This is a genomic window from Rhizobium sp. Leaf311 (genome assembly GCF_001423445.1).
Taxonomy (GTDB): Bacteria; Pseudomonadota; Alphaproteobacteria; order Rhizobiales; family Rhizobiaceae; genus Agrobacterium.
Window position 1 is genome coordinate 30082 of sequence record NZ_LMNZ01000007.1, and the last position, 57671, is coordinate 87752.

Below are 57671 nucleotides of genomic sequence, written 5' to 3' on the forward strand. Positions count from 1 at the left end.
CCCTACGATCGGCAGTTCCGCGCCGTCGGGCACGACATTAATGCGGCAGGTAAGTTTAAGGAGCTTGTCTGCGGCAAGGAAATGTCGCTCCACCAGATCGAGAACCTCCTTGGATGCCATGTTGTTGGCGATGTCGCCTTGCGCCGGCAGGCTCGCCAGTTGCGGGCCGGGCGGGTGCCTTGCCCCATCACCATCGGCTGGACAAGATCGCGCAAGATCGGCATCACGCGCTGATTGGCGTTACCGTCCACGTTGTTACGGGCTAGGACCAGTAGCTTGCGGATAACAACATCGACACTGGCCGGATTTAAACCGCTGCTTCAGCCTGTGGCGGACCTGTCCTGCAAATCCTCCGTCCACGCCTCGGTGGCGGCAAGCTCCAGGGCGAGCTGATCACCCGTGAATCTACTCCATCCAGTCCGTCGGGATCGCAACGCTCGGGCGGCCTTCGTCATACCGGTACCGGATCTGCCGCATCGGACCGGTTGGTGTTCATTTGATTTTTGAATGTGTTGATTCGTTTCATCCGGGTGGGTTCAAGGATCGCTCATGTTCGAGCCGCCCTATGTTTTAGAGAGAGTTCAATATGTTCGATGATAGGTGATCTTGAACAAAGCGCAGGTGCGCGAAGTTGGATCGTCAACTCCCAGCTTAGAGCGGCCAACTAGTGCTCTTGAGGAAGCTGAGCCGATCCGGACATCCGACGGACCGTCAAGAAGCATGGAAAGAGCCGACGTGAGTCCTATGGCCCGCCATGAAAACAGCGCTGCGATCTTTAGGGTGTCTAACGTTTTATAAAGAGCGCAAGCCCAGCCGGGTTCACCAGTGATCCCGATCTGCCCAAGCTACCGTAGTTTCGCTTTCAGGGTAGAATCAGGGAAGCAGGTTGATTCAAGCCCATTCTTGGACTGCCAGTCACCTATCGAGCGTCTGGTCTTGAAGCCCGCAAGGCCGTCGGGTTTGCCGACATCATAGCCCTTGTTAATCAGCGCCTTTTGCATCGCCAGGACATCGGACCGCAACATGGAACCGACATCGTCCCATTTTGCTTCAAATGGTCCTGCATTGTATGCGATGCGATCTGCAAGATTGCCGATGAAAAGAGCGTAGAGATCTGAGTTGTTATATTCCTTGATGATGTAAAAATTGGGTGTCACCACGAATTCGGGCCCGTGCCGTCCGGCTGGAACCAGCATCATTCCATCCGCACTCAAATCGTTGGACGGAAAGGCTTTTCCCGAGATCCGCTTGATGCCAAGACGAGTCCAGTCGGCCACTGGGCGGGCGAGATCTGGGCCTTCCTGGGCACAGGAAACATCGCTTGGTATGGAAACTTCAAAGCCCCAATCGCGATTGCGTTGCCAACCGCGCTTTGAAAGATAGTTGGCGATGGATGCCAGTGCGTCGGGCACGGAATTCCATATGTCACTGTGGCCATCGCCGTCGAAATCGACGGCATATTTCAGATAGCTTGACGGCATGAATTGCGGTTGACCGAGCGCTCCAGCCCACGATCCCATCATCTGGAATGGAGAGATGTCGCCTCTTTCGATGATCTTCAAAGCATCGATCAGCTCGTCGCGGAACATGTCCTTGCGAGTTGACGCATAAGCCTTCGTAGCCAGGACGTCGATGACGGCATTCGGCAATTTTGCCCGTCCAAAGCCTGACTCGCGACCCCAGATCGCAACCACGATATTTCCTGGAACGCCGTAGGTCGCTTCGATCCGCTTAAGGGTCGCAGCATGGGTGGCAGCGAGCGAGCGCCCTGTGGCGGCGAGGCCCTGCAGGCGCTTTTCCGCGAAATAGGCACCGGGGGATGAGAACTCAGCCTGGCTTTGCGCCTGTTCCTGCGGCGGCTTCTGACCGGGTACGATGAGGTCCGGAAGCCTCCAGTTGATCGTCAGGCCTGTAAGACTTGCCTCTAGCGTCTTCTGGGATATCCCTGCCTTTCGCGCTTCGGGCCAAATCTCCTTCTTCAGCCATATATTGAAATCCGCGTCATATCTGGCGGCAGCAGCACCTGTCGGAACAGACTGGGCAAAGCTCGCAACAGGAGACAGCAGCGAGACCGTCGCTGCGAGGAGGAGGCCGATGGTCTTGGAGGGCATTCGGTTTCCTTTACAAGGCTGAATCCATTTGCGCAGAAGGGCCGCGGTCATGCGTCAGATGGCTGTCCGCGCGCGCAGGGCGGCGGTCAGCGTGCCCTCGTCGAGGTAATCAAGTTCCCCACCAACAGGCACGCCATGCGCCAGCCGCGTGATCTTGACATCAAGATCCTGAAGGCGATCGGTGATGTAATGCGCCGTGGCCTGCCCCTCGACCGTGGCGTTTACGGCAATAATCAGTTCACGGATACCGCCGGCGCTGACGCGGTCTATGAGCCCCTTGATATTGAGATCTTCCGGCCCGACGCCATCGAGCGGGGATAGGGTGCCACCAAGGACATGATAGGCGGTGTTCATTGCGCCTGCCCGTTCAAGGGCCCACAAATCGGATACATCTTCCACAACGATGATGACTGTCTGGTCCCGTCGCTCGTCGGAGCATACGGTACAGGGATCAATCGTATCCACATTGCCGCAGCAGGAGCAGATTTTGACCTTTTGATAGGCTTCTTCCATGGCCAGACCAAGTGGCCCGAGAAGCTGTTCCTTCTTCTTGATGAGATGCAGTGCCGCACGCCGGGCCGAGCGGGGCCCAAGGCCCGGCACTTTCGCCAGAAGCTGGATCAGTTTTTCGATTTCAGGACCGGTGACTCGTTTTGCCATTCGGTGCTTTTAGCCCATATGAGTACAAAACGGAATCATTTGAGGAGTTCCAAGCGATGAAACTTCACGCGGTATGTGCAGGACGAGCCGAAAAGCTACCCGGCAAGAGCTACAAGACCGGCATTTTCAAAATGCCGCTCACTGGCCGCGTGCTGATCGACGCCGAAGGCATCGTCGGCGATGCCATCTGCAACACCAAGCACCATGGGGGCGTAGATCAGGCCGTTTATGTCGAAGGGCTGCTGACACTGAACTGGTGGAGCGAAACACTCGGCAGGCCGGTCAATCCCGGCACGTTCGGTGAAAACCTTGTGCTGACGGATTTGGACAACAGGGATGTCCATGTGGGGGATCGTTTCGTCATCGGCGGGGTAACGCTCGAGGCGACATCGGCGCGAATTCCCTGTGCGACATTCAGCGCGCGCATGGGCGATCCACACTTTGCCCGGACTTACAGCGCAGCGGCTCGTCCCGGCATCTATTGTCGTGTCATATCAGGTGGAGATGTCGGAGAGGGAGACGCTGTCTCTTTTGAGGCCTTCGAAGGCGAAAGAGTGTCGATTGCTGAAACCATGGCAGCATTTGGCAAGCGTCTGGATGAAAAAACGAGGCAGCGATTTCTCGCCGCCCCAATACACTGCAAACTGCGACGCAGTCTCGATCTCGGTTAGAAGGGAAGCTTCATACCGGGTGGAATTGGCAGTCCGGCCGTGAGATCGCGGGTTTTTTCGGCTGTGATGGTTTCGGCGCGCTGCTTGGCGTCGTTGTGGGCGGCAACCAGCAGGTCTTCGAGAATCTCGACCTCTTCTTCCTTCAGAAGCGAGGGATCGATCTTGACGCCGAGGAGGGAGCCTTTGCCGCTCATACGCACGGTCACGAGGCCGCCGCCTGATTTTCCCTCGATCTCGAGCGCAGCAATTTCTTCCTGCATCTTCTCCATCTTGGCCTGCATTTCTTTGACCTTGCCCATCATGCCCATGATGTCGCGCATGTCGAAACTCCTGTTTTTTCCTAGAATTCTATGTCGTCGCCCGGAAGAATGTCGCCTTCGCTCGATTCGGCAACAGAGGGCGGCACGATGACCTCCAGATCGTCCGGCACCGCTGTACGGATGCGCACGTCGGTGATCTTCGCGCCGGGGAACTGTGCCAGAATAGCGGCAACGTCGGGATCCTGCCGGGCATCAACGAGCCGGGCGTCGCGGGCATTGCCTTCCGCTTCGACAAGCGTTGGCGACCCTTCTTCCTTGCTCAAGCTGACCAGCCAGTGAATACCAGTCCATTCCTTCAGTCTCACACCAAGTTCACCGGGCAGGGAGCCGGGGGCTCCTTCGCTGAGGCGCATGTCGAGCCGGCCTGGTTCAAGCCGCACAAGCCGCACGAAATTGCGCACCAGCGCCTTCATGCGCGGATCGCGGTTCTTGGTGCAAAGCTCCACGACATCTTCAAGCGAGTTGACCGGGACTTTTGGCTCCGGCTTTTCCTCGGGCCTTGGGGCAGAGATTGCTGCATCCTGCGGTCGGCTGTCGGGCACGGCACGAAGCATGGCTGTCGGCTGCGGCGTGGACTGGCGTTGCGGTGAAGCGTAAGCCGTCTGTGCGGATGCGACGGCCTGCGTCGACGCATAAGCCCGCGCGCCGCCGCCATTGCCGCCACCGGATGGCGCCCCATTTGCATTGCCTCCCTCACCATTTGCCATTTCCAGCAAACGGCGGGCCGCATCTTCAGGCGCGGGCAAGTTGGCAGCGTGAGATAGCCGGATGAGAACCATCTCGGCAGCACCCGCCGGGCGGGATGCATTTTCGGTTTCCGGAATGCCTTTCAGGAGCATTTGCCATATGCGGGACAAGGCCGAGACAGCGATGCTGTCGGCAAATTCCGCACCCCTGACACGCTCGACTTCCGAAAGAGACGGATCGTCAGCGGCATCAGGGACATATTTCATGCGGGTGACGAGATGCGTAAAATCGGCAAGATCGTTCAACACGACGACCGGGTTGGCGCCAGCCTCATATTGTCCGGTAAATTCGGCGAGAGCTGCGGCAACATCGCCCTTTGCGACGTGATGAAACAGGTCGACGATACGGGCACGGTCGGCAAGGCCCAGCATTCCGCGAACCGCTTCGGCTTCAACGCGCCCGCCGCCATGGGCAATGGCCTGATCAAGCAGGGAGAGACCGTCTCGCGCAGAACCTTCTGCCGCGCGAGCGATCATTGCTAGTGCCTGCGGTTCGGCCTCGAAGCCTTCCTTCGCGGCGATAGCCGTAAACAGCCCGACCAGATCCGCAGCGCTGATCCGGCGCAGATCGAAACGCTGGCAGCGCGATAGAACGGTAATCGGTACCTTCCGGATTTCCGTCGTGGCGAAAATGAATTTCACATGTTCCGGCGGCTCTTCCAAGGTCTTCAAAAGACCGTTGAAAGCCTGCGTCGAGAGCATGTGGACTTCGTCGATGATGTAGACCTTGTACCGGGCCGACACCGGACGATAGCGCACCTGCTCGATAATTTCTCTGATGTCATCGATACCGGTATGGGACGCGGCATCCATCTCGATGACATCGACATGACGTCCTTCCATGATCGCCTGGCAATGCTCGCCGGGAATGCGCAGATCGATGGTTGGCTTGTCTATCTCGTCGGTTTTGTAATTGAGTGCCCGGGCCAGAATGCGGGCGGTGGTCGTCTTTCCGACTCCGCGTACGCCCGTCAGCATGTAGGCTTGCGCAATTCGCCCCGTCTCGAACGCATTGGTCAGCGTCCGAACCATCGGCTCCTGACCAACCATCAGATCGGAAAAATCTTTCGGGCGGTACTTGCGCGCCAGCACCCGGTAACCTGTACCCTGCTCTTTGGTCTGGGGCGTGTTGGTTCCGGTTTCGCTCATTGCCTCGCCAGTCGTTAGAACATATCGCATGTCTTGGTCGCAAAACCGCTACACACTTTTGCGAGACATGCTTTGGGTGGTGCCCGCTTTCAGGCCGAACTGGCCCGGCGAAACCTGAGCACGTCTTCAAAAAGAAAAGGTGGGAGGCTGGCACGGCGACCCGTGCCTGGCTCGTTAGGGCTGCTTCCTTCCGGACCTGACCCGGTTGGCGAGTGGCTCGTCCACCACCAACCTCCCGAAGGCACATATCGGCAATAATAAAAGCAAATGCAAGCCAAGCCTTCAAAAAACTGCTATCAACCGAAAAACAAATTGGGAGGACGCCTTGGACACATTCCAGCTTGACGAGAGACTGGCGCGCGACAGCGTGCTTATTACCAAGCTTGGACTGTGCCAGCTGCGCCTGCAAAACGACAGTCGTTGGCCATGGCTCGTGCTGGTACCGCAGCGCGCGAAGATGAGCGAATTGTTCGATCTGACGCCGCTTGATCAGGCGGTGCTTACATTCGAAACCAATCAGGTCGCTTCTGCCTTGAAGGAATTGACGGGCGCTACCAAAATAAATGTCGGAGCGCTTGGCAATATCGTGCGGCAACTCCACATTCACGTCATTGCCCGCAGTGAAGGCGATGACTGCTGGCCGGGCCCGATCTGGGGGCAGGGAACACCTGTTCCTTACAAGGACGAAGACAGAGGCAATTTCATGAAAAAACTGGCTGGCGCACTCTGATGATCTCAAGCAGCATATTCGATACCAACTCCCCACATCCCGAACCCAGCACCCTTACCGCCTTTGCCCAGAACGGTCTTGACCGTCTGGCCGAAAAACGGACCGACGACTGCGTCGTCAAGGCGCTGAAGGTGGAGGGTACCCATCTGCTGGCGTTTTCCGGCGCGAAGCTGGTTCTGAAGCATGAGGATCAAATTCTCGATCCCCTCTTCTCCACCTATGAACTCGCCGAACTCTCGCCGGACTTCGATAATGCCATACTGCTGGGCTACAAGGAAAATGGCGAGCCGCGCGTTGCGGTCCCGTTAGGCGTCGCGCAGGACGATCTCGCCAGCCATTACAAGCCGGTGGATGCCCGCACGCTGTATCGCGATCAGTTGATTGGCGAGGAACTGTTGGGAGAGGTCGCTCAGGCCGTATCGCTCCTCAACTGGAATGCGGACAACCGCTTTTGCGGCCGATGCGGCGGGACGATGGAGCTGCGGATCGGCGGTTACAAGCGCATCTGTGCGGCCTGCGAGCATACGATCTTTCCGCGGACAGATCCTGTCGTCATTATGCTGACAATCGATCTGGAGCGCGAATTATGCCTTCTAGGTCGTGGACCGCATTTTGCTCCCGGCATGTATTCCTGCCTCGCAGGATTTCTTGAGCCGGGTGAGACCATAGAGGACGCGGTCCGTCGCGAGACTCACGAAGAAGCAAACATCGATGTCGGACGTGTGCGCTACCATGCCTCACAGCCTTGGCCCATGCCGCATTCCCTGATGATCGGCTGCTATGCGGAAGCGCTGTCGTCAGAGATTACTCGGGACGAAGCGGAGCTTGAAGATTGCCGCTGGTTCACGCGCCAGGAAGTGGCCACCCTTCTGGAAGCGAGCAACGCCAATGGCACCTTGCCCCCACCAAGGGGCGCAATCGCGCACCGGCTCATGCGTGACTGGATCGAGTGGGGGAAATCCGAGTAGGGGCCAGGCCCCGGCTCAGATATTGTTGAGTTTGCGCCGCATGGGATGGCCTTGGTAGACGCCGAGAATGCGGACCTTTTCAGAGAAGAACCGCAGTTCTTCAAGCGCGTGCCTGACGGAATCGTCTTCCGGATGGCCTTCGATATCGGCATAAAACTGGGTGGCGACGAATTTGCCGCCCAACTGGTAGCTTTCCAGCTTGGTCATGTTGATGCCATTCGTCGCAAAGCCGCCCATGGCCTTGTAGAGCGCTGCAGGAATGTTGCGCACATTGAAGACGAATGTCGTGACGATCACCTCATCTGCCGATGTGCGCTTGGCCCAATCCTCATCGCGGGAAAGAACGACGAAACGCGTGACGTTGTTCTCGGAGTCTTCCACATTCTCTGCAAGAATATCCAGCCCATAGAGTTCTGAGGCGAGCCGTGGTGCCAATGCGGCCATGCTACGGTCTCCGCGCTCGGATACCTGCTTTGCAGCGCCGGCGGTGTCGCCCGCAACAACCGGCTTCCAGCCATTCGAGCGGATGATCTTGCGGCACTGTCCAAGCGCATGAATATGGCTGTGAACCGTCTTGATTTCGTCCTTCGCGACACCCGGAAGCACCATCAGCTGAAACCGGATTGGCATGAAATATTCGCCAATGATGTGCAGTCTGGATTCAGGCAGCAGGTGGTGAATATCGGCCACACGGCCAGCCAGCGTATTTTCGATCGGTATCATCGCAAGATCCGCTTCGCCGTTTTCCAGCGCATTGAAAGCGTCCTCGAATGTCGGGCAGGGTAGCGGGTCCATAGTCGGAAACACGTCCCGGCAGGCCATATCGGAGTTTGCGCCGAAATCTCCCTGGAAGGCGATGCGGTTGCTGCTCATGTGATTACCATCAATTCTGTTGGGAGAGGATCTGGCGGGCTCGTTCGAGTTGCGCGGGTGTATCGACGCCAAGCGGAACCGAATTGACGATCTCGGCGTCGATTCTCATACCGGCTTCAAGCGCGCGCAATTGCTCTAGGCTTTCTCGAAGCTCCAATGCGGAAGGTTTCAAGCTTACGAACTTTTCCAGCGCGGCGCGTCTGTATGTGTAGAGCCCGATGTGGTGGTAGAGAGGCCCCTGACCGTAAGGCGCGGTCGCACGGGTAAAGTAAAGCGCCCGCAGCCGTGTGTCCGAGATCGGACTGCCAACGATCTTCACGACGCTGGGGTTGGTCTTTTCGTCTTCGTCTGTGATTTCCACGGTCAAGGTCGAAATATCGGTCGAGGCATTTTCCATTGGCCGCAATGAGGCGCGAATCGTTTCGGCTTCGATGGTCGGAAGATCGCCCTGCACGTTGATGACGAACTCGGCGTTGCCATGAGGATCGGCTTTCTGAAGGGCTTCATAGATGCGATCGGAGCCGGACTGGTGGTCCTGGCGGGTCATCATGACGTCGAAACCGGCATTTTTGACAGCATCGTAAACCTGCGTATCGTCAACAGCGACGACGATTCGCTCTGCACCAGCTTCGCGGGCGCGCATTGCAACCTGAACAATCATCGGCTTGCCCGCAATATCCGCCAGAGGCTTGCCCGGAAGGCGGGTAGAGGCCATTCGTGCCGGAATAAGCACAACAGCCTTTTCGAAATACCGATTATTCATCCAACACCCTTCAAATCCCGCAATAAAAGTGGCAATACGTCACGGTGCGGGGAGCATATTCAAGTTGCGCAGGCTGTGCAAAAGCCATAGCTTTCGAGCAATTTCAAGATGTCCGTTTATGCGAACGGTTGTGAGGGAGCGCAAATAAATGAATTCACAGGTTAACATGGCAGTCGGTGCGCTTCTGGGCACGATATTCGTGCTGATGTCGGTGTCCATTGCATCGGAAGGTATTTTCCATGCGCCAGCACCCGAGAAAGAAGGCTATGCCATTGTTGCAGAGGCTGGTGGTGCGGAAAGTGCAAGCGGTGAACCCGAGGCGGCGGCAACGCCAATCGCCAAGCTTCTGGCGAGCGCCGACGCCGCAAAGGGTGAGACTGTTTTCAAGAAATGTGCGAGCTGTCACACCGGGGACAGCGGCGGCCCCAATAAAGTCGGCCCAAATCTCTATGACGTCGTCAACCGCCCGATCGCCAGTCACGAAGGCTTCAGCTATTCGGCAGGCATGAAGGACTTCTCCAAGGGCGGTGAAGTGAAATGGGATTACGATCATCTCAGCTACTTCATCGAAGCGCCAAAGAAGCATGTGCCTGGCACAGCCATGGGCTTTGCCGGCATCAAGAAAGAGACCGAACGCGCCGACCTCATCGCCTATCTGCGCACACTGTCGGCCAATCCGGCCCCTTTGCCTGATCCGAACGCGCCCGCCGAAAAGATCAACTGATCATACGATAAAAGCCCGGTTTGACCGGGCTTTTTCATTTTCACGGATGACGCGGCTGCATATCTGTCGTTGCTCCAGCCGCTCACGGCATGAGCCTTGAGCGGCGCTTAGTTCCCCATCAGGACATCGAACAATGTCGTCTGTTTCTGTGCCGGGCGTCGAGGCTCGGCACCGCCGCCGCCGACGTCGGCGGGGGGCACTGGCCCACCGCCATATTGCTGCTGCGGAAACTGCTGGACCGGAACATCGGCGGGCGGATAGGCGGGAGTGGATGCCGTCTGGTCGCGACTGACGGGTGCTGGCGGGTAATCTGTCGGCAGGGGTGCCTTGCTCTCGCCCAATGCACTGGAAATGAGATCGCTGAGCGACTGCGGCAGGGCCGTAGGTGCTTCAGTCGCAGGCTGCGCTGTCTCTGGTGCGCCATACTCACCGAGGCCGAAAAGCGGTGAGGGCGTCAGGCCGGAATGCGCCGCGGTCATGAATTCCTTCCAGGCTTTCGCGGGCAGCCCGCCGCCGGTGACCTTCTTCATGGAGGTGCCGTCATCATTGCCGAACCAGACGCCCGTGGTCAGGGTGCTGGTATAGCCCACGAACAGCGCGTCGCGGAAGGACTGCGTCGTTCCGGATTTACCGGCTGCCTGCCAGCCTTTCAGCCGCGCGGCCTTTCCGGTGCCTTCGTTGATGACGCCGGTCAACATGCTGTTCATCGTGGCCGCTATGCCTTCGCTCAGCACCCACGGCGGATTATCATATTTGTTTTCGTAGAGGACCTTGCCGTCCGGGTCGGTGATGCGCTTGACGATGTGCGGGGTCGCCTTGAAGCCGCCATTCATCATGGGCGCATAGGCCGAGGTCAGCTCCAGCAGGGACACTTCGGAGGTGCCGAGGGCGATGGATGCATTGGCCTGAAGGTCGGATTCGATCCCCATGCGATGTGCCACCTGCGCCACGCGTTCGGGCCCGACTTCCATGACAAGCTGGGCGGCAATGGTGTTCAGCGAATTGGCCAGTGCCGTGGCAAGTGTGACCTCGCCGCGATATTTCTGGTCGTAATTTTCAGGCGTCCATTTGCCGATCTTCACGGGGGCGTCGTTGCGCACCGAGTTTGGCGTCAAACCGTTTTCAAGCGCAGCAATGTAGACGAAGGGTTTGAAGGCCGAGCCCGGTTGGCGTTTTGCCTTCGAGGCACGGTTGAACTGGCTCTCGGTATAATCGGCGCCGCCGACAATCGCGCGGATCGCGCCGGTGCCATCGATGGATGCCAATGCCGCCTGAGACGCGCCGAGCTTCTTGCCTTCGCTTTTCAGCACGCTGGAAAGCGCCTTTTCGGCTTCCTTTTCCAGGTCGAGATCAATTGTCGTGTCAACGACGAGATCCTGCTTCACCTCTCCAATCAGGCCGCGAACCTCATCCAGGACCATGTCGGCGGCATAGTGTTCGGCCCCCGACCAGAAGCGCTTTGCCTTCGTTGGTGGCTGCGACATGGCGGTCTTGATTTCGTCTTCGTTGATAAAGCCCACGTCCTGCATGGACTGCAGGACGACCTGGGCTCGCTCCTCCGCCGCCTGTGGATCGCGTGCTGGCGACAGACGGGATGGCGCTTTCAAAAGCCCCGCCAGAAGTGCTGCCTCACCAAGATTGACGTCTCGGGCCGACTTGTTGAAATAACGCTGGGATGCGGCCTCGACGCCATAGGCATTCGAACCGAAATAGACCCGGTTCAGATACATCGCAAGGATCTGGTCCTTGGTGTATTTCTGCTCCAGCCAGAAAGACAGCAGCACTTCCTGGATCTTGCGTTCGATTGTTCTGTCGGGAGAAAGAAACAGGTTTTTCGCCAGCTGCTGCGTCAGTGTCGAGCCGCCCTGCACGGTGCGGCCGCTGACGACATTGGTGACGATGGCGCGGGCAAGGCCGAGCGGGTCTATGCCGAAGTGGGAATAGAAGCGCCTGTCTTCGATGGCGATTACGGCTTGCGGAAGATAGGGCGACATGTCTTCCAGCGACAGCGCTTCTCCGCCGGTCGTACCGCGATTGGCAAGCACGGAACCATCGACGGCCACGATCTTCAGGTTGGGCGGGCGTTCTGGAATTGACCAGGTGCTGGCACTTGGCATTCGCGCCGCGTAATAGACAACAATTCCTGTCACAGCGATGCCGCCCCAGATACCGAGCACGATGCACCAGTAGAACAAGAAGCGGACGAAGCCTGTTATGCCGCCTGCACGATCACCCTTGCGATCCCGCTTGCTGGCGGCTTTGCTAGAGCGCGCACGTTTCTGCTGTCTTGGCTCTTCAGATGCGTCCGCTTTTTTTCGAGCACCGCGGGTACCGGTAATCCGGTCGGTTTCGTCGAGGCGCAGGTCATCGCCGGATTCGTGGAAATCCCCGAAAGAAGGTTCTACGCGCTGGCGTGATTTGCCATTACCTGCCATCTCGGGAAAATTGCTCCTTGCATGCGGCGCAACAGCACGCTGCTTTTGATCATCTTTTGATGCGGATGAAGCTTAAATGCGGCGATTTAAGGTGGGGTTAAGGGTGCAGGCGCTTCACGATCCCGTCAATCGCAGACGTCTACCCACTCGGCGCCAGTCAGTTGTACCATCAAGTCAGGAGAAATGCGAACAGCCGCGTTGGTAGCGCCCGCAGCGGGCAGAACCTCGCTGAAGTCTCTCAACGATATGTCGCAATAGACAGGAAGCGGAGAGGGCAGGCCAAAAGGGCATACGCCGCCAATGGGGTGGCTGGTGGCCGAAACCACGCCGTCTGCGCCAAGCATCCGTGGCTTGGTACCGAAACGGTCCCGAAATTTCCGATTGTCCAGTCGCTTCGTTCCGGCCGCGACCACCAGAAGAACAGATTCTCCGGCTCTCAGGCAGATTGTCTTGGCGATCTGGGCCGGCTCGACCCCGTGAGCCGCAGCCGCAAGTTCTACGGTCGCAGAACTTTCTTCCGTCACCATAATGGGGACTTCAGGTGCGTGGCTGGAAAAGAATGCCCGGACAGATTCGATGCTCATGCGTATTCTTTAGGCGATCATGTGCAAATCAGCAAGTGTGCACGTACGAGGTATGCGTTTCGCGCAATGCTGCGGTGCAATGTTCTGACTTTTCACCATCGAGAAATACTGTATTTTCACCTCATCGAAGCGACGCACTCCTCCTCCCAGCGTCGCCCGATTTGGACTGGCAACACTCCTCCTCCCAGTTGTCAGTCAGTATCAAGAGCCCGGCGCACCTCCTCCCGCGCCGGGTTTTTGCATTCCGGGCCTTCCGCAAATCCCGCATCGGGTTGAGCAATGACATGTTCCGGCAGGGACGGATGTCAGCTCGCTTTTTTTGTTCTTGTTCAAACAAACTTGACTTATCGGTGTCTCCACCTTAGGTGTTTCGCCATCGATATTTGTTTGACGACCAGAGCTTCGGCGTCTTTTAGACGCAAACGACGATCTTTCCTTCAAATTCGAGAACACCCGCGCTGAATTTCAGCGCAAAAGTAATTTGCCAACGGAAGGAACATCGTTATGGCGACTGGTACAGTAAAGTGGTTCAACGCAACCAAGGGCTACGGCTTCATTCAGCCTGATGATGGCGCACAGGACGTTTTCGTTCACATCTCCGCAGTTGAGCGCGCTGGCCTGAACGGCCTTAAGGATGGTCAGAAGATCACCTACGAACTCGTTCAGGACCGTCGTTCTGGCAAGATGTCTGCAGACAGCATCGTCGCTGCTTAATATTGGCTTTGGTCGGCCATTGCGCCGATCCGGGTTATTTGAAAGGCCGGGTTCACCCGGCCTTTTTTCGTTTTCAGCGCCGGGCAAGAGTTAAATCGGCCCCTGGTCTTGAAACATCGGTACCGGCTACCAATATAGGGTTCATCGGTGTTTCGGAAATCTCTTGAGAAAGAGCGGAAACCAAAGTGATCGCGGCCTTTGTGTTAATTCTATTTTAACCAAATTGGAGCAATCATGTTTCTGAAGACGCGAGCGACAGCAAATATGTTGGCGCCGCGCTGGAACACCAGACCGTTTTACGCGCTTTGACCACGGATGTACTGGCACTGCTGCTGAAACGGAATGAAAGGTCGGGCTTGCCCGGCCTTTTTGTTTTTCCAGCCTTTATCTAAAAAAGCGCCACCCGGATAAGGGATGGCGCTTTTGGCTGGCTCAGCTCATTTCTGAGCAAGGGCGGACAAGATCCGCACCCAGGACCTGATCCCTTTATGGAAAGACTGCAAATCGTATTTCTCGTTGGGGGAATGAATGCGGTCGTCCGTCAGGCCAAAGCCAATCATCAGCGAGTCCATGCCGAGCAGTTTCTGGAAATCTCCGACAATGGGGATGGAGCCGCCCATGCCGATCACCACAGCTGGCTTGGCCCATTCGTCTGACAATGCTGCCTTTGCCTTGGTAAGCGCTGGCGAATCATAGGAAAGCTGAATGGCTGGCGAACCACCATGCTCATGGAATTCCACAGAGCAGTCGGCTGGAATGCGGGACCGAACATAGGCGCGGAAGCTTTCCCTGATCGCGGCGGGGTCTTGTTTTCCCACCAGACGGAAAGACACCTTCGCAGAGGCCTTGGCGGCAATGACCGTCTTGAAACCCTCGCCGGTGTAACCGCCGATGATACCGTTGATTTCTGCGGTTGGTCTTGCCCAGGTCAGCTCCAGAACCGAGCGACCCTTTTCTCCTGACGGAACGGACAGGCCGACTTCACCCAGGAAGGACTCTGCGGTGCGACCAAGGCTATCCCAGGAAGCCTTGATGTTGGTGGGTGTTTCCTCCACGCCGTCGTAAAAGCCAGGCAGCGTAACACGGCCCGTCTCATCGTGCAGGCCCGCCAGAATGGCCGAGAGAATGTGGATGGGATTGGCAGCTGCGCCACCGAAGAGCCCGGAATGCAGATCGCGATCGGCAGCAGTCACGACGATTTCTTCACCGACGAGACCACGCAGCGCCGCAGCGATTGCAGGCGTTTCGCGATCCCACATGCTGGTATCGCAGACCAGCGCATAATCCGCCTTCAACTCTTCTGCATTGGCATCGAGGAAAGGCTTCAGGGAAGGAGACCCGGACTCCTCTTCACCTTCGAACAGGATGGTGACGCGAATCGGCAGTGCGCCATGGACTTGGACGTAAGCACGGCAGGCTTCGACAAAGGTCATCAACTGACCCTTGTCATCGGAGGTGCCGCGACCGGTGATCACCTGCCTGCCTTCGCCGAGATCCTTCAATGCGGGAGCAAAGGGCTCATTGTCCCAAAGCTCGATCGGGTCAACCGGCTGTACGTCGTAATGGCCGTAAAACAACACATGCGGCGCATCCGGTGTCGCGCCGTCATGGTGGGCAACGACCATGGGGTGCCCTTCGGTATCGCGAATGGAAGCATCAAAACCGATGCCGTTGAGGTCACGAACGAGCCACTCCGCAGCCTTGCGGCATTCGGTCTTGTAGGCTGGGTCCGTGGAAATGGATTTGACGCGAACGAGTTCGAAGAGTCTTTCGAGGCTGGCTTTGAGGTTGTCGTCAACCGCCGAAAGAACGGGGGATATGTCTGTCATTACGCGATCCTGTCATGCTGATAATGGCTCAGGATAGAGCAAAGACAGATCGGTTTCGAGCCGGAAATTGGCTTCAGCTCTTCTGTTCAGAGACTTTTGCGTTGTCTATGGCGCGCGTCATGTATTCGATAAGCAGGCAACGCTCGAATTTCAAAAGCCCTGCAAGCATTGCATCATCGGTTGCCTGCGATGCCGATATCGCCTGCGTTTCGAGTTCTCGCGCCCTCTCCGTCAGCTCGATGATCTGCGCGCGTCGATCCTTGGGATGCGGCCTGCGTTCGATCAGGCCGTCGCGTTCCATGCGTGCGAGAGTGTTTGCCAGCGTTGCCTGTTCGACATCCACCCGGTCCAGCAACTGACGCTGGGTCAGCCCGTCTTCATTCCAGAGCTCAAGCAATATGGGAAACTGGCCCGGCGAAAAGCCAAGGGCTGCAGCACGTTTGTTCAGCGCCCTGGAGAAGGTCTTTGCCAGTTGAGCGGCAAGATAGGTGGCCGAATCGTTTCGCGAAAAACGCATCTCATCCTTTTCCTGACGGTACGGCGGAAGGCCGGGCATCTTGCACCCAAGCTGCATAAGCCTGCTGGCTTTCGCGAAGCATGTGCCAGCCGAAGATCGTCAGGGACCAGACGCAAAAACGCCATGGCCGGGAGGGGACGGCCATGGCGCTTATATTGAGGGACAAAGGCCCGGAGAGGGGGGTAGGCCTTTGTCCGGTCTGACGCGGCGGGGGACGAGCCTGCAATCAGACTACGGCGTGATCAGTCGCCGTCCTCAAAGAAATGAGGCTGCAAATGCGGCTTTTCAAGGGAAGCCCGGATTACAAATTTGTAACGTTCTGGTGAGCGGCAAAAGGCCAGTGCTGCGCTTCCACCAGCCGCCTTAAATCCTGTGTCGCAGCGCCCAAAGCAACGCAATCTGGTCTGCGCCAGCGCGCTTGACATGTGGGCTGCGGAACCCCGCGATCGGACTTGTTCAACGGGAGCAGGGTACTGTCAAAGCCAATGAAGAATGTTGCTGCCCGGGCCATCGCGGCGATAGACCTTTTCGCCATTGCGCGCTATCCATGCTTCCCATGAAAAAAGGCGATCATCTCTTCCTCGTAGACGGCTCAGGGTTCATTTTCCGGGCGTTCCATGCCATTCCAGCGCTCAACCGCAAATCGGATGGACTGCCGGTCAATGCCGTGTCCGGTTTCTGCAACATGCTGTGGAAGCTGTTGAAGGACGCGCGAAACACCGACGTCGGGGTGACGCCAACCCATTTTGCGGTCATTTTCGACTATTCCTCGAAAACCTTCCGCAACGAGCTTTACAATCTCTACAAGGCCAATCGCTCCGCGCCGCCGGAAGATCTGGTGCCGCAGTTTGGCCTGATCCGCCACGCCACGCGCGCCTTCAACCTGCCCTGCATCGAAACGGAAGGCTTTGAAGCCGACGATATCATCGCGACCTATGCCCGGCAGGCCGAGGCTGTTGGTGCTGACGTAACCATCATCTCGTCAGACAAGGACCTGATGCAGCTCGTGACTGCCAATGTCCACATGTATGACGCGATGAAGGACAAGCAGATCAGCATCCCCGACGTCGTCGAAAAATGGGGTGTCGCACCCGAAAAGATGATCGATCTGCAGGCCATGACTGGCGACTCCACCGACAATATTCCCGGCATTCCCGGCATCGGTCCCAAAACCGCAGCGCAATTGCTGAATGAATATGGCGATCTCGACACGCTGCTTGCGCGGGCTGGTGAAATCAAGCAGCAGAAACGGCGCGAGAACATCATCGCCAATGCAGAGCTCGCGCGGCTTTCGCGGCAACTGGTGGCGCTGAGAACCGATGTCCCGCTGGAGATGCCGCTCGATGCGCTGGTGCTTGAGCCGCAGGACGGCCCGAAACTGATCGCTTTCCTAAAGGCGATGGAATTTACCACGCTGACGCGCAGGGTTGCCGAAACAACGGGTGCCGACGCTGCGGTGATCGATGCGGCCCATGTACCGGTCGAGCGTGGGGCAGCGGCTCACGGACCCGATCTGGAAGCCGCGACAGATCTTGCAGGCGGAGAGACCATGCCGCTGGATGAGAGCGCTGTCGAGAACGCATCAGCCGTTGCTTCGCAACTGGAAGGCACGACGCCCGCCGGGCTTGCATCCAGCAGGGAAGCCATCTTCTCGGCAGACAAGATTGACATCACCAGCTATCAGACCATCCGCACCATCGAGGAACTGGACAGATGGATTGCCATGGCCCGTGAAACGGGTCTCGTGGCATTCGATACGGAAACGACGTCGCTCGATCCGATGCAGGCCGAACTCGTCGGCTTTTCCCTTGCCATCGCCAACAACGGCAAGGATGCGAGCGGTCAGCAGATCATTGCGGCCTATGTGCCTATTGCCCACAAGACAGGGTCCGGCGGCGATCTCTTCAGCGATGGCATCAAACTTGCCCCAGACCAGATCCCCGCCCGCGAGGCAATTGAGCGGTTAAAGGCGCTTCTGGAGGATCCCACTGTCCTCAAGGTCGCGCAGAACCTGAAGTATGATTATCTGCTGGTAAAGCGGCTCGGCATCGTCATGCAGAGCTTCGATGACACCATGCTGATGTCCTATGTGCTGGAAGCTGGCAAAGGATTGCACGGAATGGACGCGCTGTCCGAAAGGTGGCTCGGGCACACGCCCATCGCTTATAAGGACGTCGCCGGTTCCGGAAAATCGGGCGTGACCTTCGACTTTGTCGATATCGACAAGGCGACCGCTTACGCCGCAGAAGATGCGGATGTGACCTTGCGGCTCTGGATGGTCTTGAAGCCGCGGCTTGCCGCGGACCGCCTGCTTTCCGTCTACGAGAAACTGGAACGCCCGCTGCTGCCGGTCCTTGCCCGCATGGAAGAGCGCGGCATTACGGTTGATCGCCAGATTCTCTCACGCCTTTCCGGAGAGCTTGCACAGAAGGCCGCCGCTTTCGAGGAAGAAATTTACGAGCTTGCGGGCGAGAAATTCAACATCGGCTCGCCAAAGCAGCTGGGCGATATCCTGTTTGGCAGGATGGGCTTGCCCGGCGGTTCCAAGACCAAGACCGGGCAATGGTCCACCTCGGCGCAGGTGCTGGAAGACCTCGCTGCCGAGGGCGTGGAACTGCCGCGCAAGATCGTGGACTGGCGCCAGCTGACCAAGCTGAAATCCACCTATACGGATGCGCTTCCGGGCTACGTCCACGCCGATACGAAACGGGTTCACACCTCCTATTCGCTGGCGTCGACAACGACAGGACGCCTGTCGTCGTCCGAGCCGAATCTTCAGAACATCCCGGTCAGGACAGCAGAAGGGCGAAAGATCCGCACGGCCTTCATATCGACTCCGGGTAACAAGCTTCTGTCTGCGGACTATAGCCAGATCGAATTGCGCGTCCTTGCCCATGTTGCCGATATTCCGCAGCTGAGAAACGCGTTCGAGAACGGTATCGACATTCACGCCATGACGGCGTCCGAAATGTTCGGCGTTCCCGTTGAAGGAATGCCGTCTGAGGTTCGACGCCGCGCCAAGGCCATCAATTTCGGTATAATCTACGGGATTTCGTCCTTCGGGCTCGCCAACCAGCTGAGTATTGGAAGGTCCGAGGCCGGGGAGTACATCAAGAAATATTTCGAGCGCTTCCCGGGCATCCGAGACTATATGGAAAACACCAAGGCCTTTGCGCGTGACAAGGGCTATGTTGAAACCATCTTCGGTCGCCGCATCAATTATCCGGAGATCAAGTCGTCCAACCCTTCGGTGCGCGCCTTCAACGAGCGCGCCGCCATCAATGCGCCGATCCAGGGCTCCGCCGCCGATATCATCCGTCGTGCGATGATCCGTGTCGAACCCGCATTGGAAGATGGCAACCTCTCCGCCCGGATGCTCTTGCAGGTGCATGACGAACTGATCTTCGAAGTCGCCGAAGACGAGATCGACAAGACGCTGTCACTCGTCGTTTCCATCATGGAGAATGCGGCCATGCCCGCTGTGGACATGAGGGTGCCGCTGAAGGTCGACGCAAGGGCCGCGGACAACTGGGACGAGGCTCACTAGAGCCTCTTCCTTTCACAGGGAAACGCTTGATTGTCCCGATCCGGTTTTTATGTCATCCAAGTGTCGCCGGACGGGCGTAGGAGGTGTCCAGTTTCAGGAGCCTTCGCACCATGCACGCGCCAACCGTAACACCTCATCTCGCCGCTTATTCCGCTGCAAACAACGATAGGCCCCCGCGCCACCTCGGTGTTCGCTACAATCTGAATGCCGAGTTTCTGCACGAGCCGGGAAACACGGTCGTCTGCCATCTGGCGGAAGGCTCTCGCACGCAATGCGCAGTTGTCAGGACACGCCAAAAGCTTCTGGATTTGCCAGAGGCTAGAGCACATCTGGCCTTCACCCCCGTCTCCAGCCTGCATATGACAGTCTTTCAAGGCATTATCGAATATCGCCGCGACTGGCCCTACTGGCCCAAGGATATGCCGAGCGACACGCCTATTGCCGGGATGACGGATTTCTATCTCGAAAAATTGCAGCGATTTCCCGATCTCCCGCCTTTTGCGATGCAGGTAATACGGGTGACGCCCATCGGCCTGACGCTCAAGGGAGCAACGGCGGAGGATGACCGCACGGTGGCGCATTGGCGCGATGCCTTTGCGGATCTCTTCGGCTATCGGCACCCGGACCACGACAGCTACGAATTCCACATCACCTTCGCTTATCTTATGCGCTGGTTTGAACCGGCTTTTCTGCCCCGCTTGCAAAGAATGCTGGATGAAAGCCTTGAGGAATTGCGCGGGGCCGCGCCCGTTCTGGAATTGCGTCCCCCAGCATTCTGTGAATTCAGCGATATGAAGCATTTTGAGGAATTGATCGTTTTCGATCCGGTCTGATACGGATTGCCGGGGGCGTTGGCTTCAAATCGCGCCAGTGATTCGGCTGTTCTTGAAAAAATGTGTGCCGGGGCTGGTCAAAGCCCTGAGAGGCATGTATAAGCGCGCCAAATTTCCGAATAAAGAAACATGAGACATCAGGCCTTGGTTCTGGCTGATTACCGTGTTTCCCCGCTGAATTGGAGTTACACAAATGGCAGTACCTAAGAGAAAAACAAGCCCGTCCAAGCGCGGCATGCGTCGTTCGGCCGATGGCCTGAAGTCTGCAACCTACGTTGAAGACAAGAACTCCGGCGAACTTCGCCGCCCACACCACATCGACCTGAAGACAGGCATGTACCGTGGCCGTCAGGTTCTGACGCCGAAGGAAAGCGCATAATCTCTGCGCCATCTACAGTTTTCGAGAAAGCCGGCCTTTGGGTCGGCTTTTTTGTTTTGGCCCGTGCTGACCTCTCGCGCCGACAAAAATATGCGCGGTCCGATGTTTCCATTTGCGCCTGAATGGCTCTAGACTTCTGCGTGGGAGCAGGCTCGATAAGTCTGGCATGTGGAGGGGATAGACCGGTGAAATATCGCTGGATCGGCATTGTGCTTGTATGCCTCAGCCTTGGTGGCATTGCCTTGACCCGCGGAAGCGATCTGGTTGCAGAAAGCTATTTCGATGAGGTGGCGGCACAGGGCGGCACGACGCTGCGGTTGGCGGTCTCGGCACTTGGCGGACATCTGAGCCGCTACGAACCGCTGCCAGCCTTGATGGCCGATCATGATGATATCGAGGAGCTGGTGGCGCACCCCGATGATCAGAACTTGCGGCTGCGCGCCAATATCTACCTCAAATCCATCAACGACCTGCTGAAGTCATCCGATATCTACATCATGACGCTGGATGGCGAGACGATTGCCGCCAGCAATTATGATGGTCCGGCGAGTTTCGTCGGCCAGAACTTCAGCTATCGCCCATATTTTCAGGATGCCGCAAAAGGCCAGCAATCGAAGTTCTTTGCTCTCGGAACCACCTCCCACAAGCGCGGCTATTATTTTGCCTCTCCCATCCTGTTCAACGGCGATATCAAGGGCGTCATCGTCTTCAAGGTGGATATCGAAGGCATCGAAGCGTCTTTCGGCAACGGCGAGAACCGGATTTTCGTCAACGACCCGGAAGGCATCATCTTCATGACGGGGACGCCGGAATGGCTTTATGCCGCCATCCAGCCGCTGACGCCGGAACGCATCGCCCGGACGGAGAGCTCAAGGCGCTACTCGGACGCCAACCTGAAACAGTTGGCAGTGACGCATGGCACCTTCGGCGCCCAGACTTTGATGACCATTCAGGAAGGACAGCAGGAACGCGAGTATATCTCCCTGTCGCAGGCCATGCCCGAGGCCGGCTGGACCGTCAATGTGCTCATTGATACGAGCTCCATCCGCACGCAGGTGAAAACGACGATGGTCGCCATCGTGCTTTGCCTGTGTCTGGTCGGCGCGCTGATTGCGGCCATGCTGCAGCGGCGCCGGAGGCTGCGGGAGCGACTGGTTCATCAGGCCGAGGCGCAGGCCGAGCTGGAAAGACGTGTCGAGGAGCGCACAGCCGATCTTGCCCGCGTCAATCGCGATATCAAGCATGAGATTGCCGAGCGCCGGCAGACAGAGAAGCGATTGCGCAAGACCCAGAAGGACTTGATCCAGGCTGGCAAGCTTGCGGCACTCGGCCAGATGTCTGCGGCCCTTTCCCACGAGTTCAACCAGCCGCTGGCGGCGGCCAAGACCTATGCAGAAAGTGCTTCGCTGCTGATAGAGCGTGGTCGCGTGGAAGAGGCGTCGGATAATCTCAAGCGCATCTCGGCCTTGATTGACCGGATGGCTGCCATCGGTAAGCATTTGCGCAACTTCGCCAGAAAACCCAATGAGAAGCTGGGGCCGGTTTCGGTCGAGAGCGTGGTCAGCGATACGCTGGAAATCGTCAATGCCAGATTGAGGGCGGCGGACGCCCGGCTCCTCATGGATCTCGGCGCGATGCCTCTGCTGGTTAAGGCTGGACCGGTCCGGCTGCAGCAGGTTCTCGTCAACATCATTTCCAATGCCGCCGATGCCGTTCAGGGGCAGGAAGATCGCCGCATTGAACTCACAGCTCGCCAGCAGGGAGATAAGGTCACATTGTCGGTCCGCGATTACGGTCCCGGCGTCCCGCCCGCCATCATGGAGCGCATATTTGATCCGTTCTTTTCCACCAAGGGTGTCGGCAAGGGGCTTGGTCTCGGGCTGTCCATCTCCTACAACATCGTCAAGGATTTCGGCGGGCGGCTCAGCGTCACGAACCTGCCGGAGGGCGGTGCCCGCTTTGACATTGAACTGGATGCCGACGTGCCGGTGGAGATTGCTGCCGAATGAATGCCTCACGGGTTTTACTGATCGACGACGAGGAAGATCTGAGGCTGTCCACGGCCCAGGCCCTTGAGCTTGCCGGACTTGATGTCGTCACCGTCGATCATGCCGATCATGTGTTCGAGTTGATCGGCTATAGTTTCGATGGCGTCATCGTCAGTGACATCAGAATGCCCGGTATGGACGGCATGACCCTGCTGCAGAAGGTGCGGGAGCTGGATGCGGAAATTCCCGTCATTCTGGTCACCGGCCATGGCGATGTGCAGCTGGCCGTCAGCGCCATGCGAAATGGAGCCTATGACTTCATCGAAAAGCCCTTCAGCGTCCAGTATCTCGCGGGCATCATCAAACGCGCCATAGACCGGCGCTCGCTGGTTCTGGAAAACCGCCGCCTTCGCGCGGTTGCCGGAAAACGGGATGATCTCGAGACCCGCTTGCCCGGCCGCACACAGGCAATGGTGGATCTGCGCTACCGGATCCGCGCAATCGGCGCTGCCGATGCCGATACGCTGATCATAGGCGATACCGGTGTCGGCAAGGAAGTGGTCGCCCGGGCGCTGCACGATGTCAGCGCGCGGGCGGATCGACCCTTCGTTGCCATCAATTGCGCGGCATTGCCACAGCATCTCATCGAAAGCGAACTGTTTGGGCATGAGGCAGGTGCGTTTCCCGGCGCGCTACGTCCACGTTACGGCAAATTCGAACATGCCCGCGGCGGAACCGTCCTGCTGGATGAGATCGGCTCGATGCCCTTCGACATGCAAGGCAAGCTGTTGCGGGTGCTGCAGGAGCGTACGATCACCCGCCTTGGCTCAAACGAGACTGTGGAGCTGGATGTGCGCTTCATCGCCACCAGCAAGGCGGATCTTGCAAAGGAGGCGCTGGCGGGCCGTTTCCGGCAGGATTTGCTCTACCGGCTGAATGTCGCAACGGTTCACGTCCCGTCTCTGGCCCAGCGTCGGTCCGATATCCCCATTCTCTTCCTGCAGTTGGTCAGGGAAGCATCGGCGCGCTATGGCCGTGATGACATCGATGTGCCGCCGAATTTCGTCTCTGCGCTGGCGTTGCAGGACTGGCCGGGCAATGTTCGCGAACTTAGAAATGCCGCCGACAGGCTGGTTCTGGGTCTGGACGGCCGCTCGGGCGAGGAGGCGCCAGATGTGGACGCAGGCTCTTCCAACCTCGCTGCGAAGGTGTCCGAATTCGAGAAGTCAGTCCTGGCGCAGGCGATTGCGCTTCACCGGGGCAATCTAAAAGCCGTTTATGAAACACTCGGAATTTCCCGAAAGACGCTTTATGAAAAAATGCAGAAATATGCATTGAGAAAGGATGAGCTCTCGGGAAGTGACCTGAAACGACCGGGCTAAGTCTTTTGCAATGCTGTTGCATGGGTGGATTTCCACCCATGTTTTGCTGCAATGTTTCGATTTCCACCCATTCTCGGCATGACGATGCCCCTTTTCCTCCGCTTCGCTTTTCTTGACGTTGCTCAAAGGCGCCAGGCAATTGCAAATAGCGTCACCCCGACCGAGGCAATAGGAGTGTTTCGGTCGATGAGGCCATATTTCATCGGGAGGAAATGATGAAAATTCTCAAGACCGTCACAGGTGCCGTGGCTGCCGCTGCCGTGTCCCTCTTTGCCCTGTCCGCATCGGCGCAGACCTATCCGCAGCGCAACATCACCATGGTCGTTCCCTTCTCCGCAGGTGGTCCGACCGATACCGTTGCACGCCTCGTTGCCGAATCCATGTCGAAGGATCTGGGTCAGCAGATCATCGTCGAAAATGTCGGCGGTGCCGGTGGAACGCTGGGAGCAGGCCGCGTCGCATCCGCTGACAAGGATGGCTACACCATCCTTCTTCACCACATCGGCATGGCCACGAGCGCCACGCTTTACCGTAAGCTCGCCTATAATACGCTGGAAGCTTTCGACTATGTGGGTCTCGTCACGGAAGTCCCGATGACGATCCTGTCGCGCAAGACCCTCGAAACCAATGACCTCAAAGGCCTTATCGAATACGCAAAGGCCAACAAGGATACGGTAACGGTTGCCAATGCCGGCCTTGGTGCGGCGTCTCATCTGTGCGGTATGCTGTTCATGAGTGCCATCGAAACGCCGCTGGTCACGGTTCCCTACAAGGGTACGGGTCCGGCGATGACCGATCTTCTGGGTGGACAGGTCGACATCATGTGCGACCAGACGACGAACACGACGAAACAGATCCAGGGCGGCACGGTAAAGGCTTACGCGGTAACGACGCCAAAGCGTCTCGACGTGCTTCCGAACGTCCCGACATCTGCGGAGGCTGGCTTGCCCAACTTCGAAGTCGGTGTCTGGCACGGCATCTACACCCCCAAGGGTACGCCTGCTGAGGTCAATGAGCGCCTTTCCAAGTCGCTTCAGGTCGCCCTGAAGGATCCAAATGTTGCCGCTCGCTTCGCGGAACTCGGAACCGTGCCTTCTGCGGAAAAGGACGGCACGCCTGCGGCTCTCAAGGCAAAGCTTGAAAGCGAAATCACCCGTTGGAAAACGGTGATCGAGGCTGCGGGCCAGTACGCCGACTAAGCCGGAAACACAATCGGGGCCGACGATCTAAGCGGATCGTCGGCTTTCGACTACGATGCAGCGCGCGTGCCAGCTGTTCTGGCATGTGTCAGCCTTGGCACATGAAAGCGCGTCTGCCTTCAAGACCATGACATGGTGCTTTCGATGATCGGCCTGACGAGGCCTCATCCGCCAGCGGGGAAACAAAAAATGAAATCACTTTCTTTCGATGCCACGGAAGCAATCTGCGGGGCGTTTTTCATTGCGCTCGGCGTCTTCTTCGCCTGGCAATCATATGGGCTGGAGCTCGGGACGGCGTTTCGCATGGGCCCGGGCTATTTCCCACTCCTGCTTTCCATCGTGCTCATTGTGCTGGGCGCATTCATCTTCGTTCGCGCCGGAAAAGTCAGCGGCGAACCGTTGGGACCGATCGCCTGGCGTGGGATCTTTTTCATTCTGCCAGCCCCCATCTTCTTCGGCATGACCGTTCGTGGGCTTGGCTTCGTCCCGGCACTGTTCTTCACGTCGCTGATCGCATCCTTTGCGTCCCAAAGGATGAAGCCATGGATGGCACTTGCGCTTTCTGTGGGCATAACCGTCTTTTCGGTTGCGGTCTTTGATTATGGCCTGGGCTTGCCCTTCCAGCGCTTTGGCCCCTGGCTCAATTTCTGAGGTGGATGATGGAACTGTTCAGCAATCTCGCACTTGGTTTTTCCACCGCAACCTCCATCGACAATCTGTTCTTCTGCCTCATCGGCGTTCTGCTCGGAACGTTGATCGGGGTGTTGCCCGGCATCGGGGCAACTGCAACGATTGCCATGTTGCTTCCAATCACCTTCCAGCTTGAGCCGGTGTCCTCGCTCATCATGCTGGCAGGCATTTACTACGGCGCCCAGTATGGTGGATCGACCACCGCCATTCTGATCAACATGCCGGGCGAATCGTCCTCTGCCGTCACCGCCATCGATGGCTATCAGATGGCGCGCAAGGGCAAGGCCGGTGTGGCTCTTTCCATCGCCGCGCTGGGCTCTTTCTTTGCCGGAACCGTTTCGACCTTCCTCGTCGCGGTCTTTGCCCCGCCACTGACGGCCATTGCGCTGGAGTTCGGTGCTGCCGAATACTTCTCGCTCATGGTCGTCGGTCTGGTTTCCTCCATCGCACTGGCGCACGGCTCCATCATCAAGGCATTGGCGATGGTCGTTCTGGGCTTGCTTCTGGGGCTGGTCGGAACCGATATCTACAGCGGCACACCGCGTTTCACGCTTGGTATCCGTGAATATGCCGATGGTCTCAACTTCGTTGCCGTTGCCGTGGGCGTTTTCGGGATCGCCGAAATCCTGCGCAATCTGGAAAGCGAAAAGACCCGTTCGGTCTTGATGGCCAAGGTCAGCGGGCTACTTCCCAGCAAGGAAGATTTCAAGAAGATGGTCGGCCCCGTTCTGCGCGGCACGGCAATCGGTTCGGCTCTCGGTATTCTGCCGGGCGGCGGTGCCATTCTTGCGGCATTCGCATCCTATACGGTCGAGAAGCGTGTCTCGAAAAATCCTGAAGAGTTCGGCCACGGTGCAATTGCCGGTGTCGCCGGACCAGAGTCGGCCAACAATGCCGGCGCGCAGACCTCGTTCATTCCGCTGCTGACACTGGGCATCCCCGCCAACCCCGTTATGGCGCTGATGATCGGTGCAATGATCATTCAGGGCATCGTACCGGGTCCGAATGTTGCCACGGAGCAACCGGCATTGTTCTGGGGCATCATCGCCTCCATGTGGATCGGCAACCTGATGCTGGTCGTGCTGAACCTGCCGCTGATCGGCCTGTGGGTGAAGCTGCTGACGGTGCCCTATTATGTGCTCTTCCCGATCATCATGGCGTTCTGCTCGATCGGGGTCTACAGCGTGAATTCCAACGTCTACGATCTCTATGCTGTCGCCTTTTTCGGGCTTATCGGTTACGCGCTCGTCAAGCTTCGTTGCGAACCGGCGCCATTGCTGCTCGGCTTTGTGCTCGGTCCGCTTCTGGAGGAAAACCTTCGCCGCGCCATGATCCTGTCGCGCGGCGATGCCACGACATTCTTTACCCGGCCAATCAGTGCGACCCTGTTGCTGATTGCGCTCGCCGTCCTCGTCGTGGTGTTCCTTCCAAGCGTCAAGAAAAAGCGCGAAGAGGTGTTCCAGGAAGAAGACTGATCGTCTCTGACTGAGAAACCGTTCAGGGCCGGGCGTCTCGTCCGGCCTTTACTTGTCTTGACGCCGCAAAGGTGGCAAAGCGGAGCATCCAAGGAGACGCTCATGGCTGACGACAGCGAAAACCGTATCATTGCCCTCGAAGAGACCGTGGCGCATCAGGCAAAGACCATCGAGGAATTGTCCGACCAGCTCACGGAGCAGTGGAGAGTGGTCGAGCAGGTCCGTGCGAAGCTGGACAGGCTGACCGAGCGGTTTCTCAATCTGGAGGAACAGTCTCTCGAGGCACCCGCCATCACCAAGCCACCGCATTATTGAGGCCACGACGATGACTGCAAACACCATTACAACATCGGCCTCAGACGTCCTGTCATTCTGGCAGGCGGCGGGCCCGGAAAAATGGTTCGACAAAAACGCGGAATTCGACGAGGCTTTCCATGATAGGTTCCGCGACCTGCATTTTGCCGCTGCCAGACGCGAGCTTGAAAGCTGGCTCGATAGGCCGGAGACCAGTCTGGCCCTGCTCCTGCTGCTCGACCAGTTTCCACGAAACTGTTTCCGCAATACGGCGCACATGTATGCGACGGACCCTCTCGCGCTCCACTATGCACGCGAGGCCATCTCTCGCCAGCACGACATGGCAAGCGGGGACGAACTTCGTATCTTCTTCTACCTGCCTCTGATGCATTCTGAGACGCTGGAAGACCAGGAGCTTTGCTGCAAATTATGCGAGCCGTTGGGTGAGCGTTTCCTTCCCTTTGCAATTGAGCACCGCGACATCGTCAAGCGTTTCGGTCGCTTCCCGCATCGCAACGAGATCCTGCTGCGGGAAAGCAGTGAGGAGGAGAGGCGCTTTCTGGAAGAGGGCGGCTTTGCGGGCTGATCGTCTGGAGTAGACTTGACCGAAATCAAGTCACTGACGCCATCATGGATTATATCTCCGGTATCAACGGAGCGTGGACATGGCAAACCTTCTGGAATTTACTGGCGTCATCCTCTTGCTGCTGCTCACACCGGGGCCGACGAATACCCTCATGGCGCTCGGTGGCTATTCCCGCGACATTGTCCGCGCGTTGCCGTTGATCCTGGGTGAGCTTTGCGGGTATCTGGCTATCATCGTGCCCGTCGCCGCCCTTGCGGCACCTTATCTCGCGGCCCATCCCGGATTGTCGCTCGCTGCAAAGGTCGCAGCCTGCCTGTGGGTGCTCTTCCTGGCTTGCCGTCTGTGGTTCAGGCAGGAGGCTGAGGGGAAGGCGCGGGAGGTTACGGTCATGGATATCATGGTGACCACCATGCTCAATCCGAAAGCCTTGATCATCGCCGTGGTCGTGATGCCGAGCGGCACGTTCAGCGAACTCCTGCCTTGGCTATCGCTGTTTTCGGGCCTCGTTGTCTTCGCGGCCTGTGGCTGGATCACCCTCGGCTGCAGTCTTTCCAAAGGAAAAAACATCGCCTTGACGCCGCAGGCAATCCAGAAGATCGCTGCGACTTTCCTGCTTTTGTTTGCCGCGATCCTGGCCACGTCCACCCTGCGCGCGCTCGCATAAAAAAACCGCGCCACTCTTTCGAGGGCGCGGTTTTGCTCAGATCAGTCCTTGCACGGTTCAGCCGTCGAAGAATTCCTTCATCCGGGCAAAGAAGCCCGTCGATTCCGGATTGTTCTCCTTGGAAGACAATTGCTCGAATTCCTGCAGCAATTCGCGCTGACGCTTTGTCAGCTTCTGCGGTGTCTCGATCTGGATCTGGATGTAGAGGTCACCCAGCTGGGCCGAGCGCAACACGGGCATTCCCTTGCCCTTGAGACGGAACTGCTTTCCGGCCTGCGTACCTTCGGGAACCGTCACGCGCGATTTCGTGCCGTCCAGCGTCGTCACATCGAATGTACCGCCAAGCGCCGCCGTCGTCATGGAAATCGGGACGGCGCAATAGAGGTCCGCCCCATCGCGCTGGAAGAACTCGTGCGGACGGACCGACAGGAAGATGTAGAGGTCACCCGATGGGCCACCGCGCATTCCGGCCTCGCCTTCGCCCTGCAGACGAATACGCGTACCGTCTTCAATACCCGCGGGAATGTTGACAGACAGGGAGCGTTCTTCCGTCACGCGCCCCTGACCATGGCACTTCGTGCACGGGTCAGTGATTGTCTGGCCGCGGCCATGGCAGGTCGGGCAGGTGCGCTCCACGGAGAAGAAGCCCTGAGCAGCACGCACGCGGCCCGAACCCTGGCAGGTGGCGCAGGTCTTCGGCTGCGTGCCGGGCTTCGCGCCCGATCCGGTGCAAACGTCGCAAGTGATGGAGGTGGGAACGCGGATCTGGGCAGTCTTGCCCGCAAAGGCTTCCTCAAGCGAGATTTCCATATTGTAGCGAAGATCGGCACCGCGCTCGCGGCCGCCGCTGGAGCGACGTGCACGACCGCCACCCATCATCTCGCCGAATATGTCCTCGAAGATGTCGGAGAATCCGCCGCTGCCGCCGCCGAAACCGCCGCCAGCATTGCCCATGCCGCCCTGCTCGAAGGCTGCGTGACCGAAACGGTCATAAGCCGCGCGCTTCTGTGGATCTTTCAGCGTTTCGTAAGCTTCGTTGAGCTCCTTGAATTTCTTCTCGGACTCCGCGTCACCAGGATTCTTGTCGGGATGATACTTCATCGCGAGTTTGCGGAAGGCGCTTTTCAGCTCTTTTTCGTCAGCGGATCGGCCGACGCCAAGTGTTTCGTAAAAGTCTGCTTTCGCCATTAATGAACAAGCCCCGGAAATGGATTTCCGGCTGCACGAGGCAGCCGGATTTCAGTCAAGCGTCAATTGGGATTTCAATTCGTTCGCCGTTAGGCGGACTTCTTGTCGTCCTTGATTTCCTCATAGTCGGCATCGACGATGTCGTCCTTGCCGCCCTCAGTAGCGCCTTCGCCACCTTCAGCCTGCTGGGCCTCGTAGATCGCCTGACCAAGCTTCATGGAAACTTCCATCAGGGTCTGCGTCTTGGCCTGGATATCGTCTGCGTCAGGCTCGGATGCTTCCACAGCCGTCTTCAGTGCAGCGATCGCATCTTCGATAGCCTTGCGGTCCGTCTCGGAAACCTTGTCGCCATATTCACTCACCGACTTTTCGGTAGAGTGGATGAGGCTTTCGGCCTGGTTCTTGGCTTCGACAGCTGCGCGACGCTTCTTGTCGGCTTCGGCATTCGCTTCAGCGTCCTTGACCATCTTTTCGATGTCGGCGTCGGACAGACCACCAGATGCCTGAATGCGGATCTGCTGTTCCTTGCCGGTACCCTTGTCCTTGGCGGAAACCTGCACGATGCCGTTGGCGTCGATATCGAAGGTGACTTCGATCTGTGGAACGCCGCGTGGCGATGGTGGCAGGCCGACGAGGTCGAACTGGCCCAGAAGCTTGTTGTCCTGCGCCATTTCGCGCTCACCCTGCGAAACGCGGATGGTCACGGCAGACTGGTTGTCTTCTGCGGTCGAGAAGGTCTGGCTCTTCTTGGTCGGGATCGTCGTGTTACGGTCGATCAGACGTGTGAAAACGCCACCGAGCGTTTCGATACCGAGCGACAGAGGTGTCACGTCGAGAAGCAGAACATCCTTGACGTCGCCCTGCAGAACGCCAGCCTGAATGGCTGCGCCCATGGCAACGACTTCGTCAGGGTTGACGCCCTTATGAGGCTCCTTGCCAAACAGCTGCTTTACGACTTCCTGGACCTTCGGCATACGGCTCATGCCGCCGACGAGAACCACTTCATCGATCTCTGCAGCGGTAACGCCCGCATCTTTCAGCGCTGCCTTGCACGGTGCAACGGTGCGCTGGACCAGATCGTCCACCAGGCTCTCGAACTTGGAGCGCGTCAGCTTCAGCGTCAGGTGCTTAGGACCGGTCGCATCTGCCGTGATGAAGGGCAGGTTGATTTCGGTCTGCTGCGAAGACGAAAGCTCGATCTTTGCCTTTTCGGCAGCTTCCTTCAGGCGCTGAAGCGCAAGCTTGTCGCCCTTAAGGTCGATGCCCTGATCCTTCTTGAATTCACCGGCCAGATATTCGACCAGACGCATGTCGAAGTCTTCACCGCCGAGGAAGGTGTCGCCATTGGTCGACTTCACTTCGAAGACGCCGTCGCCGATTTCCAGAACGGAAATATCGAAGGTACCGCCGCCCAAGTCGTAAACAGCAATCGTCTTGCCGTCCTTCTTGTCGAGGCCGTATGCGAGAGCCGCAGCAGTCGGCTCGTTGATGATGCGCAGGACTTCAAGACCGGCAATGCGGCCAGCATCCTTGGTTGCCTGACGCTGGGCGTCGTTGAAGTAAGCGGGAACCGTGATGACGGCCTTCTCGACCTTTTCGCCGAGGTAGGATTCAGCGGTTTCCTTCATCTTCTGAAGGATCATGGCCGAAATCTGCGAAGGGGAGTAACCCTTGCCCTGTGCCTGAACCCATGCGTCGCCATTGTCGCCCTTGACGATCTCGAACGGAACGAGGCCCTTGTCCTTTTCGACGGTCGGGTCTTCGTAACGGCGACCGATCAGGCGCTTGACGGCGAATAATGTGTTGGTCGGGTTGGTGACGGCCTGACGCTTGGCGGGCTGGCCAACCAGACGCTCGCCATCGTCGCTGAATGCGACCATGGAAGGGGTCGTCCGCGCGCCTTCTGCGTTTTCAATAACTTTAGTGTCCTTGCCGTCCATCACTGCGACGCAGGAATTGGTCGTGCCAAGGTCGATACCGATTACTTTTGCCATTCTCTTCTCTCCTTGAAGCGAGCTGTCGGAACCCCGGGAGGCATTCCATTGACAACTCCTTGACTTGGATGGTCTTCCGGTTAGTGCAGCATCTGCCGCTGTCTGGGGGGTATATAAGGAGCGATTTTTCCCGCTGCAAGGCGGATCAAGGTCTCGATCGCACCAAAAAACGAAGAAATAAGACTTGCAAAAAACAGATATTGCTCGCTCACCGCTTTTCCAGGGCAGCAGAATATAAATCGCCCGGTTGTATTGCGCGCGCATGATTCGCGCCGATCGTCATTTCCCTGTCATGCAGGGTGCCTATAGGCGAGGTGCTTTTCATCAAAACATCTCATTTCGAGGTTCTCCATGCGCAAACTTATCGCCGCACTCGTTGCCACCACCATGCTTGCCGGTGCCGCACAGGCCGCAACCGTCTATCCTCTTGATCGTGCGACGATTCTCAGCGGTTCTCCTTTTGACTTCAAGGTCGAGTTCAAGGGCGTCGTGAAGCCGGAAGACGTCAAGATCACGGTCAACGGCCAGGATTACAAGACCGTCTTCGGTTCCGACGTAACCTTCACGGCGGAAGAAAAGGGCAAGGAAGACAAGGTGCTCGGTTCTGCCGTGACGCTCCGCGGCCTCAAGATTGCCAAGGCTGGCGATTACAAGGTCGAGGTTTCCGCCGGTTCTGAAACAAAGAGCGTCAACTGGACCGTCTATGGCACGAGCGAAAAGCCGAAGGCCAAGAATGTCATCTTCCTGCTGGGCGACGGTCTTTCTGTCGCGCACCGCACCGCTGCCCGCATCATGTCCAAGGGCATGACGGAAGGCAAGGCGAACGGCCGCCTGAATATGGACGAAATGGACCGCATGGCCTTCATCGGCACGTCTTCGACAGAAGCCATCGCGACCGATAGCGCCAACACCATGTCCGCTTACATGACCGGCCACAAGGCTCCGGTAAACGCTCTGGGCGTTTACGGCGACCGCACGCCTTCCAGCCTTGACGACCCTAAGGTCGAAACGCTGGGTGAAGCCCTGCGCCGCCAGACGAAGAAGTCCATCGGTATCGTTACGACCTCCGAATTGCAGGATGCGACACCTGCCGCCATCGTTTCCCATACTCGCAAGCGCGGCGACAAGGCCGAAATCACCGGCATGATGCTGGATGTAAAGCCTGATGTCGTCCTGGGCGGCGGCTCTGCCTATTTCCTTGGCAAGGACACACCCGGTTCCAAGCGCAAGGATGACAAGGACTATATCAAGCTGTTCAAGGATGCGGGCTACACGCTGGCAACCGACAAGAGCGAGCTCGAAAAGGCTGAAGGTTCGAACACCGGCAAGCTTCTCGGCCTCTTCCATACCGGCAACATGGACACGCTTCTCGACCGTAACTTCCTGAAGAAGGGCACTGTCGACAAGTTCCCGAACCAGCCGGGTCTCGTTGACATGACGACCGCAGCGCTCGGCGAGCTTTCGAAGAACCCTGAAGGCTTTTTCCTGATGGTTGAAGCCGCCAACATCGACAAGATGTCCCACCCGCTTGATTGGGATCGTGCCGTTGTCGAAACCATCGAATTCGACAAGGCCGTTGGCGTTGCCCGCGAATTTGCTGCCAAGAACCCTGATACGCTGATCGTCGTGACCGGTGACCATACCCACGGCGTTTCCATCATCGGCACCGTCGATGACGAAAAGCCGGGCGATGAGATGCGCGCCAAGGTCGGCACCTATGCCGAAGCTGGCTTCCCGAACTACGAAGACAAGGATGGCGATGGTTATCCTGACCGGATCGACGTCAGCCGCCGTCTGTTCCTGAATGCCAACAATGGTCCCGACCATTACGAAACATTCCGCCCGAAGATGGACGGTCCTTTCGTTCCGGCAATCCAGAACGAGAAGAAGGAATACATCGCCAACGAAGCCTACAAGAATGTTCCCGGCGCCGTCTTCGTGCAGGGCAACATCCCCAAGGATGGCGACAGCGGCGTTCACGCGGTTGACGATATCGTTCTGCAGTCCACAGGCCCCGGTTCCGAAGAGTTCAAGCGCTACATGGAACAGAGCGACGTATACCGCGTGCTGGCCGATGCTTTCGCGCTCGGCGCAAAGCAGACGCAGTAAGCAAAAACGTCAAGAGATGTTCCGACCCGTCATCGGCGGGTCGGAATTGTCGTTTCAGGCCAAATACAATAGCAAAAAAACGGAGACCGTCATGGTGTACCGGCCAGACAAGCTGACACGCAGACAGGCGCTGACACTTGCCAGCATCGCTCTCGCCAGCTTTCCAAGCCTCGTGCGCGAGGCTTCTGCATCGGCTGTGCCGCTTAGCTTCGACGAGATGTACGGCAAGGTCGGCGTTCTCGGACTGGAATTTTCCGAGAAACTGAAGCAGTTGTCCGGCAGGCAGATCCGCATGAAGGGCTTCATGGCGCCGCCGCTGAAGGCGGAGGCAGCCTTCTTCGTGCTGACGGAAATTCCCATGGCGCTCTGCCCGTTCTGCTCTTCGGATTCGGACTGGCCCGATAACATCGTGGTCGTCTATCTCTTGGAGAAACAGACCTTTGTGCAGCCAAGCACCACCATCGAGGTAACCGGCGTGCTGGAACATGGCTCCTGGACCGATCCGGAAACCGGCTTTGTCAGCCTGGTGCGGATCCGAGACGCAGAATACATGGTATCCTGATCATGCTGGCATTGAAAATTTCAGATCTTTCCGTTTCCTATCCGGGTCTTGCCGCGCCCGTTCTTTTTCTTGACGAATTTGGCGTTGCAGCAGGAGAAAAAATCGCGATCACCGGTGCGTCGGGGTCCGGCAAGAGCACCTTTGTCAATGTCATTACCGGTTTGGTGCGTCCGAACGCCGGACGTATCCTGTGGCGCGATCAGGACATTGCCGCCTATTCCGAAACGAAGAGAGACCAGTGGCGGGGAGGCAATGTCGGCCTCGTCATGCAGGAGTTTCACCTCCTGCCCGGTCTTTCCGCCATGGAAAATATATTGCTGCCCGCCCGCCTGTCGCGGGTCATGTCCCCGCAGCATGCCGAGCGCGCAGCATCATTGCTGGAGAAGACGGGGCTTAGGCGGCCAGACCAGAAAATCGACACCATGTCGCGCGGCGAGATGCAGCGGGTCGCCATTGCCCGCGCCCTGCTGAGAAAGCCCGGCGTAATCGTCGCGGACGAGCCGACCGCAAGCCTCGATCCTGAAAACGGAAAAGCCATCGGCAGGCTGCTGGTGGATCTGGCGCGGGTCGAGGGATCGACGCTCATCATCATCACCCATGACATGCTCCTGGCCGACCAGCTCGATCGACGGATCGAGCTGGTCAATGGCCGGGTTGGCGCAGATACCGCACGGACAAAATAAGATGATACGCTTTATTATGTCGGACCTCAGACGACTCTGGTCCGGATCTGTCGTGGTGATCCTGCTTGTCGCCATGGCAACCGCTCTTGGTGTTACCGTCACCCTGCAGGAGCGGGCTCTTCGATTGGGCACGGCGCGGGCCGCAGACAAGTTCGATCTTGTCATCGGCGCAGCGGGCAGCGAAACCCAGCTTGTGCTGTCATCCGTCTTTCTGCAAGCCGCTCCTCTCCCCCTTGTCGGCGGCGAAACGCTGGCCGCACTCTCCAAGGATCCACGGGTGGCATGGGCCGGGCCGGTTGGCTTCGGAGATTCATTTGCCGGCTATCCAATAGTCGGCACGACGAATTCGCTGATCGAGAACACCTCCGGCGGATTTACCGAAGGCAGCGGCCTGAAAGACGCGACAGATGCGGTTATCGGTTCGGCCGTCGATCTCCCGCTTGGCGCAGACATCAAGCCGATGCATGGCGCAGCGGAAGAGGGCGGTCACACCCATACGGAGATTACCTATCACGTGGAAGGTCGCTTGAAGCCGACGGGCACCCCGTGGGATCGTGCCATTCTGGTGCCGATCACGTCTGTCTGGCATCTCCACGGCATGGGCGGTGGCGAGCATGATCATGACCACGATCATGGGGCCGAGGGCGAAATAAAGCATGACGAACACGATCATGGGAAAGACCCTCAACACGAACACGAACACGAACACGAACACGAACACGAACACGAACACGAAGAAGGGCAAGGGCACGAAGAAGGGCACGAGCACGAGCATGTGCCGGAATCCGGTCTGGTCGAAACATTCGACGCCGAAACGCCCGGTGTGCCTGCCATTCTGGTAAAGCCGAAGTCGATTGCCGATGCGTACAAGCTGCGCCAGCAGTACCGGCAGGGAAATACCCTTGCTGTCTTCCCGGGAGAGGTCCTGACCAAACTCTATGCGACGCTCGGGGATGCGCGCGAGGTGCTGTCGGTCGTTGCCATCGGCGCGCAACTGCTCGTGGCTGCGTCTCTTATTCTCGTCACCTTGACCCATGTCGTCCAGCGGCGCAGGCAGATTGGAGCGCTGCGCGCGCTCGGGGCGCCGCGTTCGTCCATTTCACTCATTGTCTGGGTGGAACTGTTCACACTCTTTGCCAGCGGCATAGCTCTTGGCTTTGCGGTCGGCTTTGCTGCCGCCAAAACCATCACCGCTCATCTGGTCGTGAAAAGCGGCGTTGCCATGCCCGTCGAATTCGCGCGATCCGACCTGTTGCAGCTCTCTGTCCTCCTGGCAGTCGCGGCGGTTCTGGCAATTCTGCCGGCGTGGCTTGCCTACAGACAATCGCCTGTCGAAGCGCTGCGCAGCTGACCAGAGCGACGCTCTCCTAGGGGCGTCTTGACCAGACGTTCAGGCCGCAGGCTAACTCTTGCGGCCTTTTCCTTCGACCATTTCGCTCAGGGAGGGTCGATATGCGCCTTGTGGAAGATGTCATCCTGGGGCGGAATGGCCTGTCTCTCGATCATGCGGTGGACACGCGGGCGCGTATCGCCACGGTGAAGTTTGAGAATGCCGTCCCAGCTCTCCGCATCGGCCTGGGTTCGCCGTTGATTGTGCCGCACATATTCCACCCAGGTCGGAACATGGTAGATTTCCGTCCAGATGTCAGGATTTTCAAGGTCACGCATCAACGTCCAGTTCTGCGCTCCGTCCCGCAGGCGGATGCGCCGGCGTTCCACCATCAGCGTCATGAACTCCGCCAGATCGGAATCGTCGATTTCATAGTCGACCATGATGGCGATGGGACCGCTTCTCGGTTTGATATCGAGGCGAAGATTGGGTTCGACGAAACGGTTGAGCGGGTCGAGATTGAGCGACGCAAAGGCAGGCATGGCCAATTTGAACCCGACCACGACGCCAAACAGCATCAGCACGCACGAACAGAGCAGGGAGTAGGACAGGCCGTAATTTTCTGCCAGCGAGCCCCAGAGCCAGCTGCCTACGGCTATGCCGCCGAATGTCAGGGTCTGGTAGAGCGAGAGGGCTCTGCCGACCACCCAACGGGGGGTGGAAAGCTGCACGATGGTGTTAAAGAGGGAAAGAGCGAGAACCCAGCTTGCGCCGGAGACCGTCAGCACAAGAGCGGTCAAGATCGCGTTGGTGCTGACCGCGGTGACTGCGGCACTCAGGGCAAAGCCGAGAAATGCCACGCGTACGATCCATTCGCTGCTCAGGGCTTCACGCAGGCGGGCGCTGATCAGCGCGCCGCCGATGGCGCCGACGCCGAAGGCTCCCAGCATGATGCCGTAGGTCAGCGGTCCACCCTGCACCAGATCGCGGGCAACGAGCGGCATCAAAGCCAGAATGGCGCTGGCTGAAAGGCCAAAAAGAAAGCCGCGCACCAATACCTTGCCGATATTGGGCGACATGGCCACGTAGCGCATCCCTGCGGAAATGGCCGCCAGCAGCTGTTCACGCGGAAGCGTCGAGGTATTCTTCGGCGGCTGCCATTTGATCAGCGCGTAGATGAGCGTGAAATAGCTGAAGGTGTTGACGAGAAACGCGGCTGCAGCACCCGCTATGGCAACAATCACGCCGCCGATGGCCGGGCCGACGCTGCGGGTGATGTTGAACCCGACGCTGTTGAGCGTCACCGCTGCCGGCAAATCCTCGCGCGGCACCATTTCCCCGACAGAGGCCTGCCATGAGGGATTGTTGAGTGCGGTTCCGCATCCGATCATGAAGGTGAAAAACAGCAGCAGCCACGGCGATAACCAGTCGGACCATGCAAAAACGGTCAGCATGACGGACGCGGTCAGCATCAACAGCTGGGCCGAAATCATGATGCGACGCCTGTCAAAACTGTCGGCGAGCGCCCCGGAAACGAGCGAAAACAGCATGATCGGCAGGGAGGTCGATGCCTGCACCAGCGCAATCATGTTTTCCGAAGACGACAGCGCCGTCATCATCCAGGCTGCACCGACCGCTTGGATCAGCCCGCCGAAGTTCGAGGCGATGCTTGCAAACCATATCGTTCGGTAGGTTTGATGCTTGAGCGGTGCAAGGGGAGATTTTCTATCGGGCACGGGCAGTCCAATGATGCAATTGCTGGTGATCCGGCTGACACTATAGACGCCGTTTGGAAGGATGCCACTGTTTCAGCCCGTGCCACGGTAAAATTGTGACGAAAGGCAATTTCGCTGCATGTCAGCGCCATCCTTGCATTGTCGGCGATTAGGGTTTATACCGTCTTTCAAATTCTTGATCGTCTGATGAAGAGTGGGGCCGCAAGGCTCCGCTCTTTTTCGTTAGGCGCCCCAATAACCGGGACAAAGCGTTCCGGTTGCAGACAAAAGACCGGAAGGCCAGAATGGCAGACGCCGAACCAAGACTGATAACCGAAACAGGCATCGACCAGCGGATCGCGGAAATTATCGAACCGGTTCTGACCGGAATGGGCTTTCTGCTGGTTCGCGTGCGCCTATCCAGTCAGAACGGTTCGACATTGCAGATCATGGCCGAGCGTGAAGACGGCACCATGACCGTGCAGGACTGCGAAGCGCTGTCCATGGCGATTTCTCCTGTTCTGGATGTGGAAGATCCCGTCGAGAAGGCGTATCATCTGGAAGTGTCATCGCCCGGCATTGACCGGCCAATGGTGCGAAAGATGGATTTTGTTCGCTGGCAGGGCCATATCGTCAAGGTCGAGACATCGATCCTGGTTGATAACCGGAAGCGTTTTCGCGGCAAGATCGCCAGCGTGGAGGCCGATGGCTTCAAGCTTGAGCGCGATCAGATTGCATACGGCGAGGAGCCGGTGGTCACCATACCATTCAATACGCTTTCCGACGCGAAGCTCATTCTGACGGACGATCTTATTCGTGACGCCCTGAAGGCGGACAAGCTGGCCAAGGCCGCTGCCGCCAATCAGAACGAAGAAGCAGACGAAGACTAAATCCAACGTAAGCCCTGACAACGCGGGCAAAACGACTGACGGAGACACAAAAAATGGCAGTAAGTGCTAACCGGCTTGAGCTTCTGCAGATCGCCGATGCTGTGGCGCGCGAAAAGGTCATCGACCGAGAAATCGTGCTGGCCGCAATGGCCGACGCTATCCAGAAGGCTGCCCGCTCGCGTTATGGTTCCGAGACCAATATCCGCGCAGACATCAACTCGAAGACCGGTGAAATCCGTCTGCAGCGTCTGCTCGAAGTTGTCGAAAAGGCCGAAGACTACGGCACGCAGATCCCGCTGGAACTGGCGCGCGACCGCAACGTCGATGCCAAGATTGGCGATTACATCGCTGATCCGCTGCCGCCAATGGATTTCGGCCGTATCGCTGCCCAGTCCGCCAAGCAGGTTATCGTCCAGAAGGTTCGCGAAGCTGAGCGTGACCGCCAGTACGACGAGTTCAAGGATCGCATCGGCGAAATCATCAACGGTACCGTCAAGCGCGTGGAATATGGCAATGTCATCGTCGATCTAGGCCGTGGCGAAGGCATCATCCGTCGCGATGAGATGATTCCACGGGAAAACCTGCGTTACGGCGACCGCGTTCGTGCCTTCGTCTACGATGTGCGCCGCGAACAGCGCGGTCCGCAGATTTTCCTGTCGCGTACCCATCCGCAGTTCATGGTCAAGCTCTTCACCATGGAAGTGCCTGAAATCTACGACGGCATCATCCAGATCAAGTCTGTGGCCCGTGATCCGGGTTCGCGCGCCAAGATCGCCGTGATCTCCAACGATAGCTCCATCGATCCCGTCGGTGCCTGCGTCGGTATGCGCGGTTCGCGCGTCCAGGCGGTTGTCGGCGAGCTTCAGGGCGAAAAGATCGACATCATTCCATGGAGCCAGGATCCTGCTTCCTTCATCGTCAACGCCCTTCAGCCGGCGGAAGTCGCCAAGGTCGTTCTGGATGAAGAAGCCGAGCGTATCGAAGTCGTGGTGCCGGATGAGCAGCTGTCGCTGGCCATTGGTCGTCGCGGTCAGAACGTGCGTCTGGCATCGCAGCTGACCGGCTGGGATATCGACATCATGACGGAGCAGGAAGAATCCGAGCGCCGCCAGAAGGAATTCAACGAACGCACCGGCATCTTCATGGAAGCGCTGGATGTGGACGAAATGGTTGGTCAGGTTCTGGCTTCGGAAGGCTTTGCGCAGGTTGAAGAACTTGCTTACGTCGATCTGAGCGAAATTTCCTCCATCGACGGTTTCGACGAGGATACCGCTGTCGAAATTCAGACTCGCGCCAAGGAATATCTTGAGCGTATCGAGACTGAAATGGATGCCAAGCGCAAGGAACTCGGCGTTTCCGACGAGTTGCGCCAGATCGAAGGCCTGACATCGCAGATGATGGTGGCCCTCGGTGAGGAAGGCGTGAAGAACATCGAAGATCTCGCCGGCTGCGCGGCCGACGACCTCGTTGGTTGGAGCGAACGCAAGGACGGCGAAACCAAGAAGTTCGACGGCATCTTCTCCAAGCTCGACGTTTCGCGCGTCGAAGCCGAGAACATGGTCGTTCAGGCCCGCCTTCTGGCTGGCTGGATTACCGCTGAAGATCTTGCTGCAGAGCAGGAAGAGGCAGCGACCGAGGAGGCGGATACCGCCGATCAGGAATGATTTCGCAAGCGCATGAGCCTGATGACCTGCTGGACGATGAGCGGCGGGTCGAAGGTACAGGCAGCGAGCGGACGTGCATTGTAACGCGGCAGATTGGAACACCCGACGAGTTGGTCCGTTTTGTCGCAGGCCCGGACAAAAGCGTTGTGCCGGACCTGAAACGCCAATTGCCAGGGCGCGGATGCTGGGTCACCCCCGAACGCGCCCTGATCGAAAAGGCCATTGCGAAAAAGCTTTTCGCACGTGCCTTGAAGACAGATGTAAAGGCTGGACCTGAACTCCTGGAGTTGATGGACCGGCTTCTGGCGCAGCAACTGGCCGGTATGATGAACATGGCGCGCAAGGCGGGCCAGTTCATCAGCGGGGCCACCAAGGTGGATGCGGCTGTCCGTTCCGGAAATACCCTTGCGGTTTTCCATGCCACGGATGCTGCCGCCGATGGCGTCAGAAAGATAAACCAGGCCCGAAAGGCCTGGACCCTCGGTTCAGGAACCGAGACAGAAATACCGTCCTTTCATCTGTTCAGTGAGCAGGAAATGGACGAACTGATGGGCCAGAATGCTTTTATCCATGCCTGCGCGCTTGCGGGACAGGCGGGTGAGGGTGTAGTGAAGCGCGCAAAGGTGCTTGAGCGGTATCGCCATGGCGAGAAACCTCAAGGCGAAATTGACGCTGCCCGGACGGAAAGACAATGACGCGGTTATCGGACATGACCGTCTGCCGCGTTCGGATACAGCAATTGTAGAGACTAGAGTCTGGTGACGTCATCCGGCTCTCGTCTGAAGGAACGGGAACGGAATGACCGATAACAACGACGACAAGACACTCAACGCACCAGCCAAGAAGACCCTCACCCTCAAGCCGGGTGGAGCGTCTCAGGGGACTGTGCGTCAAGATATGGGTCGAGGTCGCACGAACGCGGTTGTGGTGGAAACACGCAAGCGCCGTCCCTTGCGTCCTGAAGACGAAAAGCATGTTGTAACGCCGATTACACCACAGCCACGCCCGGCGGCACCTGCTGCCGCCGCCGCGCCTGCTGCTGCACGTCCGCAGCAGCCACAGCAGCGCGTCCACCAGTCCGGCAACCAGCAGCGTCAGCAGCCATCGCAGCAGCAACCTCGCCAGCCTGAGCGTCCGCGCGGAAACGTGCTGCACGATCTGTCTGCCGGTGAGATGGATGCCCGCCGCCGTGCGCTCGCAGAAGCGCAGGCCCGCGACATCATCGAAGCCAAGCAGCGCGCTGAAGACGAAGCCCGTCGCAAGGTAGAAGAAGAAGCGCGCCTTGCCGCAGAAAAGGCAGAAGCAGAACGCCGCGCGAAGGAAGAGGCCGAAGCTGCAAAGCTCGCTGCTTCCCAGCCGCAGACGGAAGAAAAGGTCGAGCGTCCGGTTGAAAGACCTGCCGCTGCCGCTGCTGCCCAGCCTGCCCGCCAGGATGGACGTCCGCAGTCAACGACCCGCACAGCTGCGCCAACGCCAGCCGCTCCCCTGCCGCTCCCGGCTCGTGGTGCTCCAGGCGCTCGCCGCGTCGAAAAGGATGATGATGACGATCGCGGTCCACGCCGTGGCAACCTGCCGGTTCGCGGCAAGGTCGCGGCACCCGCACCGGCAAAGCCTGCTGCCCGTCTGAAGACGGAAGAAGAGCGTCGCCGTGGCAAGCTCACCGTCACATCCAACCTTGAGGAAGATGGCAGCCCACGTGGCCGTTCGCTTTCCGCCATGCGCCGTCGTCAGGAAAAATTCCGTCGTGGCCAGATGCAGGAAACCCGCGAAAAGGTCATGCGCGAAGTCATCCTGCCTGAGACCATCACCATTCAGGAACTGTCGCAGCGTATGTCCGAACGGGCTGTCGATGTGATCAAGTATCTGATGAAGGAAGGCCAGATGATGAAGCCGGGCGACGTCATCGACGCCGATCTGGCTGAACTGATCGCTGGCGAATTCGGCCACACCGTCAAGCGTGTTTCCGAATCCGACGTCGAAGAAGGCATCTTCAACATCTCCGACGACGATGGCGGCGAACTCGTGTCGCGTCCTCCTGTCGTTACCATCATGGGTCACGTCGACCACGGCAAGACATCGCTGCTCGACGCCATCCGCCAGACCAGCGTTGTCTCGGGTGAAGCCGGTGGCATCACCCAGCATATCGGTGCCTATCAGGTCGAGAAGAACGGTCACAAGATCACCTTCATCGACACCCCCGGCCACGCCGCCTTTACGGCCATGCGTGCTCGTGGTGCACAGGCAACCGACATCGCCATTCTGGTTGTCGCCGCTGACGACAGCGTGATGCCGCAGACGATTGAATCGATCAACCACGCCAAGGCGGCCAATGTGCCGATCATCGTGGCGATCAACAAGATCGACAAGCACGAGGCAAACCCCGAAAAGGTTCGCCAGCAGCTTCTGCAGCACGAAGTCTTCGTGGAATCCATGGGTGGTGAAGTTCTTGATGTCGAAGTCTCTGCCAAGAACAAGCTCAACCTCGACAAGCTGCTCGAAGCCGTTCTGCTCCAGGCCGAAATTCTCGACCTGAAGGCCAATGTCAACCGCACTGCGGAAGGCACGGTCATCGAAGCGCAGCTCGATCGCGGTCGCGGTGCCGTTGCAACGGTTCTCGTCCAGAAGGGCACTCTGCGTCCGGGCCAGATCATCGTGGCCGGCGACCAGTGGGGCCGTGTGCGCGCGCTCGTCAACGACAAGGGTGACCACGTCAAGGAAGCCGGTCCGGCCATGCCGGTCGAGGTTCTCGGCCTTTCGGGTACGCCATCTGCCGGTGATCGCTTCGCGGTCGTCGAAAATGAAAGCCGTGCCCGCGAGATTTCCGAGTACCGTCAGCGTCTGGCCCGTGACAAGGCCGTGGCACGTCAGACTGGCCAGCGCGGTTCGCTGGAACAGATGATGAGCCAGCTACAGACCTCCGGTCGCAAGGACTTCCCGCTGCTCATCAAGGGCGACGTGCAGGGCTCTATCGAAGCCATTGCCGGTGCATTGGAAAAGCTGGGTACGGACGAAGTCCGCGCACGCATCATCCATTCGGGTGCCGGTGGTATCACCGAGTCGGATATCTCGCTTGCGGAAGCATCGAACGCAGCCATCATCGGCTTCAACGTTCGTGCCAATGCACAGGCTCGTACCGCTGCCGAGCGGGCTGGTATCGAAATTCGCTACTACAACATCATCTACGATCTGGTGGATGACGTGAAGTCTGCGATGTCGGGCCTCCTGTCTCCGGAACGTCGCGAAACCTTCCTCGGCAACGCGGAAATCCTGGAAGTCTTCAACATCACCAAGGTCGGCAAGGTTGCCGGTTGCCGTGTGGTCGAAGGCAAGGTGGAACGTGGTGCAGGCGTTCGTCTGGTGCGCGACAATGTCGTCATCCACGAAGGCAAGCTCAAGACGCTCAAGCGCTTCAAGGACGAAGTCTCCGAAGTGCCAGTCGGTCAGGAGTGCGGTATGGCGTTCGAGAATTACGAAGACATCCGCGCTGGCGACACTATCGAGTGCTTCCGCGTAGAGCACATCACCAGAACGCTCTAAGCGTTTCGCCACAACGAAAATAGAACTGTCGGGCGCCGGCTTATACTGACCGGCGCTCGCTCTGTTTGAGGCAATGACACTATGGTAAAAGCAACATCATCCGCGCCTTCGCAACGCATGCTGCGTGTTGGCGAGCAGGTGCGCGCTGCGGTGACCCAGATTTTGCAACGCGGCGAAGTCCGTGACGATCTGATCGAGAAGACGGTGATTTCCATTTCCGAGGTGCGCATGTCGCCCGATCTGAAGATCGCGACCGCCTACGTGACGCCGCTTGGCGTTTCCGATCATACCGACACGATTGCTGCGCTGAACCGCCACGCGAAATATCTGCGCGGCCGCCTTGGGCCCCATCTGCGGCAGATGAAATATGTGCCGGAACTCCGCTTCCGCGACGATACGAGCTTCGACAATTACAAGAAGATCGACGCGCTGCTGCGCTCGCCGGAGGTGCAGCGCGATCTGGGACCTTCAAACGAAAAAGACGACGAACAGAACTGAAGCATGTCCAAACCACGCAAACAGCAGAACCGTAAGCCCAAGGGCCGGCCGATTTCCGGCTGGCTCATTCTCGACAAGCCCTTCGACTTCGGCTCCACCGAAGCCGTTTCCAAGATCAAGTGGCTTTTCAACGCCCAGAAGGCCGGTCACGCCGGTACGCTTGATCCGCTTGCGTCAGGCATGTTGCCGATTGCGCTGGGCGATGCCACCAAGACCGTTCCCTATGTTATGGACGGGCGCAAGATCTATGAATTTGCCGTCACCTGGGGTGAAGAGCGCACCACCGACGACATGGAAGGCGAGGTTCTCAACACCTCCTCAAACCGCCCGGATGAACAGGCGATCCGTGATCTCCTGCCGAACTATACCGGCACGATCATGCAGATCCCGCCGCAGTTCTCGGCCATCAAGATCGGCGGTGAGCGGGCCTATGATATTGCCCGTGGCGGCGAGGAGGTGGAGATTCCGGCCCGTGAAGTCGAAATTCATCGCATCACCCTGATTGCCTGCCCGGATGAAAACACCGCGCATTTCGAAGTGGAATGCGGCAAGGGCACCTATGTCCGTGCTCTTGCCCGTGACATGGGCCGCGATCTCGGCTGCTACGGCTTTATTTCGCAGCTGCGCCGCTCCATGGTCGCGCCGTTTTCGGAAGATGCAATGGTGCCGCTTGCAAAGCTGGTCGAATTCGAGGCCATCGAAGATCGCGATGAGCGTCTGGCGGCGCTGGATGCCTATCTCATCGATACGTCGGAAGCCCTGTCGTCGCTTCCGCACCTCATCATCAATGATGACCAAGCCCATCGCCTGAAAATGGGCAACCCTATCCTTCTGCGCGGGCGTGATGCGCCCACCCAGGAAAGCGATGCCTATGCCACCGCCCGCGGCAGGTTGATAGCCATCGGCGAGATTGCGGAAGGCGAGTTCCGTCCCAAGCGCGTTTTCGGCTAAAACAGGTCGAAGACAACGATATTCCGGCGCTCTTTTGGCGGATGGAGCAAGAGAGGCGGTGGCAATCGCCTCTTTCCTTTATGGGCCAATTGGTTTATAGGCAGCGGCAGCTTGGGCAGAGCCCGCGCTAATACATGGCCAGTGCTGGACGACATCCCGGCGCTTGGCGTCCCGTTTTTCCTTAAAATAGAAAGGATCGTCCGATGTCGATTACTGCAGAGCGCAAAGCCGCCCTTATCAAGGAATATGCCACCAAGGAAGGTGATACCGGTTCGCCGGAAGTTCAGGTCGCAATTTTGACCGAACGGATCAATAACCTGACGGGCCACTTCAAGGATCACAAGAAGGACAACCACTCGCGTCGTGGCCTTCTGACCCTGGTTTCCAGCCGCCGTTCGCTTCTCGACTATCTGAAGAAGAAGGACGAAGGCCGTTACACCAAGTTGATCGGTGCCCTCGGCATTCGCCGCTAAAATTGCAATTCCGGCGGGGTTTTTAAAGAAATTCCCGCCGGTTTTCTTCCGGCCACATGCTGGAATAGACTATTGGCAGTCCAAGTGACGCCAACAATGAGAGACGGGCCGGATGGGCCGGTGCCGTCTGATATAACCGATGACCTGTCATGGGGCAGGATTGCCGGATGCTTTAACAACACTGCGGTGTTGTCGTGTTTTAAGGGAACATGTGCTGGAGCCTCCCGCTGTCTTGCCCGTGATACGTTCTGTTCCCGCGTTTTCGTTTTGAAAACCGGGACGATATTTGAGGACAAGATATGTTCAATCAACATTCCGTGGAAATCGAATGGGCAGGCCGCCCGCTCAAGCTTGAAACGGGCAAGGTTGCCCGTCAGGCTGACGGCGCCGTCATCGCCACCTATGGCGAGACCATGGTTCTGGCCACCGTCGTTTCCGCAAAGGCACCGAAGCCCGGTCAGGACTTCTTCCCGCTGACCGTCAACTACCAGGAAAAGACCTATGCCGCCGGCAAGATCCCCGGTGGTTACTTCAAGCGCGAAGGCCGTCCTTCTGAAAACGAAACGCTGGTTTCGCGTCTGATCGACCGTCCGATCCGCCCGCTGTTCCCTGAAGGCTACAAGAACGACACGCAGGTTGTCGTCACCGTCATTCAGCACGATCTGGAAAACAACCCTGACGTTCTGTCGATGGTTGCCGCTTCGGCTGCGCTGACACTGTCCGGCGTTCCTTTCATGGGCCCGGTCGGTGGTGCACGCGTCGGCTACATCAACGGCGAATATGTTCTGAACCCGCATCTCGACGAGATGGACGAATCGGTTCTCGACCTCGTCGTTGCCGGTACGCAGGACGCCGTTCTGATGGTTGAGTCCGAAGCCAAGGAACTCAACGAAGAAATCATGCTCGGTGCCGTCATGTTCGGTCACCGCGGTTTCCAGCCGGTCATCGACGCGATCATCAAGCTCGCTGAAGTTGCCGCCAAGGAGCCACGCGAATTCGAACCGGAAGATTTCTCCGCTCTCGAAGCTGAAATGCTCGGCATCGCCGAAGCTGAACTGCGCGACGCTTACAAGATCACCGAAAAGGCTGCCCGCTACAACGCGGTTGACGCCGTAAAGGCCAAGGTCAAGGCTCACTTCCTGCCGGAAGATGGCGAAGCCAAGTACACCGCTGAAGAAATCGGCGCGACCTTCAAGCACCTGCAGGCGAAGATCGTTCGCTGGAACATTCTGGACACCAAGAGCCGCATCGACGGCCGCGATCTGTCCACCGTTCGTCCGATCATCTCCGAAGTTGGCCTTCTGCCACGCACGCACGGCTCGGCGCTGTTCACGCGCGGCGAAACCCAGGCCATCGTCGTTGCCACGCTCGGCACCGGTGAAGACGAGCAGTATGTCGACAGCCTCACGGGCATGTACAAGGAACGCTTCCTTCTGCATTACAACTTCCCTCCCTACTCGGTTGGTGAAACAGGCCGCATGGGCTCCCCGGGCCGCCGCGAAATCGGTCACGGCAAGCTGGCATGGCGCGCAATCCGCCCGATGCTGCCAACGCCTGAGCAGTTCCCATACACGCTGCGCGTCGTCTCCGAGATCACCGAATCCAACGGTTCGTCCTCCATGGCAACCGTCTGCGGCACCTCGCTTGCTCTGATGGACGCAGGCGTTCCTCTGGCAAAGCCGGTTGCCGGTATCGCCATGGGCCTCATCCTTGAAGGCGAACGCTTTGCCGTTCTGTCTGATATCCTTGGCGATGAAGATCACCTCGGCGACATGGACTTCAAGGTTGCCGGTACAGCTGACGGCATCACCTCGCTTCAGATGGACATCAAGATCGCCGGTATCACCGAAGAGATCATGAAGGTCGCTCTGGAACAGGCTCAGGGTGGACGCAAGCACATCCTCAACGAGATGGCTAATGCCATCACGGAAAGCCGTGGCCAGCTCGGCGAGTTCGCACCACGCATCGAAGTCATGAACATCCCGGTCGACAAGATCCGTGAAGTCATCGGCTCCGGCGGCAAGGTCATCCGCGAAATCGTCGAAAAGACCGGTGCGAAGATCAACATCGAAGATGACGGCACCGTCAAGATCGCCTCGTCCTCGGGCAAGGAAATCGAAGCCGCTCGCAAGTGGATTCACTCCATCGTTGCCGAGCCTGAAGTTGGCCAGATCTACGAAGGCACGGTCGTCAAGACCGCCGACTTCGGCGCATTCGTCAACTTCTTCGGCGCCCGTGACGGCCTCGTTCACATCTCGCAGCTGGCTTCCGAGCGCGTTGCCAAGACCTCCGACGTCGTCAAGGAAGGCGACAAGGTTTGGGTCAAGCTGATGGGCTTCGATGAGCGCGGCAAGGTTCGCCTGTCCATGAAGGTTGTCGACCAGACAACCGGCAAGGAAGTGGCTGCTGAAAAGAAGAGCGAAGGCGAAGCTGCCGAATAAGGCCGCCTGCGCTAGACCCTACTGAGGCGCGGGATTTTACCCGCGCCTTTTTTCTATTGTTAGAGCGTGCCGGCTTCCAGAAAGCACACAAACGCTCGATGTCTGTTTTAACGCATGGTCCGTACGCCAAAGCGCCTCGCGCTATCGCCGGACATGCTCCGAAGGATGCTCCGATGAGCCGTGACGCTGTCAAAACCCTGTTCCACCCCTTTGCCGCAGATATGCTGGCTGCGCCCAAGGCAGGCGAGCGTGTCCTGTTTCTGGGTGCGGAAGCCGGCGCCCCGCGTCTGGATGGTTTCGACGCAGAGATCGTCTCGGTGCAGAACCTGCGCCCGCTTTACCGCGCATTGCAGGCGCAAGGATCAGAGGTCACGCCTGACCTCTCCGGCGAAGACTATGATGCGGCCCTTATCCTGTGCGGCAAGCATCGCGGAGAAAATGAAAACCGCCTTGCGGAAGCGCTGACCCGCGTCAAGGCTGGCGGCCTGATCGTCGCTGCCGGTTCCAAGGAAGACGGCATCGTCACGCTGCGCAAGACGCTGTCAAAGCTCGGCATCGAGGCTGAATCGACACCGAAATATCATGGCGTTGCGATCTGGTTCGGACGTCCCGAAGATGTCTCCACTGCCGTTTCCAAGCTCAAGCAGGAAGCCGTCACCATCGAGCGGCGCTTCACTGCCATGCCGGGCATGTTCTCGCATGATCGCATCGATGGTGGTTCCGAACTTCTGGCCTCGCGCCTGCCCACGGATTTCGATGGCAATGCCGCGGATTTCGGCGCTGGCTGGGGCTACCTCTCCATCATGTTGGCCGAAAAATCTCCGCGCACCGCTCGTATCGACCTTTTTGAGGCCGACTGGAACGCGCTGGAATTTGCCAAGACCAATCTTCTGGAAAACTGCCCGCGCCTGACGACCCGCTTTTTCTGGCAGGATCTGGCCGCAGAGCCGCCGAAGGAAAAATACGATCTCATCATCATGAACCCGCCCTTCCATGCGGGTGGACAGGCCGCAGAGCCTGCGCTCGGTCAGGCGCTGATCAAGACGGCGGCAACGGCGCTTCGCAGCGGCGGCAAGCTGCTGATGGTCGCCAATCGCGGTCTTCCCTATGAGACGGTTCTGTCGAGCGAGTTCCGCAAGAGCGAAGAAGTCTGCCGCAACTCCCGCTTCAAGATTCTAAGCGCGCAGAAGTGATGGGTTTTACGGTCTACGCAGACTAACTCAGCAACCATGCCCATGCGGAAACGGTCAGCACGCCGAACAGCGTCGAAATGCTGATCGTGGATGCAGCAACGCTGTGGCCTATGCCAAAACGGTTGGCCAGCAGCCAAGAATTGATGCCCGTCGGTACGCATGAGGTCAGGACAAGCGCGGCGGTCCATGCCGGGCTAAGGCCAAGGGCATGGGCAGCGACCCATACGCAGGCTGGCAACAGGATGAGCTTGAAGGCTGTCATCGTGACAGCAATGCGCAGGTTGCCCCGAATAGGATATTTGGTCAGGGCCATGCCGAGGGAAATCAGGGCGGTCGGCCCGGCAATCGCAGATATCTGATCGATGACTGTCATCATCACCAGTGGCATGGGCAATCCGGACAGGTTGAAGCAGAGACCCAGAACGACCGCAATGACCAGCGGGTTCTGCACCAGATTGCGCCCGACCTGACGAAGCACGGCAAGCGTCCCGCGCTTTTCACCACCAGTGACCTTGTGTGATGCATTCTCCATGAGAATGGTTCCGGCGATCATCATGATGGGAAGGTGGACCGCAAGCAGAATGGAAATGGCAACGATTCCATCGCTGCCAACAGAGCGACCGACCAAGGGAAGCCCGATGAAGATGTTGTTGGCAAATGCCGACGATATGCCGGCGATCACACCGATCCGCAATTCCTGTTTGAACACGTGCCGCGTCACGAGTTGGCCCGCCGCCCAGGTTATCGCGACCCCGGTGAAATAGGTGAGCCAGAGCTTGAATGGCGAGGCGCCGTGGAAATCGGCTGTCGCAAGCGTGCGGAAAATCAATGCCGGAACTGCAATCTTGAAGACGAAGTCGCTGAGGACATCGCCCGCCTCCGCCTTGAACAGCTTGACCTTCACCGTCATCCAGCCAATGAGGATGAGAAGAAAGATCGGCGCGACATTAACGGCGACAGCATACATTACGGAAAGGACTTTCGCGGAGCCTGAAGAGGCTTCCGGTCTAAAGCATATGCGCCGCTCAAACAAACTAATTTGCTGCAGGTCAGGAAATTGCAGCAGGCTTGACCGGACAAGAAAAAAGCGGGGTCGCCCCCGCCTTGATCCGCTCACTGCGTCAGTACATCCGTGACGAAGCGATGCGCATTCTATAGCAAGGCTTCGTGACAGGCACATGACGTGTATTTTTCACGTCAGAAGTGTTGTCAGCGCCCGTCACGGCGCGGTTTTGGCTTTTCTTAGTCGCAGAAATCTTTAAGACCGAGTTCCGGATAACGCATCCGTCGATGCGGTTCGGACAAGAGGCTCATGACAAAATTCGACGTACTGACCGTTGGCAATGCCATCGTGGACATCATCTCCCGCTGCGATGATCGCTTTCTCACCGACAACGCCATTACCAAGGGCGCCATGAACCTGATCGACGCCGAGCGCGCCGAGCTGCTCTATTCGCTGATGGGCCCGGCTCTGGAAGCATCCGGCGGAAGCGCTGGCAATACGGCAGCGGGCATTGCCAATTTCGGCGGACGCGCCGCCTATTTCGGCAAGGTGGCAGAAGATCAGCTGGGCGAGATTTTCCAGCACGATATCCGCGCCCAGGGCGTCCATTTCGAAACGGCACCACGCGGCACATTTCCGCCAACGGCCCGCTCGATGATCTTCGTTACCGAAGATGGCGAGCGTTCGATGAACACCTATCTGGGTGCCTGCGTGGAACTGGGTCCTGAAGATGTCGAGCCTGCCGTCGTTGCGGAATCGAAAGTGACCTATTTCGAAGGCTATCTGTGGGACCCGCCGCGCGCCAAGGATGCGATCCGCGATTGCGCCCGCATTGCCCATGAAAACGGCCGCGAAGTGTCCATGACGCTCTCAGACAGCTTCTGCGTCGGTCGTTACCGCGAGGAATTTCTGGAGCTGATGCGCTCCGGTACCGTCGATATCGTTTTCGCCAACAAGCAGGAAGCGCTCTCGCTGTACGAGACGGACGATTTCGAGCTGGCTTTGACGAAAATTGCCGCAGACTGCAAGCTTGCGGCGGTCACGATGAGCGAAGAGGGCGCAACGATCCTTCGTGGTTCGGAGCGGGTCAAGGTCGATGCCTATCCCGTCCACGATGTCGTCGACACGACGGGAGCGGGAGACCTTTTCGCGTCAGGTTTCCTGTATGGATATACGCAGGGCCGTTCTCTGGAAGAGTCCGGCAAGCTTGGATGCCTTGCGGCGGCCGCTGTCATTCAGCAGGTTGGGCCGCGCCCCATGTCATCGCTGCAGGCGCTTGCGAAGAAGCACGGCCTTATTTGAACGCCTCGCCGGGATAGGCGCCCCAGATCTCGCTTTGAGAAACCCAGCCGGTCACCTGACCGGCCTGGGCCTTGCACCAGTCGCCATTGCACTCACCGATGCCGATCTGAACGCCCGGCTCAAGTTTCGCCACAACGGGCGCTCCGGACTGTGCCTCGCGGCGCATGTTGACATAGACATCCTTGCCCTTGCCGCGCATCCACGGGGCCGCCACGGCGGTTCTTTCACCCGAGAGCAGTGCCTGGTTGACCCAGCCTTCCGTGCCATCGGCATCACGGATGCGCCGCCAGTTCTCATATTCCTGGATGATTTCCACCGGCATTCCCGATTTCATGTACATCCAGGACACCGCGTAATCGGTGCTGGGGCCGATACGCATGTTGACGCGCTTTGATTTCAGGCTGACGAAGCGTGGCAATGGCAGGCCGCTGGCACCCTTGGCGGCGCCCTGCGCAAGCGCCGGTACGCTTGCGGCGTTGAGAAAACCCAGCGACAATGCAATGCAGACAATAGAAACAATGCTACGCATGTCGGTTTCCGTTTCCTTGCGGTTTGGTAGTTGAGGCGGCAGTCAGGCCTACCATTTCCGAAGTCGATGACGACAACATGCGAGATTTGTTTGTCTTCGCCGGCGGGTCTGGTAGAAACGCCCCTGGTGAAGGAAATTATCGCTCTTTTTGGTTAACGACCTCTGAACAAGGTGCCTGCTGACAATGACGAATAAGAAGAGACCGACCGTCTATTTGACACGCAAACTGCCGGATCTGGTCGAAACCCGTATGCGCGAGCTGTTCGATGCGGAACTCAACATAGAGGACGCTCCCCGAACGACTGCCGAACTTGTCGGCGCCATGCAGCGGGTGGATGTGCTGGTGCCAACCGTGACCGATCGAATTACGGCTGACATGATCGAGCAGGCAGGCCCGCAATTGAAGCTGATTGCCGGATTTTCAAACGGCATAGACCATATCGATGTGGATGCGGCGGCCCGCAAGGGCATCACCGTCACCAACACGCCAAATGTTCTGACCGAAGACAGCGCCGACATGACCATGGCCCTTGTTCTGGCCGTTCCACGGCGGCTGGTGGAGGGCACGCGGGTGCTGGCCAATGGTTCGGACGAATGGCGCGGCTGGTCGCCCACATGGATGCTGGGACGGCGTCTGTCGGGCAAGCGCATCGGCATCGTCGGCATGGGCCGCATCGGCACCGCCGTTGCCCGTCGCGCCAAGGCCTTCGGCCTGTCGATCCATTATCATAACCGCAAGCGCGTCAATCCGGCCACCGAGGCGGAGCTGGAGGCGACCTATTGGGATAGCCTCGACCAGATGCTGGCCCGTGTCGATATCGTCTCGGTCAACTGCCCCTCGACGCCCGCGACCTATCACCTCATTTCCGCCCGTCACCTGGCGCTGATGCAGCCCACGAGCTACATCGTCAACACCGCGCGTGGCGATATCATCGATGAGGCAGCGCTGATCCGTTGCCTGATGGATGGCAAGATCGCGGGCGCAGGTCTGGACGTCTTCGAAAACGAGCCGGTGGTGAACCCCAAGCTCATCAAGCTGGCCAAGGAGGGTAAGGTCGTCCTCCTGCCGCATATGAGTTCGGCAACCATCGAAGGCCGGATCGATATGGGCGACAAGGTCATCATCAATATCCGCGCCTTCTATGACGGCCACCGCCCGCCCAACCGGGTGCTGCCCGGCAGGAGCTGATCAGGCGAGGCGCTTCATCATCTCGATGGAGGTCACGCGCGTGAAGCCGGGATGGGAGTTTTCCGCCGTCTTTGAAAAGCCCCAGGCAGAAAACCGGCGATGGTTGCCCGTAAGCTCGATCCGCGTTTCCAGACGAAGCGTCGCAAGACCCAGAGTGCCGGCAAGCTCCTCTGCCTTTTGCAGCAGGGCAAAGCCCACACCCTTGCCCTGCGAAGAGGGCGAGACGGCGAGCTTGCCGATGTAAAGGCATGACGCCTCCGGCCTGCAAAAAATACATCCCGCCAGATCGTCGCCAACAAGCGCGACAAAGGCAATCTCGTCTCTGGCTTTCTGCGCCAGATTGTCCAGCGTCAGCCGGTGCGCAGATGAGGGGGGATCGATAACCCCGTCCATATAAGAAAATGCAGATAATATCAGTGCCAGCAGGTCTTCGAATTGTTTAAAGTCTTTATCAATACGGCGAATCTCGATCATCTTTTCCCTTCGCGTCTCTTGTAACGAACTGTTTCAAAACGGGCTGCCAGCGCATCGTAGAGCAGCAGTCGCCCGATCAGCGGCTCACCGGTCTGCGTGATGACCTTGATCGCCTCCATCGCCATGATCGTGCCGATCACGCCCGTCAGCGCGCCGATAATGCCGGTTTCCGCGCAGGATGGCACGACGCCCGCAGGCGGCGGGGCGGGGAAAAGATCGCGGTAGCGGGGAAGCAATGTGCCATCAGGGCCGGTTTCATAGGGTTTCAGCGCGGTCACGGACCCATCGAAACGGCCAACGGCCCCCGTCACCAGCGGCACCTTCGCTGCCTCGGCCGCGTCCGCCGCGGCATAGCGTGTGTCGAAATTGTCGGAGCCATCAATGACGAGATCGAAGCCCTTCAGATGGTCATGCGCCCAGACGAGGGAGAAGCGCTCCTCGAAATGCATCGTGCGCACATGCGGGTTCAGCCGTGCGATGGAGCGGCGGGCGCTTTCGGTTTTCAGCTCGCCGATGGTGCCGGTATCGTGGATCACCTGCCGCTGCAGGTTGGAGAGCGAGACCACATCGTCATCGATAATGCCAAGCGTGCCGACACCCGCCGCCGCCAGATAATACAGCACGGGTGCGCCAAGCCCGCCAGCGCCAATGACCAGCACTTTGGCAGCCTTCAGGCGCTGCTGGCCGGTGCCGCCGATTTCCGGCAGCAGGATATGGCGCTTGTAACGTTCGATTTCCTCTGGCGTCAGGGCATCCAAAGTCGATTCTCCGCTCATGCTCAACAGGCGATAAGCACTATCACTCGACGCTGCCGTGGGAAACATTGAAAAATTGCGCCCGGTCTCCCAGACCCGCAAACATGGAGGCATCCGTCCCGGTCATGAAGCTCTGGCCGCCCAGAGCGTGGATAAGATCGAACAGCGCAGCGCGCCGCCCTTCATCCAGATGGGCGGCAATTTCATCCAGCAGCAGCACCGGCGCATAGCCCGTCATATTGGCGGTCAGCTGCGCATGGGCGAGGATCAGACCCACCAGAAGCGCCTTTTGTTCGCCGGTGGAGCAGCGGCCTGCATCCATGTCCTTTTCCGCGTGACGCACGAAAAGGTCGGCGCGGTGCGGCCCTTCCAGCGTGCGTCCGGCGCCAGCATCGCGGTAGCGATTGTCGCGTAAAGTCGCGAGATACTCGTCTTCGAGATCGACCGCCGGACGGTGAAATTCCCCGTCCATAAAGCCGGAAAGCGTCAGCGAAGCGGTCGGAAAATTCGCATCATTGCTGCGGCTCTCGATCAGCGCTCGCAAAAGCCCCAGCATCTCGTGACGGGCAACGGCCATGGCAATGCCAAGCTCCGCCATCTGCTTTTCGATACCCTCCAGCCAGACCGGATCGAAGCGGCCGTCAGAGAGCAGGCGGTTGCGGCCGCGCATCGCCTTTTCGAAGTCACTTGCCCTGCGGCCATGGCCGGGGTCGAGCGACAGAACGAGCCGGTCCAGAAAGCGGCGGCGGTCTGAGGAGGAGCCGGTAAACAGGCCATCCATGGCCGGCGTCAGCCACAAGACGCGAAGATGGTCGGTCAGTTCATCGACGGATTTGACCGAGGTGCCATTCAGCCGCAGACGGCGCGATAGCGTTTCGCCTTCGCCCTCAAGGCCTGTGCCGATGGCAACCTCGCCATCCATACCATTGACTTCGGCGAAAATGGAAAAGCCCGCCGCCTCAGCCCCCACCCGCGTTACATCGGAAAGCGTCGCGCGCCGTAGGCCGCGGCCCGGAGACAGGAAGGAGATGGCTTCCAGCAGGTTGGTCTTGCCTGATCCATTGTCGCCGGTCAGCACCACGTGCCGCGCATCAAGGCGCAGGGCAACCTCCGCATAATTGCGAAACTCGCTCAGTTTCAGCCGGGAGAGGAAAACCTTGGCAGTCATGCCGCATCCAGAATCGTCATGGTTTCATGACCTACAACATGCGCTCGAAAATCGGAAAGGATTTTGAGAAAAAGCGCGCGCGCTTCCACCATCGGCCGTGACCGTGCCGCCGCAATCCGGTCGTCGCGCCTCTGCGCGGCGCAGGTGTCTTTGCAGAAGGTGTGCGACCGGCCTGATGGTGTGAAAAGGAACTAGTGCCAGATATCGACGCTGAGGTCGGCAGCAGCGGAGTGCTGCACCACGCGTTTGCCGTTCGGCAGATCATTGTCATAGAGCTTGGCAAGGATCGCTGCCTCGTCCAGACCATAACCGACCCACCTGTCCCGCAGCCGCTGTTCCAGAACCTCGAAAGATGGACCAACGAAGATCGTAAAGTCGAAGCTCGCTTTCAGCCGTGCCCACGGCTCTTCATTCAGCAGCAGATAGTTTCCTTCCGCCAGAATGAACCGTGTGTCGGCGGCAATGGCGCGGGCCGAGGCAATTGCGATTTCCCGGGAGCGGTCAAAGACCGGCACCAGCACCTCCTGATCCGCCCTGCGGACGGCTGCCAGAATGTCTGAGAAACCGCGCACGTCGAACGTCTCCGGCGCGCCCTTGCGGGCAAACAGGCCGCGATGTTGCAGAATGCCGTTATCCATGTGGAACCCGTCCATGGGCAGCACTTCGGCCTTTTCACCGCGCCGTGTGAGCTCGTCCCGCAATGCATCCGCCAAAGTGGATTTGCCGGCCCCAGGGGGACCGGCAATGCCGATAATGAAGCGGGCACTGTCTGACGCGCGGGCAAGGATCTCGCCCGCTATCGCATCAAGCGTCATCGTCATGCGGCGAGCGTCTCTCTCGGCGGTTCCTTGGCACCAGTCATGAAGGCCACCGCGTCAGACATGGTGTATTCCTTCGGATTGATGACGCAGAGCCGCTTTCCAAGCCGGTGGATATGAATACGGTCGGCCACTTCGAACACATGCGGCATGTTGTGCGAGATCAGCACGATCGGCAGGCCGCGGGAGCGGACGTCGAGAATAAGCTCCAGCACGCGCCGGCTTTCCTTGACGCCCAGTGCGGCTGTCGGTTCATCCAGAATGACGACCTTGGAGCCGAAGGCTGCGGCCCGTGCCACGGCCACGCCCTGACGCTGGCCGCCGGAGAGGGTTTCCACCGACTGGTTGATGTTCTGGATGGTCATCAGCCCCAG

The 57671-nt window shown here is 58.4% G+C and carries 52 protein-coding genes and 1 other RNA gene (1 of these 53 running past the window's edge); 32 read left to right on the forward strand and 21 right to left on the reverse strand.

Translation table 11 applies throughout. From position 1 onward, the window contains the following. Positions 1-234: hypothetical protein (locus tag ASF69_RS10555; RefSeq protein WP_162238074.1), on the forward strand; the 234-nt coding region annotated here is incomplete at its 5' end. 611 nt (positions 235-845) lie between these two features. On the opposite strand, the gene ASF69_RS10560 is transcribed toward ASF69_RS10555, so the two are convergent. Both ASF69_RS10560 and recR read right to left on the reverse strand, forming a co-directional pair. Further along, complete coding sequence (locus ASF69_RS10560; protein WP_062587308.1) at positions 846-2111, reverse strand: lytic murein transglycosylase; 1266 nt, start codon at positions 2109-2111, stop codon at positions 846-848. A 54-nt stretch (positions 2112-2165) separates the two neighbouring features. After that, entirely contained in the window at positions 2166-2771 is a 606-nt protein-coding gene (gene recR / locus ASF69_RS10565) for a recombination mediator RecR (RefSeq protein WP_062587309.1), read from the reverse strand. 56 nt (positions 2772-2827) lie between these two features. Between recR and ASF69_RS10570 the strand changes: the two genes are divergently transcribed. Continuing rightward, entirely contained in the window at positions 2828-3442 is a 615-nt protein-coding gene (locus ASF69_RS10570; RefSeq protein WP_062587310.1) for an MOSC domain-containing protein, read from the forward strand. Here ASF69_RS10570 and ASF69_RS10575 read toward each other — a convergent pair. The 3 genes from ASF69_RS10575 to ffs all read right to left on the reverse strand — a co-directional run bounded on the left by ASF69_RS10575 (position 3439) and on the right by ffs (position 5893). Beyond that, on the reverse strand, positions 3439-3762 hold the full coding sequence (locus ASF69_RS10575) for a YbaB/EbfC family nucleoid-associated protein (RefSeq protein WP_062587311.1): 324 nt from the start codon (positions 3760-3762) through the stop codon (positions 3439-3441). The genes ASF69_RS10570 and ASF69_RS10575 overlap by 4 nt on opposite strands. Positions 3763-3782: 20 nt before the next feature. Beyond that, positions 3783-5657, reverse strand: a complete 1875-nt coding sequence (locus ASF69_RS10580) for a DNA polymerase III subunit gamma/tau (protein WP_062587680.1) — start codon at positions 5655-5657, stop codon at positions 3783-3785. Positions 5658-5796: 139 nt separating this feature from the next. Beyond that, positions 5797-5893, reverse strand: an RNA gene (ffs, locus tag ASF69_RS10585) — signal recognition particle sRNA small type. Between the two features lie 89 nt (positions 5894-5982). Here ffs and ASF69_RS10590 point away from each other — a divergent pair. After that, on the forward strand, positions 5983-6387 hold the full coding sequence (locus ASF69_RS10590; protein WP_062587682.1) for an HIT family protein: 405 nt from the start codon (positions 5983-5985) through the stop codon (positions 6385-6387). Between the two features lie 2 nt (positions 6388-6389). Next, the gene (nudC, locus tag ASF69_RS10595) at positions 6390-7355 is read left to right on the forward strand and encodes an NAD(+) diphosphatase (RefSeq protein ID WP_062587683.1); all 966 of its coding nucleotides are present in this window, start codon (positions 6390-6392) and stop codon (positions 7353-7355) included. Positions 7356-7370: 15 nt separating this feature from the next. Here nudC and ASF69_RS10600 read toward each other — a convergent pair whose 3' ends face one another. Beyond that, positions 7371-8228 (reverse strand): prephenate dehydratase, encoded by an 858-nt coding sequence (locus tag ASF69_RS10600; RefSeq protein ID WP_062587312.1) that lies wholly within the window; start codon positions 8226-8228, stop codon positions 7371-7373. Between the two features lie 10 nt (positions 8229-8238). Further along, a complete protein-coding gene (locus ASF69_RS10605) occupies positions 8239-8991 on the reverse strand; it encodes a 3-deoxy-manno-octulosonate cytidylyltransferase (protein WP_062587313.1) in 753 nt (250 codons plus the stop codon). A 148-nt stretch (positions 8992-9139) separates the two neighbouring features. On the opposite strand from ASF69_RS10605, the gene ASF69_RS10610 reads away from it, so the two are divergent. Next, positions 9140-9715 (forward strand): cytochrome c family protein, encoded by a 576-nt coding sequence (locus ASF69_RS10610; protein ID WP_062587314.1) that lies wholly within the window; start codon positions 9140-9142, stop codon positions 9713-9715. 107 nt (positions 9716-9822) lie between these two features. On the opposite strand, the gene ASF69_RS10615 is transcribed toward ASF69_RS10610, so the two are convergent. Both ASF69_RS10615 and ASF69_RS10620 read right to left on the reverse strand, forming a co-directional pair. Next, a complete protein-coding gene (locus ASF69_RS10615; RefSeq protein WP_062587315.1) occupies positions 9823-12150 on the reverse strand; it encodes a transglycosylase domain-containing protein in 2328 nt (775 codons plus the stop codon). A 125-nt stretch (positions 12151-12275) separates the two neighbouring features. Continuing rightward, positions 12276-12734: a YbaK/EbsC family protein gene (locus ASF69_RS10620; protein ID WP_062587316.1), complete on the reverse strand. Its 459-nt coding sequence runs from the start codon at positions 12732-12734 to the stop codon at positions 12276-12278. Between the two features lie 504 nt (positions 12735-13238). Here ASF69_RS10620 and ASF69_RS10625 point away from each other — a divergent pair. Continuing rightward, positions 13239-13448: a cold-shock protein gene (locus ASF69_RS10625; RefSeq protein WP_045230211.1), complete on the forward strand. Its 210-nt coding sequence runs from the start codon at positions 13239-13241 to the stop codon at positions 13446-13448. Positions 13449-13885: 437 nt separating this feature from the next. Here the strand turns inward: ASF69_RS10625 and ASF69_RS10630 are convergent, their stop codons facing one another. Together ASF69_RS10630 and ASF69_RS10635 are read right to left on the reverse strand one after the other, a co-directional pair. After that, on the reverse strand, positions 13886-15277 hold the full coding sequence (locus ASF69_RS10630) for a dipeptidase (RefSeq protein WP_062587317.1): 1392 nt from the start codon (positions 15275-15277) through the stop codon (positions 13886-13888). A gap of 73 nt (positions 15278-15350) precedes the next feature. Next, positions 15351-15794, reverse strand: a complete 444-nt coding sequence (locus tag ASF69_RS10635; protein ID WP_062587685.1) for a MarR family transcriptional regulator — start codon at positions 15792-15794, stop codon at positions 15351-15353. A 556-nt stretch (positions 15795-16350) separates the two neighbouring features. Here ASF69_RS10635 and polA point away from each other — a divergent pair. From polA to ASF69_RS10690, 11 genes are all read left to right on the forward strand, one after another. Further along, positions 16351-19341 carry a DNA polymerase I gene (gene polA / locus ASF69_RS10640; protein WP_062587687.1) on the forward strand — a complete coding sequence of 997 codons (2991 nt, stop codon included), beginning with the start codon at positions 16351-16353 and terminating at the stop codon, positions 19339-19341. A 110-nt stretch (positions 19342-19451) separates the two neighbouring features. Further along, positions 19452-20174: a DUF1868 domain-containing protein gene (locus ASF69_RS10645; protein WP_062587318.1), complete on the forward strand. Its 723-nt coding sequence runs from the start codon at positions 19452-19454 to the stop codon at positions 20172-20174. Positions 20175-20367: 193 nt separating this feature from the next. Beyond that, positions 20368-20553, forward strand: coding sequence for a 50S ribosomal protein L32 (gene rpmF / locus ASF69_RS10650; RefSeq protein WP_003507205.1), 186 nt, complete (start codon positions 20368-20370; stop codon positions 20551-20553). A 185-nt stretch (positions 20554-20738) separates the two neighbouring features. Continuing rightward, positions 20739-22562 (forward strand): sensor histidine kinase, encoded by a 1824-nt coding sequence (locus tag ASF69_RS10655; RefSeq protein WP_062587319.1) that lies wholly within the window; start codon positions 20739-20741, stop codon positions 22560-22562. Further along, complete coding sequence (locus ASF69_RS10660; RefSeq protein ID WP_062587320.1) at positions 22559-23923, forward strand: sigma-54 dependent transcriptional regulator; 1365 nt, start codon at positions 22559-22561, stop codon at positions 23921-23923. Before ASF69_RS10655 ends, ASF69_RS10660 begins: the two co-directional genes overlap by 4 nt. Before the next feature lie 215 nt (positions 23924-24138). Beyond that, positions 24139-25122, forward strand: coding sequence for a tripartite tricarboxylate transporter substrate-binding protein (locus tag ASF69_RS10665; RefSeq protein ID WP_062587321.1), 984 nt, complete (start codon positions 24139-24141; stop codon positions 25120-25122). A gap of 189 nt (positions 25123-25311) precedes the next feature. Next, complete coding sequence (locus tag ASF69_RS10670) at positions 25312-25773, forward strand: tripartite tricarboxylate transporter TctB family protein (RefSeq protein ID WP_062587689.1); 462 nt, start codon at positions 25312-25314, stop codon at positions 25771-25773. An 8-nt stretch (positions 25774-25781) separates the two neighbouring features. Then, a complete protein-coding gene (locus ASF69_RS10675; protein WP_062587322.1) occupies positions 25782-27287 on the forward strand; it encodes a tripartite tricarboxylate transporter permease in 1506 nt (501 codons plus the stop codon). A gap of 102 nt (positions 27288-27389) precedes the next feature. Beyond that, the gene (locus ASF69_RS10680) at positions 27390-27602 is read left to right on the forward strand and encodes a SlyX family protein (RefSeq protein WP_062587323.1); all 213 of its coding nucleotides are present in this window, start codon (positions 27390-27392) and stop codon (positions 27600-27602) included. Positions 27603-27612: 10 nt separating this feature from the next. Next, positions 27613-28167: a DUF924 family protein gene (locus tag ASF69_RS10685; RefSeq protein ID WP_062587324.1), complete on the forward strand. Its 555-nt coding sequence runs from the start codon at positions 27613-27615 to the stop codon at positions 28165-28167. 79 nt (positions 28168-28246) lie between these two features. Then, positions 28247-28831, forward strand: coding sequence for a hypothetical protein (locus ASF69_RS10690; RefSeq protein WP_062587325.1), 585 nt, complete (start codon positions 28247-28249; stop codon positions 28829-28831). Between the two features lie 57 nt (positions 28832-28888). Here ASF69_RS10690 and dnaJ read toward each other — a convergent pair whose 3' ends face one another. Then, positions 28889-30019 (reverse strand): molecular chaperone DnaJ, encoded by a 1131-nt coding sequence (dnaJ, locus tag ASF69_RS10695; protein WP_062587326.1) that lies wholly within the window; start codon positions 30017-30019, stop codon positions 28889-28891. An 89-nt stretch (positions 30020-30108) separates the two neighbouring features. Further along, positions 30109-32013 (reverse strand): molecular chaperone DnaK, encoded by a 1905-nt coding sequence (dnaK, locus tag ASF69_RS10700; protein ID WP_062587327.1) that lies wholly within the window; start codon positions 32011-32013, stop codon positions 30109-30111. A 351-nt stretch (positions 32014-32364) separates the two neighbouring features. Here dnaK and ASF69_RS10705 point away from each other — a divergent pair, with 351 nt between their 5' ends. The 4 genes from ASF69_RS10705 to ASF69_RS10720 all read left to right on the forward strand — a co-directional run bounded on the left by ASF69_RS10705 (position 32365) and on the right by ASF69_RS10720 (position 36718). Next, positions 32365-34122, forward strand: a complete 1758-nt coding sequence (locus ASF69_RS10705; protein ID WP_062587328.1) for an alkaline phosphatase — start codon at positions 32365-32367, stop codon at positions 34120-34122. 91 nt (positions 34123-34213) lie between these two features. After that, a complete protein-coding gene (locus ASF69_RS10710) occupies positions 34214-34684 on the forward strand; it encodes a hypothetical protein (RefSeq protein WP_062587690.1) in 471 nt (156 codons plus the stop codon). A 2-nt stretch (positions 34685-34686) separates the two neighbouring features. Beyond that, complete coding sequence (locus ASF69_RS10715) at positions 34687-35367, forward strand: ABC transporter ATP-binding protein (RefSeq protein WP_062587329.1); 681 nt, start codon at positions 34687-34689, stop codon at positions 35365-35367. Between the two features lies 1 nt (position 35368). Beyond that, complete coding sequence (locus ASF69_RS10720) at positions 35369-36718, forward strand: ABC transporter permease (RefSeq protein WP_062587330.1); 1350 nt, start codon at positions 35369-35371, stop codon at positions 36716-36718. An 86-nt stretch (positions 36719-36804) separates the two neighbouring features. On the opposite strand, the gene ASF69_RS10725 is transcribed toward ASF69_RS10720, so the two are convergent. Continuing rightward, the gene (locus tag ASF69_RS10725; RefSeq protein WP_082469698.1) at positions 36805-38433 is read right to left on the reverse strand and encodes an MFS transporter; all 1629 of its coding nucleotides are present in this window, start codon (positions 38431-38433) and stop codon (positions 36805-36807) included. A 284-nt stretch (positions 38434-38717) separates the two neighbouring features. On the opposite strand from ASF69_RS10725, the gene rimP reads away from it, so the two are divergent. From rimP to ASF69_RS10770, 9 genes are all read left to right on the forward strand, one after another. Then, positions 38718-39302 carry a ribosome maturation factor RimP gene (gene rimP / locus ASF69_RS10730; protein WP_062587332.1) on the forward strand — a complete coding sequence of 195 codons (585 nt, stop codon included), beginning with the start codon at positions 38718-38720 and terminating at the stop codon, positions 39300-39302. 53 nt (positions 39303-39355) lie between these two features. Further along, complete coding sequence (gene nusA / locus ASF69_RS10735) at positions 39356-40966, forward strand: transcription termination factor NusA (protein ID WP_062587333.1); 1611 nt, start codon at positions 39356-39358, stop codon at positions 40964-40966. Then, the gene (locus ASF69_RS10740; RefSeq protein WP_062587334.1) at positions 40963-41661 is read left to right on the forward strand and encodes an RNA-binding protein; all 699 of its coding nucleotides are present in this window, start codon (positions 40963-40965) and stop codon (positions 41659-41661) included. Before nusA ends, ASF69_RS10740 begins: the two co-directional genes overlap by 4 nt. 103 nt (positions 41662-41764) lie before the next feature. Further along, positions 41765-44503 carry a translation initiation factor IF-2 gene (infB, locus tag ASF69_RS10745; protein ID WP_062587335.1) on the forward strand — a complete coding sequence of 913 codons (2739 nt, stop codon included), beginning with the start codon at positions 41765-41767 and terminating at the stop codon, positions 44501-44503. An 81-nt stretch (positions 44504-44584) separates the two neighbouring features. After that, positions 44585-45001, forward strand: coding sequence for a 30S ribosome-binding factor RbfA (rbfA, locus tag ASF69_RS10750; protein WP_062587336.1), 417 nt, complete (start codon positions 44585-44587; stop codon positions 44999-45001). A gap of 3 nt (positions 45002-45004) precedes the next feature. Further along, on the forward strand, positions 45005-45952 hold the full coding sequence (gene truB / locus ASF69_RS10755) for a tRNA pseudouridine(55) synthase TruB (protein WP_062587337.1): 948 nt from the start codon (positions 45005-45007) through the stop codon (positions 45950-45952). 203 nt (positions 45953-46155) lie between these two features. After that, positions 46156-46425 carry a 30S ribosomal protein S15 gene (rpsO, locus tag ASF69_RS10760; protein ID WP_062587338.1) on the forward strand — a complete coding sequence of 90 codons (270 nt, stop codon included), beginning with the start codon at positions 46156-46158 and terminating at the stop codon, positions 46423-46425. Between the two features lie 299 nt (positions 46426-46724). Further along, entirely contained in the window at positions 46725-48866 is a 2142-nt protein-coding gene (pnp, locus tag ASF69_RS10765; protein ID WP_062587339.1) for a polyribonucleotide nucleotidyltransferase, read from the forward strand. A gap of 173 nt (positions 48867-49039) precedes the next feature. Next, complete coding sequence (locus tag ASF69_RS10770; RefSeq protein ID WP_062587340.1) at positions 49040-50059, forward strand: class I SAM-dependent methyltransferase; 1020 nt, start codon at positions 49040-49042, stop codon at positions 50057-50059. 22 nt (positions 50060-50081) lie between these two features. Here ASF69_RS10770 and ASF69_RS10775 read toward each other — a convergent pair whose 3' ends face one another. Beyond that, on the reverse strand, positions 50082-51026 hold the full coding sequence (locus tag ASF69_RS10775; protein WP_062587341.1) for an AEC family transporter: 945 nt from the start codon (positions 51024-51026) through the stop codon (positions 50082-50084). A 345-nt stretch (positions 51027-51371) separates the two neighbouring features. Here ASF69_RS10775 and ASF69_RS10780 point away from each other — a divergent pair, with 345 nt between their 5' ends. Continuing rightward, positions 51372-52364: an adenosine kinase gene (locus ASF69_RS10780; protein WP_062587342.1), complete on the forward strand. Its 993-nt coding sequence runs from the start codon at positions 51372-51374 to the stop codon at positions 52362-52364. On the opposite strand, the gene ASF69_RS10785 is transcribed toward ASF69_RS10780, so the two are convergent. After that, positions 52357-52893 carry an SH3 domain-containing protein gene (locus ASF69_RS10785; RefSeq protein ID WP_062587343.1) on the reverse strand — a complete coding sequence of 179 codons (537 nt, stop codon included), beginning with the start codon at positions 52891-52893 and terminating at the stop codon, positions 52357-52359. The two genes, ASF69_RS10780 and ASF69_RS10785, sit on opposite strands and share 8 nt — an antisense overlap. A gap of 184 nt (positions 52894-53077) precedes the next feature. Between ASF69_RS10785 and ASF69_RS10790 the strand changes: the two genes are divergently transcribed. Next, entirely contained in the window at positions 53078-54082 is a 1005-nt protein-coding gene (locus ASF69_RS10790; protein ID WP_062587344.1) for a D-glycerate dehydrogenase, read from the forward strand. Here ASF69_RS10790 and ASF69_RS10795 read toward each other — a convergent pair whose 3' ends face one another. The 5 genes from ASF69_RS10795 to ASF69_RS10815 form a co-directional block, all read right to left on the reverse strand. After that, the gene (locus ASF69_RS10795) at positions 54083-54556 is read right to left on the reverse strand and encodes a GNAT family N-acetyltransferase (RefSeq protein WP_062587345.1); all 474 of its coding nucleotides are present in this window, start codon (positions 54554-54556) and stop codon (positions 54083-54085) included. Beyond that, entirely contained in the window at positions 54553-55314 is a 762-nt protein-coding gene (moeB, locus tag ASF69_RS10800; protein WP_062587346.1) for a molybdopterin-synthase adenylyltransferase MoeB, read from the reverse strand. The genes ASF69_RS10795 and moeB overlap by 4 nt, the downstream gene beginning before the upstream one ends. 40 nt (positions 55315-55354) lie before the next feature. Next, positions 55355-56479: a DNA replication/repair protein RecF gene (gene recF, locus ASF69_RS10805; RefSeq protein WP_062587347.1), complete on the reverse strand. Its 1125-nt coding sequence runs from the start codon at positions 56477-56479 to the stop codon at positions 55355-55357. 191 nt (positions 56480-56670) lie between these two features. Next, positions 56671-57300: a nucleoside triphosphate hydrolase gene (locus ASF69_RS10810; protein WP_062587348.1), complete on the reverse strand. Its 630-nt coding sequence runs from the start codon at positions 57298-57300 to the stop codon at positions 56671-56673. Further along, positions 57297-57671: the 3' end of an ATP-binding cassette domain-containing protein gene (locus ASF69_RS10815; protein ID WP_062587349.1), read on the reverse strand. The gene runs 417 nt beyond the window's last position; the window shows 375 of its 792 coding nt (coding positions 418-792); its start codon lies beyond the right edge, outside the window; it ends in the stop codon at positions 57297-57299. The genes ASF69_RS10810 and ASF69_RS10815 overlap by 4 nt, the downstream gene beginning before the upstream one ends.

Excerpts from the sequence above, each read along its gene's own strand:
- ASF69_RS10560 (WP_062587308.1), bottom strand. The coding sequence starts at position 2,111 with ATGCCCTCCAAGACCATCGGCCTCCTCCTCGCAGCGACGGTCTCGCTG.
- recR (WP_062587309.1), bottom strand. The coding sequence starts at position 2,771 with ATGGCAAAACGAGTCACCGGTCCTGAAATCGAAAAACTGATCCAGCTT.
- ASF69_RS10570 (WP_062587310.1), top strand. The coding sequence starts at position 2,828 with ATGAAACTTCACGCGGTATGTGCAGGACGAGCCGAAAAGCTACCCGGC.
- ASF69_RS10575 (WP_062587311.1), bottom strand. The coding sequence starts at position 3,762 with ATGCGCGACATCATGGGCATGATGGGCAAGGTCAAAGAAATGCAGGCC.
- ASF69_RS10580 (WP_062587680.1), bottom strand. The coding sequence starts at position 5,657 with ATGAGCGAAACCGGAACCAACACGCCCCAGACCAAAGAGCAGGGTACA.
- ASF69_RS10600 (WP_062587312.1), bottom strand. The coding sequence starts at position 8,228 with ATGAGCAGCAACCGCATCGCCTTCCAGGGAGATTTCGGCGCAAACTCC.
- ASF69_RS10605 (WP_062587313.1), bottom strand. The coding sequence starts at position 8,991 with ATGAATAATCGGTATTTCGAAAAGGCTGTTGTGCTTATTCCGGCACGA.
- ASF69_RS10610 (WP_062587314.1), top strand. The coding sequence starts at position 9,140 with ATGAATTCACAGGTTAACATGGCAGTCGGTGCGCTTCTGGGCACGATA.
- ASF69_RS10615 (WP_062587315.1), bottom strand. The coding sequence starts at position 12,150 with ATGGCAGGTAATGGCAAATCACGCCAGCGCGTAGAACCTTCTTTCGGG.
- ASF69_RS10620 (WP_062587316.1), bottom strand. The coding sequence starts at position 12,734 with ATGAGCATCGAATCTGTCCGGGCATTCTTTTCCAGCCACGCACCTGAA.
- ASF69_RS10625 (WP_045230211.1), top strand. The coding sequence starts at position 13,239 with ATGGCGACTGGTACAGTAAAGTGGTTCAACGCAACCAAGGGCTACGGC.
- ASF69_RS10630 (WP_062587317.1), bottom strand. The coding sequence starts at position 15,277 with ATGACAGACATATCCCCCGTTCTTTCGGCGGTTGACGACAACCTCAAA.
- ASF69_RS10635 (WP_062587685.1), bottom strand. The coding sequence starts at position 15,794 with ATGCGTTTTTCGCGAAACGATTCGGCCACCTATCTTGCCGCTCAACTG.
- polA (WP_062587687.1), top strand. The coding sequence starts at position 16,351 with ATGAAAAAAGGCGATCATCTCTTCCTCGTAGACGGCTCAGGGTTCATT.
- ASF69_RS10645 (WP_062587318.1), top strand. The coding sequence starts at position 19,452 with ATGCACGCGCCAACCGTAACACCTCATCTCGCCGCTTATTCCGCTGCA.
- rpmF (WP_003507205.1), top strand. The coding sequence starts at position 20,368 with ATGGCAGTACCTAAGAGAAAAACAAGCCCGTCCAAGCGCGGCATGCGT.
- ASF69_RS10660 (WP_062587320.1), top strand. The coding sequence starts at position 22,559 with ATGAATGCCTCACGGGTTTTACTGATCGACGACGAGGAAGATCTGAGG.
- ASF69_RS10665 (WP_062587321.1), top strand. The coding sequence starts at position 24,139 with ATGAAAATTCTCAAGACCGTCACAGGTGCCGTGGCTGCCGCTGCCGTG.
- ASF69_RS10670 (WP_062587689.1), top strand. The coding sequence starts at position 25,312 with ATGAAATCACTTTCTTTCGATGCCACGGAAGCAATCTGCGGGGCGTTT.
- ASF69_RS10675 (WP_062587322.1), top strand. The coding sequence starts at position 25,782 with ATGGAACTGTTCAGCAATCTCGCACTTGGTTTTTCCACCGCAACCTCC.
- ASF69_RS10680 (WP_062587323.1), top strand. The coding sequence starts at position 27,390 with ATGGCTGACGACAGCGAAAACCGTATCATTGCCCTCGAAGAGACCGTG.
- ASF69_RS10685 (WP_062587324.1), top strand. The coding sequence starts at position 27,613 with ATGACTGCAAACACCATTACAACATCGGCCTCAGACGTCCTGTCATTC.
- ASF69_RS10690 (WP_062587325.1), top strand. The coding sequence starts at position 28,247 with ATGGCAAACCTTCTGGAATTTACTGGCGTCATCCTCTTGCTGCTGCTC.
- dnaJ (WP_062587326.1), bottom strand. The coding sequence starts at position 30,019 with ATGGCGAAAGCAGACTTTTACGAAACACTTGGCGTCGGCCGATCCGCT.
- dnaK (WP_062587327.1), bottom strand. The coding sequence starts at position 32,013 with ATGGCAAAAGTAATCGGTATCGACCTTGGCACGACCAATTCCTGCGTC.
- ASF69_RS10705 (WP_062587328.1), top strand. The coding sequence starts at position 32,365 with ATGCGCAAACTTATCGCCGCACTCGTTGCCACCACCATGCTTGCCGGT.
- ASF69_RS10710 (WP_062587690.1), top strand. The coding sequence starts at position 34,214 with ATGGTGTACCGGCCAGACAAGCTGACACGCAGACAGGCGCTGACACTT.
- ASF69_RS10715 (WP_062587329.1), top strand. The coding sequence starts at position 34,687 with ATGCTGGCATTGAAAATTTCAGATCTTTCCGTTTCCTATCCGGGTCTT.
- ASF69_RS10720 (WP_062587330.1), top strand. The coding sequence starts at position 35,369 with ATGATACGCTTTATTATGTCGGACCTCAGACGACTCTGGTCCGGATCT.
- rimP (WP_062587332.1), top strand. The coding sequence starts at position 38,718 with ATGGCAGACGCCGAACCAAGACTGATAACCGAAACAGGCATCGACCAG.
- nusA (WP_062587333.1), top strand. The coding sequence starts at position 39,356 with ATGGCAGTAAGTGCTAACCGGCTTGAGCTTCTGCAGATCGCCGATGCT.
- ASF69_RS10740 (WP_062587334.1), top strand. The coding sequence starts at position 40,963 with ATGATTTCGCAAGCGCATGAGCCTGATGACCTGCTGGACGATGAGCGG.
- infB (WP_062587335.1), top strand. The coding sequence starts at position 41,765 with ATGACCGATAACAACGACGACAAGACACTCAACGCACCAGCCAAGAAG.
- rbfA (WP_062587336.1), top strand. The coding sequence starts at position 44,585 with ATGGTAAAAGCAACATCATCCGCGCCTTCGCAACGCATGCTGCGTGTT.
- truB (WP_062587337.1), top strand. The coding sequence starts at position 45,005 with ATGTCCAAACCACGCAAACAGCAGAACCGTAAGCCCAAGGGCCGGCCG.
- rpsO (WP_062587338.1), top strand. The coding sequence starts at position 46,156 with ATGTCGATTACTGCAGAGCGCAAAGCCGCCCTTATCAAGGAATATGCC.
- pnp (WP_062587339.1), top strand. The coding sequence starts at position 46,725 with ATGTTCAATCAACATTCCGTGGAAATCGAATGGGCAGGCCGCCCGCTC.
- ASF69_RS10770 (WP_062587340.1), top strand. The coding sequence starts at position 49,040 with ATGAGCCGTGACGCTGTCAAAACCCTGTTCCACCCCTTTGCCGCAGAT.
- ASF69_RS10775 (WP_062587341.1), bottom strand. The coding sequence starts at position 51,026 with ATGTATGCTGTCGCCGTTAATGTCGCGCCGATCTTTCTTCTCATCCTC.
- ASF69_RS10780 (WP_062587342.1), top strand. The coding sequence starts at position 51,372 with ATGACAAAATTCGACGTACTGACCGTTGGCAATGCCATCGTGGACATC.
- ASF69_RS10785 (WP_062587343.1), bottom strand. The coding sequence starts at position 52,893 with ATGCGTAGCATTGTTTCTATTGTCTGCATTGCATTGTCGCTGGGTTTT.
- ASF69_RS10790 (WP_062587344.1), top strand. The coding sequence starts at position 53,078 with ATGACGAATAAGAAGAGACCGACCGTCTATTTGACACGCAAACTGCCG.
- ASF69_RS10795 (WP_062587345.1), bottom strand. The coding sequence starts at position 54,556 with ATGATCGAGATTCGCCGTATTGATAAAGACTTTAAACAATTCGAAGAC.
- recF (WP_062587347.1), bottom strand. The coding sequence starts at position 56,479 with ATGACTGCCAAGGTTTTCCTCTCCCGGCTGAAACTGAGCGAGTTTCGC.
- ASF69_RS10810 (WP_062587348.1), bottom strand. The coding sequence starts at position 57,300 with ATGACGATGACGCTTGATGCGATAGCGGGCGAGATCCTTGCCCGCGCG.